General features: G+C 65.1%; 47 protein-coding genes, 2 tRNA genes and 1 pseudogene (2 of these 50 cut by a window edge). 24 read left to right on the forward strand and 26 right to left on the reverse strand.

What is annotated here, in order from left to right; all coding sequences use genetic code 11:
* Positions 1–2,240, reverse strand: the 5' portion of a protein-coding gene (locus tag HZR81_RS00815; protein WP_500127072.1) for a YgiQ family radical SAM protein. The gene continues 40 nt to the left of window position 1, outside the view; the window shows 2,240 of its 2,280 coding nt (coding positions 1–2,240); it begins with the start codon at positions 2,238–2,240; its stop codon lies off the left edge, out of view.
* Positions 2,241–2,408: 168 nt separating this feature from the next.
* Between HZR81_RS00815 and HZR81_RS00820 the strand changes: the two genes are divergently transcribed.
* Positions 2,409–4,271: a diguanylate cyclase domain-containing protein gene (locus HZR81_RS00820; protein ID WP_500127073.1), complete on the forward strand. Its 1,863-nt coding sequence runs from the start codon at positions 2,409–2,411 to the stop codon at positions 4,269–4,271.
* On the opposite strand, the gene alr is transcribed toward HZR81_RS00820, so the two are convergent.
* The 9 genes from alr to rnr all read right to left on the reverse strand — a co-directional run bounded on the left by alr (position 4,259) and on the right by rnr (position 14,765).
* Positions 4,259–5,335, reverse strand: coding sequence for an alanine racemase (alr, locus tag HZR81_RS00825; protein ID WP_500127074.1), 1,077 nt, complete (start codon positions 5,333–5,335; stop codon positions 4,259–4,261). The two genes, HZR81_RS00820 and alr, sit on opposite strands and share 13 nt — an antisense overlap.
* Before the next feature lie 124 nt (positions 5,336–5,459).
* Complete coding sequence (gene dnaB / locus HZR81_RS00830; protein WP_102838692.1) at positions 5,460–6,854, reverse strand: replicative DNA helicase; 1,395 nt, start codon at positions 6,852–6,854, stop codon at positions 5,460–5,462.
* Positions 6,855–6,958: 104 nt separating this feature from the next.
* On the reverse strand, positions 6,959–7,405 hold the full coding sequence (gene rplI / locus HZR81_RS00835) for a 50S ribosomal protein L9 (RefSeq protein ID WP_011914672.1): 447 nt from the start codon (positions 7,403–7,405) through the stop codon (positions 6,959–6,961).
* 21 nt (positions 7,406–7,426) lie between these two features.
* Positions 7,427–8,320: a hypothetical protein gene (locus HZR81_RS00840; RefSeq protein ID WP_102838693.1), complete on the reverse strand. Its 894-nt coding sequence runs from the start codon at positions 8,318–8,320 to the stop codon at positions 7,427–7,429.
* 34 nt (positions 8,321–8,354) lie between these two features.
* Entirely contained in the window at positions 8,355–8,585 is a 231-nt protein-coding gene (gene rpsR / locus HZR81_RS00845; RefSeq protein WP_003283112.1) for a 30S ribosomal protein S18, read from the reverse strand.
* A 28-nt stretch (positions 8,586–8,613) separates the two neighbouring features.
* Positions 8,614–9,033 carry a 30S ribosomal protein S6 gene (gene rpsF, locus HZR81_RS00850; RefSeq protein WP_063541875.1) on the reverse strand — a complete coding sequence of 140 codons (420 nt, stop codon included), beginning with the start codon at positions 9,031–9,033 and terminating at the stop codon, positions 8,614–8,616.
* A 179-nt stretch (positions 9,034–9,212) separates the two neighbouring features.
* Positions 9,213–11,345: a PAS domain-containing protein gene (locus HZR81_RS00855; protein WP_500127075.1), complete on the reverse strand. Its 2,133-nt coding sequence runs from the start codon at positions 11,343–11,345 to the stop codon at positions 9,213–9,215.
* A 166-nt stretch (positions 11,346–11,511) separates the two neighbouring features.
* The gene (rlmB, locus tag HZR81_RS00860; RefSeq protein ID WP_500127076.1) at positions 11,512–12,267 is read right to left on the reverse strand and encodes a 23S rRNA (guanosine(2251)-2'-O)-methyltransferase RlmB; all 756 of its coding nucleotides are present in this window, start codon (positions 12,265–12,267) and stop codon (positions 11,512–11,514) included.
* Complete coding sequence (rnr, locus tag HZR81_RS00865) at positions 12,264–14,765, reverse strand: ribonuclease R (protein WP_500127077.1); 2,502 nt, start codon at positions 14,763–14,765, stop codon at positions 12,264–12,266. Before rnr ends, rlmB begins: the two co-directional genes overlap by 4 nt.
* A 204-nt stretch (positions 14,766–14,969) precedes the next feature.
* Here rnr and HZR81_RS00870 point away from each other — a divergent pair.
* Together HZR81_RS00870 and HZR81_RS00875 are read left to right on the forward strand one after the other, a co-directional pair.
* Positions 14,970–15,056: transfer RNA gene (locus HZR81_RS00870), tRNA-Leu, on the forward strand.
* 118 nt (positions 15,057–15,174) lie between these two features.
* A tRNA-Leu gene (locus HZR81_RS00875) sits at positions 15,175–15,261 on the forward strand.
* 142 nt (positions 15,262–15,403) lie between these two features.
* Here HZR81_RS00875 and HZR81_RS00880 read toward each other — a convergent pair.
* The 11 genes from HZR81_RS00880 to HZR81_RS00930 all read right to left on the reverse strand — a co-directional run bounded on the left by HZR81_RS00880 (position 15,404) and on the right by HZR81_RS00930 (position 28,367).
* Complete coding sequence (locus HZR81_RS00880) at positions 15,404–16,699, reverse strand: adenylosuccinate synthase (RefSeq protein ID WP_500127078.1); 1,296 nt, start codon at positions 16,697–16,699, stop codon at positions 15,404–15,406.
* A gap of 88 nt (positions 16,700–16,787) precedes the next feature.
* Positions 16,788–17,975 carry an ATP phosphoribosyltransferase regulatory subunit gene (locus tag HZR81_RS00885; RefSeq protein ID WP_200597590.1) on the reverse strand — a complete coding sequence of 396 codons (1,188 nt, stop codon included), beginning with the start codon at positions 17,973–17,975 and terminating at the stop codon, positions 16,788–16,790.
* 284 nt (positions 17,976–18,259) lie between these two features.
* Positions 18,260–19,126 carry a protease modulator HflC gene (hflC, locus tag HZR81_RS00890; protein ID WP_102838698.1) on the reverse strand — a complete coding sequence of 289 codons (867 nt, stop codon included), beginning with the start codon at positions 19,124–19,126 and terminating at the stop codon, positions 18,260–18,262.
* Positions 19,126–20,301 carry an FtsH protease activity modulator HflK gene (hflK, locus tag HZR81_RS00895; protein ID WP_200597588.1) on the reverse strand — a complete coding sequence of 392 codons (1,176 nt, stop codon included), beginning with the start codon at positions 20,299–20,301 and terminating at the stop codon, positions 19,126–19,128. Before hflK ends, hflC begins: the two co-directional genes overlap by 1 nt.
* A gap of 97 nt (positions 20,302–20,398) precedes the next feature.
* Positions 20,399–21,700 carry a ribosome rescue GTPase HflX gene (hflX, locus tag HZR81_RS00900; protein ID WP_500127079.1) on the reverse strand — a complete coding sequence of 434 codons (1,302 nt, stop codon included), beginning with the start codon at positions 21,698–21,700 and terminating at the stop codon, positions 20,399–20,401.
* Between the two features lie 11 nt (positions 21,701–21,711).
* The gene (gene hfq, locus HZR81_RS00905) at positions 21,712–21,966 is read right to left on the reverse strand and encodes an RNA chaperone Hfq (protein ID WP_003298547.1); all 255 of its coding nucleotides are present in this window, start codon (positions 21,964–21,966) and stop codon (positions 21,712–21,714) included.
* 93 nt (positions 21,967–22,059) lie between these two features.
* A complete protein-coding gene (gene miaA, locus HZR81_RS00910) occupies positions 22,060–23,031 on the reverse strand; it encodes a tRNA (adenosine(37)-N6)-dimethylallyltransferase MiaA (protein WP_200597586.1) in 972 nt (323 codons plus the stop codon).
* A gap of 80 nt (positions 23,032–23,111) precedes the next feature.
* Positions 23,112–24,989, reverse strand: a complete 1,878-nt coding sequence (mutL, locus tag HZR81_RS00915) for a DNA mismatch repair endonuclease MutL (RefSeq protein WP_200597585.1) — start codon at positions 24,987–24,989, stop codon at positions 23,112–23,114.
* Positions 24,986–26,401, reverse strand: coding sequence for an N-acetylmuramoyl-L-alanine amidase (locus HZR81_RS00920; RefSeq protein WP_125867711.1), 1,416 nt, complete (start codon positions 26,399–26,401; stop codon positions 24,986–24,988). The genes mutL and HZR81_RS00920 overlap by 4 nt, the downstream gene beginning before the upstream one ends.
* A 17-nt stretch (positions 26,402–26,418) precedes the next feature.
* Positions 26,419–26,889, reverse strand: coding sequence for a tRNA (adenosine(37)-N6)-threonylcarbamoyltransferase complex ATPase subunit type 1 TsaE (gene tsaE, locus HZR81_RS00925; protein WP_063541528.1), 471 nt, complete (start codon positions 26,887–26,889; stop codon positions 26,419–26,421).
* Positions 26,877–28,367 carry an NAD(P)H-hydrate dehydratase gene (locus tag HZR81_RS00930; RefSeq protein WP_200597583.1) on the reverse strand — a complete coding sequence of 497 codons (1,491 nt, stop codon included), beginning with the start codon at positions 28,365–28,367 and terminating at the stop codon, positions 26,877–26,879. Before HZR81_RS00930 ends, tsaE begins: the two co-directional genes overlap by 13 nt.
* 73 nt (positions 28,368–28,440) lie before the next feature.
* Between HZR81_RS00930 and queG the strand changes: the two genes are divergently transcribed.
* On the forward strand, positions 28,441–29,511 hold the full coding sequence (queG, locus tag HZR81_RS00935; protein WP_200597581.1) for a tRNA epoxyqueuosine(34) reductase QueG: 1,071 nt from the start codon (positions 28,441–28,443) through the stop codon (positions 29,509–29,511).
* On the opposite strand, the gene ftsH is transcribed toward queG, so the two are convergent.
* From ftsH to mpl, 4 genes are all read right to left on the reverse strand, one after another.
* Positions 29,508–31,346 (reverse strand): ATP-dependent zinc metalloprotease FtsH, encoded by a 1,839-nt coding sequence (gene ftsH, locus HZR81_RS00940; RefSeq protein WP_200597578.1) that lies wholly within the window; start codon positions 31,344–31,346, stop codon positions 29,508–29,510. The two genes, queG and ftsH, sit on opposite strands and share 4 nt — an antisense overlap.
* Positions 31,347–31,438: 92 nt before the next feature.
* The gene (locus HZR81_RS00945) at positions 31,439–31,729 is read right to left on the reverse strand and encodes a YceK/YidQ family lipoprotein (protein WP_156245174.1); all 291 of its coding nucleotides are present in this window, start codon (positions 31,727–31,729) and stop codon (positions 31,439–31,441) included.
* 1 nt (position 31,730) lies between these two features.
* Positions 31,731–32,360 carry a flavin prenyltransferase UbiX gene (gene ubiX / locus HZR81_RS00950; RefSeq protein WP_013984098.1) on the reverse strand — a complete coding sequence of 210 codons (630 nt, stop codon included), beginning with the start codon at positions 32,358–32,360 and terminating at the stop codon, positions 31,731–31,733.
* Between the two features lie 254 nt (positions 32,361–32,614).
* Entirely contained in the window at positions 32,615–33,964 is a 1,350-nt protein-coding gene (gene mpl, locus HZR81_RS00955; protein WP_200597576.1) for a UDP-N-acetylmuramate:L-alanyl-gamma-D-glutamyl-meso-diaminopimelate ligase, read from the reverse strand.
* A gap of 203 nt (positions 33,965–34,167) precedes the next feature.
* Between mpl and yiaY the strand changes: the two genes are divergently transcribed.
* The 5 genes from yiaY to eutC all read left to right on the forward strand — a co-directional run bounded on the left by yiaY (position 34,168) and on the right by eutC (position 40,989).
* On the forward strand, positions 34,168–35,316 hold the full coding sequence (gene yiaY, locus HZR81_RS00960) for an L-threonine dehydrogenase (protein ID WP_023101973.1): 1,149 nt from the start codon (positions 34,168–34,170) through the stop codon (positions 35,314–35,316).
* A gap of 152 nt (positions 35,317–35,468) precedes the next feature.
* Complete coding sequence (gene exaC, locus HZR81_RS00965; protein WP_023101972.1) at positions 35,469–36,989, forward strand: acetaldehyde dehydrogenase ExaC; 1,521 nt, start codon at positions 35,469–35,471, stop codon at positions 36,987–36,989.
* A 199-nt stretch (positions 36,990–37,188) separates the two neighbouring features.
* The gene (gene eat / locus HZR81_RS00970; protein ID WP_013984101.1) at positions 37,189–38,637 is read left to right on the forward strand and encodes an ethanolamine permease; all 1,449 of its coding nucleotides are present in this window, start codon (positions 37,189–37,191) and stop codon (positions 38,635–38,637) included.
* Between the two features lie 11 nt (positions 38,638–38,648).
* Positions 38,649–40,040 (forward strand): ethanolamine ammonia-lyase subunit EutB, encoded by a 1,392-nt coding sequence (locus HZR81_RS00975; RefSeq protein WP_500127080.1) that lies wholly within the window; start codon positions 38,649–38,651, stop codon positions 40,038–40,040.
* A 154-nt stretch (positions 40,041–40,194) separates the two neighbouring features.
* Positions 40,195–40,989, forward strand: a complete 795-nt coding sequence (gene eutC, locus HZR81_RS00980) for an ethanolamine ammonia-lyase subunit EutC (protein ID WP_061336988.1) — start codon at positions 40,195–40,197, stop codon at positions 40,987–40,989.
* A 6-nt stretch (positions 40,990–40,995) separates the two neighbouring features.
* On the opposite strand, the gene HZR81_RS00985 is transcribed toward eutC, so the two are convergent.
* Positions 40,996–42,549, reverse strand: coding sequence for an alkaline phosphatase D family protein (locus tag HZR81_RS00985; protein ID WP_500127081.1), 1,554 nt, complete (start codon positions 42,547–42,549; stop codon positions 40,996–40,998).
* 148 nt (positions 42,550–42,697) lie between these two features.
* Between HZR81_RS00985 and HZR81_RS00990 the strand changes: the two genes are divergently transcribed.
* The 15 genes and pseudogenes from HZR81_RS00990 to HZR81_RS01060 form a co-directional block, all read left to right on the forward strand.
* A complete protein-coding gene (locus HZR81_RS00990; RefSeq protein ID WP_200597570.1) occupies positions 42,698–43,510 on the forward strand; it encodes a M90 family metallopeptidase in 813 nt (270 codons plus the stop codon).
* 107 nt (positions 43,511–43,617) lie between these two features.
* Positions 43,618–44,145: an inorganic diphosphatase gene (ppa, locus tag HZR81_RS00995; protein WP_063541497.1), complete on the forward strand. Its 528-nt coding sequence runs from the start codon at positions 43,618–43,620 to the stop codon at positions 44,143–44,145.
* A 247-nt stretch (positions 44,146–44,392) separates the two neighbouring features.
* Entirely contained in the window at positions 44,393–45,154 is a 762-nt protein-coding gene (locus HZR81_RS01000) for a TerC family protein (protein WP_102838714.1), read from the forward strand.
* A gap of 108 nt (positions 45,155–45,262) precedes the next feature.
* Positions 45,263–45,397 (forward strand): annotated as a pseudogene (locus HZR81_RS01005) (chemotaxis protein CheB); the annotation flags it as partial.
* 142 nt (positions 45,398–45,539) lie between these two features.
* The gene (locus tag HZR81_RS01010) at positions 45,540–46,475 is read left to right on the forward strand and encodes an ABC transporter substrate-binding protein (protein WP_200597568.1); all 936 of its coding nucleotides are present in this window, start codon (positions 45,540–45,542) and stop codon (positions 46,473–46,475) included.
* Entirely contained in the window at positions 46,469–48,859 is a 2,391-nt protein-coding gene (locus tag HZR81_RS01015) for an EAL domain-containing protein (RefSeq protein ID WP_200597565.1), read from the forward strand. Before HZR81_RS01010 ends, HZR81_RS01015 begins: the two co-directional genes overlap by 7 nt.
* Positions 48,860–48,948: 89 nt before the next feature.
* Entirely contained in the window at positions 48,949–49,446 is a 498-nt protein-coding gene (locus tag HZR81_RS01020) for an RNA polymerase sigma factor (protein ID WP_095461275.1), read from the forward strand.
* A 195-nt stretch (positions 49,447–49,641) separates the two neighbouring features.
* Complete coding sequence (locus HZR81_RS01025; RefSeq protein WP_200597563.1) at positions 49,642–51,168, forward strand: pyridoxal phosphate-dependent decarboxylase family protein; 1,527 nt, start codon at positions 49,642–49,644, stop codon at positions 51,166–51,168.
* Entirely contained in the window at positions 51,165–52,484 is a 1,320-nt protein-coding gene (locus tag HZR81_RS01030; protein ID WP_200597561.1) for a lysine N(6)-hydroxylase/L-ornithine N(5)-oxygenase family protein, read from the forward strand. Before HZR81_RS01025 ends, HZR81_RS01030 begins: the two co-directional genes overlap by 4 nt.
* Positions 52,481–53,635 (forward strand): MFS transporter, encoded by a 1,155-nt coding sequence (locus HZR81_RS01035; protein WP_200597559.1) that lies wholly within the window; start codon positions 52,481–52,483, stop codon positions 53,633–53,635. Before HZR81_RS01030 ends, HZR81_RS01035 begins: the two co-directional genes overlap by 4 nt.
* Positions 53,632–54,219: a GNAT family N-acetyltransferase gene (locus tag HZR81_RS01040; protein WP_013984116.1), complete on the forward strand. Its 588-nt coding sequence runs from the start codon at positions 53,632–53,634 to the stop codon at positions 54,217–54,219. Before HZR81_RS01035 ends, HZR81_RS01040 begins: the two co-directional genes overlap by 4 nt.
* On the forward strand, positions 54,216–56,024 hold the full coding sequence (locus tag HZR81_RS01045) for an IucA/IucC family protein (RefSeq protein WP_500127082.1): 1,809 nt from the start codon (positions 54,216–54,218) through the stop codon (positions 56,022–56,024). The genes HZR81_RS01040 and HZR81_RS01045 overlap by 4 nt, the downstream gene beginning before the upstream one ends.
* The gene (locus HZR81_RS01050) at positions 56,008–56,769 is read left to right on the forward strand and encodes a siderophore ferric iron reductase (RefSeq protein ID WP_500127083.1); all 762 of its coding nucleotides are present in this window, start codon (positions 56,008–56,010) and stop codon (positions 56,767–56,769) included. Before HZR81_RS01045 ends, HZR81_RS01050 begins: the two co-directional genes overlap by 17 nt.
* Before the next feature lie 141 nt (positions 56,770–56,910).
* Complete coding sequence (locus tag HZR81_RS01055) at positions 56,911–57,153, forward strand: exodeoxyribonuclease VII small subunit (RefSeq protein ID WP_003283056.1); 243 nt, start codon at positions 56,911–56,913, stop codon at positions 57,151–57,153.
* Positions 57,153–57,671: the 5' portion of a polyprenyl synthetase family protein gene (locus tag HZR81_RS01060; protein ID WP_500127253.1), read on the forward strand. It continues 369 nt past the right edge of the window; the window shows 519 of its 888 coding nt (coding positions 1–519); its start codon is at positions 57,153–57,155; its stop codon lies off the right edge, out of view. Before HZR81_RS01055 ends, HZR81_RS01060 begins: the two co-directional genes overlap by 1 nt.

Consider the following 57,671-nt stretch of genomic DNA (forward strand, 5'->3'; position numbering starts at 1 on the left):
CCGGCCGGTTTGCCGCTCTTCTGCGCCTTGCGCCGGGCCTCGGCCGCGGCCTTGGCCTGCTCGCGCTTGTCCCAGGCGTTGCCGTCATGGCTGCGTGGCGGTAGGCCGTTGTGCTGGGTGAGGATCTTGCCGCCCTGCCCGGCCTTCTTGCTGCCGACCGGCGTGGAGTTCTTGCGTCGCGCGCTCTGGTAACCCTCGGTGGCTGGCTGGTGTGCCGGGATCAGCTGGTGCTTGCCGCTGCCAATCAGGTCGGCGCGGCCCATGCGGATCAGCGCCTCGCGCAAGAGCGGCCAGCCCTTCGGATCGTGATAACGCAGGAAAGCCTTGTGCAGACGACGCTGCTCCTCGCTCTTGACCACGGTGACGCCTTCGCTCTTGTAGGTCACCTTGCGCAGCGGGTTCTTGCCGGTGTGGTACATGGCGGTGGCCGAGGCCATCGGCGACGGGTAGAACGCCTGTACCTGATCGGCGCGGAAGCCGTTGGCCTTCAGCCACAGGGCGAGGTTCATCATGTCCTCGTCGGTGGTGCCGGGGTGCGCGGCAATGAAGTACGGGATCAGGTACTGCTCCTTGCCCGCCTCCTTCGAGTACTTCTCGAACATGCGCTTGAAGCGGTCGTAGGTGCCGATGCCCGGCTTCATCATCTTGTCCAGCGGACCACGCTCGGTGTGCTCCGGCGCGATCTTCAGGTAACCGCCGACATGGTGGGTGACCAGCTCCTTGACGTACTCCGGCGACTCCACCGCAAGGTCGTAGCGCAGGCCGGAGGCAATCAGGATCTTCTTCACGCCCGGCAGCGCACGCGCCTTGCGGTACAGCTCGATCAGCGAACTGTGGTCGGTATCGAGGTTCTCGCAGATCCCGGGGAACACGCAGGACGGCTTGCGGCAGTGCTTCTCGATGTCGTGGCTCTTACAGGCCAGGCGATACATATTGGCAGTCGGCCCGCCGAGGTCGGAGACCACACCGGTGAAGCCCGGCACGTTCTTCATTTCCTCGATCTCGTGGAGGATCGACTCGTGGGAGCGGCTCTGGATGATGCGTCCCTCGTGCTCGGTGATCGAGCAGAAGGTACATCCGCCGAAACAGCCGCGCATGATGTTCACCGAGAAGCGGATCATTTCGTAGGCGGGAATCTTCGCGCCGTTGTATGCCGGGTGCGGCACGCGCGCATAGGGCGCGGCGAACACATAGTCCATTTCCTCGGTGGTCAGCGGAATCGGCGGCGGATTGAGCCACAGCTCACGGTCGTCGTGACGCTGCACCAGCGCGCGGGCGTTGCCTGGGTTGGTTTCCAGGTGCAGCACCCGGTTGGCGTGGGCATACAGCGCCGGATCGTTGCGCACCTTTTCGAAAGACGGCAGGCGGATCACCGTGCGCTCACGCTCGAGTTTCGGGTGTGGCAGCAGCTCCACCGGCCGGGCTTCGTTCGGGTCGTCCTGTGGCCCCTTGTCCTTTTCGATGGCGCAGGCGGACAGGTCCTGCGTGTTGACGTAGGGGTTGATGATCTTGTCGATCTTGCCGGGGCGGTCGATGCGGGTGGAGTCGATCTCGAACCAGCCTTCGGGGGTGTCCTTGCGGATGAAGGCGGTGCCGCGCACATCGGTGATGGCCTCGATCGTATCGCCACGCGCCAGGCGCTGCGCCACCTCGACGATCGCACGCTCGGCGTTGCCGTAGAGCAGCATGTCCGCGGTGGCGTCCATCAGGATCGAGCGGCGCACCTTGTCCGACCAATAATCGTAATGGGCGATACGGCGCAGCGAGGCCTCGATGCCGCCAAGCACCACCGGCACGTGCTTGTAGGCCTCCTTGCAGCGCTGGCTGTAGACCAGGCTGGCGCGATCCGGACGCTTGCCGGCCAGGCCGCCCGCGGTATAGGCGTCGTCGGAACGCACCTTGCGATCGGCGGTGTAGCGATTGATCATCGAGTCCATATTGCCGGCAGCGACGCCAAAGAACAGATTCGGCTCGCCGAGCTTCATGAAGTCGTCTTTGCTCTGCCAGTCCGGCTGGCTGATGATGCCGACGCGAAAGCCCTGGGCCTCGAGCAGGCGGCCGATGATCGCCATGCCGAAGGACGGGTGGTCGACATAGGCATCACCGGTGACGATGATGATGTCGCACGAGTCCCAGCCGAGCTGATCCATCTCCTCCCTGCTCATCGGCAGGAACGGCGCCGGACCGAAACACTCGGCCCAGTACTTGGGATAGTCGAACAGTGGCTTGACGGCGTGCATGGCGGAAAACCGGGGCAACGAAAACGGGCGCGGAATATAGCACAAAAAATAACCAAGCCCGACCACTGTGCAGGGTCTTTATCGGCCTTGCCGACAGGCGCGCGCTGCGCTTTCGTCTCCCGCTATACTCGCGCCACCCGACCCACGTATCGAGCCCGGGAGATCCTGGTGCACGCCGTCCTCCTCGCCCTCCTGCTGTGCCTTGGCACGCTCTTGCCCGCCCATGCCGATACAGCCTTGATCGGCGCGCATGACAGCGGCCGAAGTCTGAATGCCCATGTGGAATTGCTGATGGATCCCGGCGCCGAGCTGGAGACGACGGGCCTGCAACGCCCTGAGGTGCAGGCGCGCTTTCAGCCGGCGCAGGGCAAGGCCAGCGTAGGCCAGAGCCCGCACCCCTGGTGGGTTAAGGTCACGCTACAGCGGACCAGCGACGCGCCGGCACATTGGTGGCTGGAGGTCGGCTCGGTAACGCTGAAGGACCTGCGCCTCTACCTGCCGGACGGCGAGGGTGGCTGGCACGAGCGCCAGTCCGGCGAGCTGGTCGGCTTCCATGAAGGGCGCGACCATCCCTACCGGCGCATGCTGTTCCGCCTTCCCGAGCTGAGCGACCAGCGCCCGCTGACCTTTTATCTGCGCAGCTACGACCCGGCCGGCAACTCCTTTCCGCTCAAGGTTTGGCAGCTCGACACGCTGCAGGAGCAGGCAGTGGGCGAGAACCTGTTTCTCGGCCTGATCTATGGCCTGATCCTGGCCATGCTGCTGTACAACCTGTTCATCTTCCTCAGCCTGCGCGACAACGCCTATTTCTGGTACGTAATGACCACCAGTGGCGCGCTGCTGATGATTCTGGGCATGACCGGACATGGCTTTCAGTACCTCTGGCCGAACGGACCGGTGCCCTTCTGGCTGGATCGCATCAGCATCCCGGCGCTCTGGGGTTTCAGCGCCTGCCGCTTCACCCAGACCCTGCTGCAGACCCGCCGTTTCGTGCCCTGGGCCCACCGCCTGCTGACCTTTGCCTTGTGCCTCTATGTCACAGCCGTACTGCTCAACATCTTCGGGTTGCGCGCGTTCGGCGCCTGGGTCTTCGTCGTGCTGGCCCTGACCGCGATCCCGGCGTCGCTGTGGGCCTCGTTCCGCCGCTGGCGCCAGGGTTACTTTCCCGCCCTACTCTACCTCTGCGGCTTCGGCGTGATCCTGGGCAGCGTCAATCTGCTGTTGCTGCGCGCCACCGGCGTGATCCAACCGGCGGCCTGGAGCGGCTACGTCTTTCCGCTGGCGGTGGCTGCCGAGTCCATCCTGTTCTCCTTCGCCCTGGCCTCGCGCATCCAGATACTCAAGCAGGAGCGCGCGGCGGCACTGGAACACGCCGACCGGGAAAAGTCCGCGCGACTGAAGCAGGTCCAGGCCAGCGCCGAACAACTCAGCCTGGCGGTGGAGGCGCGTACCGCCGAGCTGGCGCAGGCCAACCGCGACCTCAGCGAACGGGAAATCGAGCTCAAACAGGCCGCCTTCCACGACCCGCTGACCGAGCTGCCCAACCGGCGCTACCTCATCGAGCGGGTCGAAGCGGCCATGGCCGAGGCCGCGCGGCGCGGTGAGTCGATCGCGCTGCTGCTGATCGATCTGGATCACTTCAAGCCGATCAACGACGGCCACGGCCATGATGCCGGTGATCTGCTGTTGCGCACGCTGGGCCAGCGACTGCGCAGCCTGGTGCGCAGCAGCGACATGGCGGCCCGGCTGGGCGGGGATGAATTCGCGATACTGCTGACCGGGCCGAACGTCGAGCAGGACGCCGGCCAGGTCGCCGAACGGCTGCTGCACGAGCTGTCGCTACCGGTGCGCTACCGGGGCACCAGCCTGGCGGTGACCGTGAGCGTCGGTGCCGCGTTCTTTCCGCAGCATGCCGAGGAGTTCAGCCGGCTCTACAAGGCCGCTGACGAGGCGCTCTATCGCGCCAAGCAGCAGGGCCGGGCGAGCTGGGTCCAGCAGGACGGGCGCACGCCAGCCGATCAGCCGATATAACGGCGCGGCACGCGCCCGGTCACCTTGGTCAGCAGCTCGTAGCCGATGGTGCCACAGGCCTGGGCGAGCTCGTCGATGGGCATCTGCGTACCCCACAGCTCCACCGCGTCGCCAAGCTGCGCCTGCGGCAAGTCGGTCAGGTCCACGGCGAGCATGTCCATCGACACTCGCCCGGCCAGCGGCACGCGCTGTCCATGGATCACCACCGAGGTGCCGGACGGCGCGGTACGCGGATAACCATCGGCGTAGCCACAGCTGACGGTGCCGATACGCGACGGACGCTGCGCCACCCAGCTCGCGCCATAACCGACGCTGTCGCCGACCGGCACCTCGCGTACCGCGATCAGCGCGCCAGTCAGCGTCATCACCGGTTTCAGCCCAAGCTCCCGAGCGCTCAGCTCGGTAAACGGCGTCGCGCCGTAGAGCATGATCCCGGGGCGGACCCAGGCCATATGCGCCTGCGGCAGGGTCAGCACGGCGGCGGAATTGGCCAGCGAGCAGTTGTCGAACGAGAGCTCCAGCAGCTCTGCGTAGCGCTCCAGCTGGGTGTCGGTCAGCGCGTGGCCACGCTCGTCGGCACAGGCGAAGTGACTGATCAGATTGAGTTCGCCGACCTGGTCCGCGCCCTTGAGCCGCGCGTGACACTCGCGCAGGCCGTCCACGCCGAAGCCCAGCCGGTGCATGCCCGAATCCAGCTTGAGCCAGACGTTCAGCGGGCGCACCAGCTCGGCAGCCAGCAGCCAGTCGGCCTGGCGCTCGTCCTGAACAGCGATGTCCAGCCCCAGCTCAGCCGCTCGTTGGTACTCGGATGGCTCGAAGCAGCCCTCCAGCAGCAGGATGCGCGCGTCGGGTGCGCAGCCACGGATCACCTCTGCCTCTTCCAGGCAGGCCACGGCGAAACCATCGGCAATTTCGCGCAATGCCGCCACCGCCTCCGGTGCGCCATGCCCATAGGCGTTGGCCTTGACCACGGCGAAGGCCTTGCGCTGTGGTGCGCATTGCTTGGCGAGCAGGTAGTTGTGACGAAGCGCGGTCAGGTCGACCGTGGCAACCAGCGGACGCATGGGACTGTTCCTGTACAACGGCGGGTGAGGCTGGAATCTTACTCCGCTGCGCACGACCTTGCAGAGCGGAGCTCGGCGAGGGGCATGGACGACGCCCTCCCCCGCCGCCTGGCGAGACGGCCGACTACTCGTCGTCGAACTGGTAGCTGCCCGGCGCCAGATTCTCGAAACGCGAGTACTTGCCGAGGAACGCCAGGCGTGTGGTGCCGATCGGACCGTTCCGTTGCTTGCCGATGATGATCTCGGCGACGCCCTTGTACTCGGTTTCCGGGTGATACACCTCGTCGCGGTAGACGAACATGATGATGTCCGCGTCCTGCTCGATTGCCCCCGATTCACGAAGGTCTGAGTTCACCGGGCGCTTGTTGGGTCGCTGCTCCAGCGAGCGGTTGAGCTGGGACAGGGCGATCACCGGGCAATTGAACTCCTTCGCCAGGCCTTTCAGCGAGCGCGAGATCTCGGAAATCTCGTTGACCCGGCTGTCACCGCTGGAGCCAGGAATCTGCATCAGCTGCAGGTAGTCGACCATGATCATGGCGATCTCACCGTGCTCGCGAGCCAGGCGCCGTGTGCGCGCACGCATCTCCGACGGGCTGATGCCGGCGGTATCGTCGATGAACAGCTTGCGGTCATTGAGCAGATTCACCGCCGAGGTCAGCCGCGGCCAGTCGTCATCATCGAGCTTACCGGCCCGCACCTTGGTCTGGTCGATGCGCCCGAGCGAAGCGAGCATACGAATGACGATGGAGTCGGCGGGCATCTCCAGCGAGAACACCAGCACCGCCTTGTCGGTACGCAGCACGGCATTCTCCACCAGGTTCATGGCGAAGGTGGTCTTGCCCATAGACGGACGGCCGGCAACGATGATCAGGTCGGCCGGCTGCAGGCCGCTGGTGGCTTCATCCAGATCGGTGAAGCCGGTGGACAGGCCGGTGATCGCCTCGCCGGCGTTGAACAGCGTGTCGATGCGATCGATGGCCTTGACCAGGATGTCGTTGATGCCGACCGGGCCGCCGGTCTTCGGACGCGCTTCGGCGATCTGGAAGATCAGCCGCTCGGCTTCATCGAGGATTTCCTCGCCGGTGCGGCCCTGCGGAGCATAGGCGCTGTCAGCGATTTCGTTGCTGATGCCGATCAGCTGGCGCAGCGTGGCGCGCTCGCGAATGATCTGCGCGTAGGCCTTGATGTTCGCCACCGACGGCGTGTTCTTCGCCAGCTCGCCAAGATAGGCCAGACCGCCGACCTGGGACAGGTGCCCCTCCTTGTCCAGCTGCTCGGACAGGGTGACCACGTCAAACGGCGAGTTGCGTTCGGCCAGGGCGAAGATGGCGCGGAAGATGAGGCGATGATCGTGACGATAGAAATCACCGTCGGAGACCTGGTCGAGCACGCGCTCCCAGGCATTGTTGTCCAGCATCAGACCGCCAAGCACCGCCTGCTCAGCCTCGATGGAGTGTGGCGGCACCTTGAGCGCGGCGGTTTCCAGATCGTATTGCTGGGGGACACTGATGTCGTTCATGGCACTCGAAATTCGAAACTACGGAAAAAACAAAGGGCACGTTCCACTCGCGCGGAAACGTGCCCGATGTTACTCGTCAGGCACCAGCGGTGCCAGACGACGGCTTAGCCGGCTACGACGATCAGCTTGACGGTCGCTTCGACGTCGGTGTGCAGGTGCACAGCCACGTCGTATTCGCCGGTCTGGCGAATGGTGCCGTTCGGCAGACGAACTTCGCTCTTGGCCACTTCGACGCCGGAGGCGGTCAGGGCATCGGCGATGTCGGCAGTGCCGATGGAACCGAACAGCTTGCCCTCATCGCCCGCGGTAGCGGTGATGGTGACTTCCAGTTCGGCCAGCTGAGCAGCGCGAGTTTCGGCAGAAGCCTTCTTCTCGGCAGCCGCTTTTTCCAGCTCGGCGCGGCGGGCTTCGAACTCGGCGATGTTGGCCGGGGTCGCAGCGGTAGCCTTGCCTTGCGGCAGCAGGTAGTTACGGCCGTAACCGGCCTTGACGTTTACCTTGTCGCCCAGGTTGCCCAGGTTGGCGATCTTTTCCAGCAGGATGACTTCCATTTGAGTCTTACCTCTTAACTTTTAACCTTCACCGTTCGCAGGTCCCGCGCCGTTCTTGCCGGCCGCGCGACCACGAAAATCAAACAGACTGTCGACAATGGCCAAAACGGCCAGTAGCGGATAAATCAACTGCATGAACAGCACCAGCGTGACGTACAGCCCCACCAGCCAGAACCGCGGCAAGCGCCCTTGAGCGACCAACCCGTGCATCAGTGCGAGACCGGCAAACACCAGCGGCACGCTGCACAGGGGCGTCAGTACGGCCAACTGCGCACCGAGATTCGGCCCCAGCAGCATGCCCAGCAACAGCAGTGTCGCCAGTAGCGGCGGAAACCGCAGCGCTCGAAACTCGCTGCCGAAACCGCCCGGGTTGTACAGCGCGGCTTGCCAGTAGCGCCCAAGCATCAGGCTCAGCAGGGTGACGATTTGCAGCAGCGCAGCCAGCAGGCCGGTCAGCACCGGTATCAGCAGCGCCTCAAACCGACCACGCTCTTCCACCGACAGCTGCTCGTAGGCACCCGACAACGCATCGGGCAATACCTTCTGCAGCTCACCAGCCAACGCCGCGATCGGCTCGCCGAATACCGCACCGAGCGCCCAGACATACAGCAGTCCCAGGCCCACGCTGCTTAACATCACCCGCACCCATGACGCCTGACCGCGCAGTACCAGGGCCAAGCCCAGCGTACCCAGCAATACCAGCAGGGTCCGCGGATCGCCGAAGTACCACCAGGCCAGGGCCGGTATCACGGCCCAAACCAGCACACTCAACGCATCGTTCAGCCCGCGTCGCAGCAGCACGAGACTGCCTGCGGCAGCGCTCAGCCAGAACAACATGGGCAGTGCCGCAGCACCGGCCACCACGAAGATGGCCTGCATGCGGCCGCGCATGATGAACTCAGCCAGGGCGCGCATGCGATTTATCCTTTACTTCTGTCGACCAGCCGGATCAACGGCCGTGGCTGTCGGTGTAGGGCAGCAGGGCCAGGTAGCGGGCGCGCTTGATAGCGGTGGCCAGCTGACGCTGATAACGTGCCTTGGTTCCGGTGATGCGGCTAGGAACGATCTTGCCGGTCTCGGAGATGTAGGCCTTCAGGGTGTTGAGATCCTTGTAATCGATCTCTTTCACGCCCTCGGCGGTGAAACGGCAGAACTTACGACGACGGAAAAAACGTGCCATGAAATAGGCTCCTCAATAGATCCGTGGATTACTCGTCAGCGTTGTTATCGCTGCTGTCACTGTCGCTCTCGTTGGAGCCGTCAGTGTTTTCAGGGCGATCACGACGCTCGCGGCGCTCGCTACGGTTTTCCTCGGCCTTGAGCATTTCGGACTGCTCGGTCACGGCCTCGTCGCGACGAATGATCAGGTTGCGGATGACAGCGTCGTTGTAGCGGAAGTTGTCTTCCAGCTCGGCCAGAGCCTTGCCGCTGCACTCGACGTTCAGCATCACGTAGTGAGCCTTGTGCACGTTGTTGATGGCATAAGCCAGCTGACGACGGCCCCAGTCTTCCAGGCGATGGATCTTGCCACCGTCTTCTTCGATCAGCTTGGTGTAACGCTCCACCATGCCGCCGACCTGCTCGCTCTGGTCCGGGTGAACCAGAAAGATGATTTCGTAATGACGCATAACTGCTCCTTACGGGTTGCAGCCTGCCGACAATGCGGTCAGGCAAGGAGTGAATGACTTGTTGTCTTGTCTGTAGAAAGGCGCGCAAACGCCTGCCATCCAGGCAAGGGGCGCCATTCTAGAGAAGGGCCGGCAGTGGCGCAAGGCAAGCTGGTGATTATTTGACCAGCCCGAGCAGGTTAGCGGCTTGCCGCAGCCCTTTCGCTACCAATCGCGTCGAGCAGCTCGCGAACCTGATGGATATCGTAGGGCTTGATCATCGTGCGCAGTCGATCGATCCCCACCTCGGCAGGACTGACGGCATACCCCGAGGCAATCACCAGCGCAAGCTCAGGATGACGGGCGCCAGCCTGGCGCGCGAGGTCGATTCCACTCATTCCTGCCAAACCGACATCGGTAAGCAGCACATCGAACGGCTGCCGATTCAGGAATCCCAGCGCCTCCTCAGCCGTCTCGCTGACCTCGACCCGATGGCCAAGCTCCGTCAAGACCTCCCCGGTCAGCATGCGCAACGTGGGATCGTCCTCGACGAACAGAATCCTCAGTCCTGCATCGTCGACGGTCAACGAGCCGTCCGACTCCGGCTGCGCGGGCTCGCGCTCGCTGACGGCGTCGGACTCTGCGTTCTCGCCCGCACTGCGCGGCAGATGAACATGCACCGCCGCACCACCGTTGTCACCGCTGCCCAGCGTCACGAAACCGCCACTCTGCTTGACGAATCCGTAGACCATGCTCAAGCCGAGACCCGACGCGTTGCTCTCCTGCTTGGTGGTAAAAAAGGGCTCGAACGCCCGGGCTCGAACCTCGTCACTCATACCACTGCCCTGGTCGATGACGCTGAGCAGTACATAATCCCCAGGCTGCTCCAACGCTTCGTCATTCAGCGAGCGATTCTCAAGACGCAGCACCAACCGGCCGCGCCCGGCCATCGCGTCACGCGCGTTGGCCGCCAGGTTCAGCACCACACTCTGCAGGTTTCCGACATCGACAAAGACCGGCCAGGGCCGACCTACGACATCCAAATCAACCTGCACCGCAGACCCGAGAGCGCCATCGAGCAACTCATGCATCTGCTCCAGCAGATCGGGCAGATACACCTGCCGGGGCAGCAGCGGCTGCCGGCTGGCGAATGCCAGCAGCTGCGAGGCAAGGCGCGCGCCCTTCTCGACCCCACTGACCGCCGAGTTCAGACGTCTTGCAGCCGTTTCATCGTTGCCGAGGCTGCGACGCAAAAGCTGCAGGTTGCCTCCGATGATTTGCAGCATGTTGTTGAAGTCATGGGCGATACCGCCTGTCAGCTTGCCCACCGCCTCGAGGCGCTGAGCCTGTTGCAGGGCCTGCTCGGCGACCTGCCGCTCCGCCTCGCTCTGCTCGAGCGCTTGGGTCCGCTCGCGTACCAGCTCCTCGAGATGTTCACGATAGCGCTGCAATTCCGTTTCGTTGCGCTGCTGCTCGGTAACGTCCTGGCCCTGAACGAAGATGCCGACCACCTGCCCATCGTTCTCGACGATCGGCTGCAGGACGAAATCGAGGATGACCTCTTCGGGCTCCCGCTCCGGCTGCCGCCTCAGAAACAGTGACACGCGCTTGCCGATATACGGTCGGCCGCTGCGGTAGACCTCGTCGAGCAGACCGATCAGCGGCTGCCCTTCTAGCTCGGGCAGCCCTTCGCGGACTGTCTTGCCCAGCAGCTGGCGCTGCCCGATGACCTTCCGGTATGCATCGTTAACCAGTTCGTAGACGTGATTCGGCCCGCGCAGGAAACAGACGAATCCAGGCGCCTGAGCGAAGAGGCGCCGCAACTGCTCGCCCTCGGATTGCAGCAGCCTGGCGCGGGACATGACGCCTTGCTCGAGCTGCTGCACAGGCTGATGCCCGGCAGCCTGCTTCAGCGAATCCTTCATGGCCTGCAGCTCGGTGATGTCGGAGGTGTGCTGCAGGATGGCCACGACTTCACCCTGCTCATCCAGGATCGGCGTGTGCGTGGCGCTCCAGTAGCGATCCTCGTAGACAGGCCCGAGCGGCGTGTGGCGGGCGATGGAATAACGGATAACCGGCAGCGTATCGACCGCCTTGCGGCTGAGCACACGAGCAAAGGAGTCGAGCAGCTCCTGCACACGAGTCGTCTCGGGGCTGAGCGGGTCTGCTGCGAACGCTTCGTGAAGGCGCTGCCCCTGGATCTCCTCCAGCCTGCGGCCGGTCAGGGCCAGGTAAGCCGCGTTGGCATCGAGGATGACCAGATCGCGATCGAGCAGAACATAGGCGTTCGGCGACAGCCGGAACAGACTCTCGAAAGACGGGCGCTGCTGCATACAACCTCCATGGTACGAGCCTGACGCCGCGTAACGAACTCAGCGAGACCCCGGCAGCATTCCGGGGCCCTCAAGCGAAAAAATCGAACAGCCGCTATCCGGCGGGCCTGGGACAGCGATTGACCACAAAAAGACCGATCGGTTTCAGTACATGCGTCGCCTGGCGCTAACGAGCCGGTTGGCCAAGGCCGCGCTGACGCAGCGCCTCGAACAGGCAGACGCCGGTGGCAACCGAGACATTCAGACTGCTGACGCTACCCGCCATCGGCAGACGCACCAGATAGTCACAGTGCTCGCGGGTCAACCGGCGCATGCCGCGACCTTCCGCGCCCATGACCAGGACGATTGGACCGGTGAGATGCTGCTCGTAGAGTGACTGCTCGGCTTCGCCGGCGGTGCCCACGATCCAAAGGCCCTTTTGCTGCAGCTTCTCCAGAGTCCGCGCCAGATTGGTCACCGCCACCAGCGGAATGACCTCGGCAGCACCGCAGGCGACCTTACGCACCGTGGCATTGAGAGTAGCGGACTTGTCCTTCGGCACGATCACCGCCAGCGCACCGGCCGCATCGGCCGTACGTAGGCAGGCGCCGAGGTTGTGCGGGTCGGTCACCCCATCGAGCACCAGCAACAGAGGCGGACCCTCGGCGCGATCGAGCAGCTCGTCGAGCATCGCCTCACCCCACACCTGGCTGGGGCTGACCTCGGCCACCACCCCCTGGTGCACGCCCTCGACCCAGGCATCCATCTCGCGACGCTCGCACTGGCCGACACTGACGCGCGCCTGCGCGGCCAGCTCGATCAGCACCTGCGCACGCGGATCGCCCCGGCCTTCAGCCAGCCAGACCTGCTTGACGCGCTTGGGATGATGGCGCAGCAATGCCTCCACGGCGTGCAGGCCATAGATCTTTTCCAGCTGACTCATGACTTGGCCTTGCGCTTTCGGGGACCACTGCTGGAGGCTGAAGACTTGCTCGTCGACTTCGCAGCGGATTTTGCCTTGGATGTGCCGGACCGGGACTTGCTACCGCCAGCCTTGTCGGACTTGCCCTTCCTGCCACCAACCTTGGCTTCGGCAATCAATGCCTTCTTCAGCTCGCGACTCTTGCGAATGTCGGCGTTGCCCGGTTCGCGACCACGCTCTGCGCCGTCACGCTGACCGGCGGCCTTGGTGCCGCCAGCGATCAGCTCGAAGTCGATCTTGCGTTCGTCCAGGTCGACGCGCATGACACGCACCTCGACGCTGTCGCCAAGGCGGAAACTGCGCCCGCTGCGCTCGCCGGAGAGGCGATGATGCAGCGGGTCGAAGTGGTAGTAGTCGCCCGGCATCGCCGTGACGTGCACCAACCCTTCCACGTAGATGTCGGTCAGCTCGACGAACAGGCCGAAGCCGGTCACCGCGGTGATCACACCAGGGAATGTCTCGCCGACGCGATCCTTCATGAACTCGCACTTGAGCCAGTTGACCACGTCGCGGGTGGCCTCGTCGGCGCGCCGCTCGGTCATCGAGCACTGTTCGCCCAGCTGCTCCAGCGCCGCCTCGTCATACGGGTAGGTGCGCGCCTTGGGCATGCTGGCAGCGCCTTCACGCCGCACGTGCGGTGTGTCGCGACGGGACCGGATCACGCTGCGGATGGCGCGATGCACCAGCAGGTCCGGATAGCGCCGGATCGGCGAAGTGAAGTGCGCATAGGCTTCGTAGTTCAGACCGAAGTGACCATGGTTCTCGGCACTGTAGACCGCCTGGCTCAGCGAACGCAGCATCACCGTCTGGATCACGTGAAAATCCGGACGCCCCTGGATCTTCTCCAGCAGCGCCTGGTAATCCTTGGGCGTCGGTCCTTCCTTGCCCTTGTGCAGGGAAAGCCCCAGCTCACCGAGGAAGGCACGCAACTTCTCCTGACGCTCCAGCGGCGGTGCGTCGTGCACGCGATACAGCGCCGGAATCTCATGCTTCTGCAGGAACGCCGCGGTGGCGACGTTGGCGCAGAGCATGCACTCCTCGATCAGCTTGTGCGCATCGTTGCGCTCGGTGGGCTTGATCTCGGCGATCTTGCGATCGGCACCGAAGACGATGCGGGTTTCCTGAGTCTCGAAATCGATCGCGCCGCGGGTATGGCGCGCCTTGAGCAACACCTTATAAAGCGAATAGAGCTGCTTGAGGTGCGGTAGCACTTCGGCATATTCGCCGCTGAGCCGCTTGCCTTCGGCAGACTTGGGCTGCTCCAGCATCGCGCTGACCTTGTTGTAGGTCAGCCGTGCATGGGAGTGGATCACCGCTTCGTAGAACTGGTAGTCGGTCATCTTCCCCGACTTGCTCAGGGTGATCTCGCAGACCATGGCCAGACGATCGACATGGGGATTCAGCGAGCAGAGGCCGTTGGACAGCTCCTCGGGCAGCATCGGCACCACGCGCTCGGGGAAGTACACCGAGTTGCCGCGGACCACAGCTTCCTTGTCGAGCGCCGAGTCCACCTTCACATAGTGCGACACATCGGCAATGGCCACATACAGACGGAACCCGCCGGTCAGCAGCTTCCAGCCGCCCGGCTTCTCGCAGTAGACCGCATCGTCGAAGTCGCGAGCATCCTCGCCGTCGATGGTGACGAACGGCAGATGGCGCAGGTCGACGCGCTTGTGCTTGTCCTTTTCCTCCACCTCGGGCTTGAGCCGCGCAGCCTCCTTGAGCACCGCCTCGGGCCATACGTGCGGAATATCGAAGCTGCGCAGCGCGACGTCGATCTCCATGCCCGGCGCCATGTAGTTGCCGATCACCTCGACGATATCGCCCTGCGGCTGGAAGCGCTGCGTCGGCCAGTGAGTGATCTTCACCTCGACGAACTGACCCGGCTTGGCATCCAGTGCCCGCCCGGGCGTGACCAGCACTTCCTGCTGAATCTTGGGGTTGTCCGGAACGACGAAACCGACATCGCTCTCGATGTGATAACGGCCCACGATGCTCTCGTGCGCGCGGCTGATCACCTCGACGATGGCGCCTTCGCGGCGCCCACGGCGATCGAGGCCCGCGACACGCGCCAGGCAGCGGTCACCATCGAACACCAGGCGCATCTGCGCCGGGCTGAGGAACAGGTCGTCGCTGCCATCATCGGGGATGAGGAAGCCAAAACCGTCACGATGGCCGCTGACGCGCCCGCAGACCAGGTCCAGCTTGTCCACCGGGGCATAGGTGCCGCGCCGGGTGTAGATCAGCTGGCCGTCTCGCTCCATCGCACGCAGGCGGCGACGCAACGCTTCGATATCTTCGTCGGACTCCAGCCCGAACTCTTCCACCAGCTCTTCACGGGCAGCTGGCGAGCCACGTTCGCCGAGATGCTGAAGAATCAGCTCACGGCTGGGAATAGGGTTTTCGTACTTTTCCGCTTCACGAGCGGCCTCGGGATCGAGGGATTGCCAATCGGCCATTAAGAGATGTCACCTTTCATTCATTTATAGAGGCAGAACGCCCTTTTTCTATTGAAGCGCGAATCGCTGCCGGACGGCAGCTTTCATGCGAATTATTTTTCGCCATCAGGGGTTTACAAGGCCAAACCTCGGCCGTATAGTTCGCGCCCACAATGTCTGGCAGACGTTGTAACACGGAAACGGCCAAGTATCATCGTTTCTCGTGCCCAGGTGGCGGAATTGGTAGACGCACTAGGTTCAGGTCCTAGCGGTGGCAACACCGTGGAAGTTCGAGTCTTCTCCTGGGCACCACTCTTCAAATGAAACCCGCATCATCGATGCGTGTCTCAGGCAGTAACGAAGATTGCCGACTTCGGCCGATGTGAATCGGCAAAATGGCAAAAAAGTCGGTGAGCAATCATCGCAATGTGCCCAGGTGGCGGAATTGGTAGACGCACTAGGTTCAGGTCCTAGCGGTGGCAACACCGTGGAAGTTCGAGTCTTCTCCTGGGCACCACTCTTCAAGAAAAAACCGAGCCTCTGGCTCGGTTTTTTCGTTTCGGCCCGATAGAAATCATCCCCGCCAGCCGATACTCGCGCTGCCACCAGCCCCAGACAGCAAAAGACCGCCCGAAGGCGGTCTTCTAGCATGCGCCCGATCAGGCGTACGGATGACGCAACACGATGGTTTCGTTGCGGTCCGGACCGGTGGAGATGATATCCACTGGCGCCTCGATCAACTCTTCCAGTCGCTTGATGTAGGCGCGGGCATTGGCCGGCAGCTCGTCAAGACTCTTGGCACCAACGGTCGACTCGCTCCAACCCGGCATTTCCTCGTACACCGGCTGCAGACCGTCGTAGCTGTCGGCATCGGTCGGCGCATCGACCAGCACTTCGCCATTGCGATCCTTGTAGCCGACGCAGATGCGGATGGTCTCCAGCCCGTCGAGCACGTCGAGCTTGGTCAGGCAGATCCCGGAGATGCTGTTGATCTCGATCGCACGGCGCAGGATGACGGCATCGAACCAGCCGCAACGACGCGCACGCCCGGTGGTCGAGCCGAACTCGTGACCACGCTCGGCCAGGCGCGCACCGACATCATCGAACAGCTCGGTGGGGAACGGACCGGAGCCCACACGAGTGGTGTAGGCCTTGGTGATGCCGAGGATGTAATCCAGATACAGCGGACCGAAGCCGGAACCAGTCGCCGTGCCGCCAGCCGTTGTGCTGGAGCTGGTCACGTACGGATAGGTGCCATGGTCGATGTCCAGCAGCGAGCCCTGCGCACCTTCGAACATGATGCAGGCACCCTGCTTGCGCAGCTCGTGCAGACGGGCGGTGACATCGGTGATCAGCGGCTTGAGGATTTCGGCGTAGCCGAGGGCCTCGTCGAGAGTCTTCTGGAAATCAACCGGCTCGACCTTATAGAAGTTCTGCAGCACGAAGTTGTGGTAGCCCAGCAACTCACGTAGCTTGACCGCGAAGCGCTCTGGATTGAACAGGTCAGCGATGCGCAGGCCGCGACGCGCCACCTTGTCCTCGTAGGCCGGACCGATGCCGCGCCCGGTGGTACCGATCTTGCCCTCCGAACGCGAGGCCTCGCGGGCCTGATCCAGCGCCACATGGTAGGGCAGGATCAGGGTGCAGGACGGGCTGATGCGCAGGCGCTCGCGCACCGGCACACCCTTCTCTTCCAGCTTGGTGATTTCCCGCAGCAACGCATCGGGCGCGACCACCACGCCATTGCCGATCAGGCATTGCACGTTGTCGCGCAGGATGCCGGACGGAATCAGGTGCAGCACGGTCTTCTCGCCATCGATGACCAGGGTATGACCGGCATTGTGGCCGCCCTGATAACGCACGACCGCAGCCGCCTGATCGGTCAGCAGATCGACGATCTTGCCCTTGCCCTCATCACCCCATTGGGTGCCCAGGACCACGACATTCTTACCCATAACCCTTTGTCCTCTTCGGCGAAGCATACCGGCCGCAACCGGCGATAATCGAAACCTGGCCGGCACCGCGAGCGCGGCGCCATAGCCGTCAGGACGCCAGCGAAACCACCGTCCAGACACCATTACTCAACCGCAATTGCCGGTCGCAGCCCAGCTGCGCGGCATCGGCCCGCGACTGGCCATCCAGCGCCTGCACCACGCGCTCGCCCTGGCGCCGCAGCTCGCGAATCGCATTCCAGAGGCCCGACTCATCGCCGTGCGGAGCCCAGATCCCGGAAACTGGCGTGCTCAGATCGGCATTTCCGAGACTGACGAGCGTTTTCAAATCAGTGGAGAAGCCGGTCGCCGGACGGGCACGCCCGAAATCGGCACCGATATCGTCGTAACGCCCGCCCTGGGCAATCGACTGTCCCATGCCCGGCACGAATACGGCGAACACCACTCCAGTATGGTAGTGATAGCCGCGCAATTCGCCCAAGTCGAAGTACAGCGGCACCTGCGGGTAGCGCAGCGCGAGCTGGTCGGCCACCGCCGAAAGGGTCTCCAGCGCCGCCTGCACATCCGCGGGCGCGCCAGCCAGAGCCTGCCGAGCATCATCGAGCGTCTCGCGCCCGCCACACAGGCGCGCCAGCGAGCGCAGCATCGCCGCAAGCGCCGGATCAAGTGCCGCGGTCAGCTGCTCGATCTCGTCCATAGCCTTGCGCTGCAGCGCGTCGAACAGGCGCTGCTCGGCCTCACCGCTCAGCGCAGCGGCCTTTGCCAGGCCGCGGTAGATGCCGACATGACCGAGGTCCATGTGCACGTCGGGCACATCGGCCAGCTCGAGCATTTCCAGCATCAGACTGATGACTTCGAGATCACTGGAAGCGGAGGCATCGCCATACAGTTCGGCACCGAGCTGAATGGGGCTGCGCGAAGTGGAAAGCGCCTGCGGCTTGGCATGCAGCACGCTACCGGCATAGCACAGCCGGCTCGGGCCTTCACGACGCAGGGTATGCGCATCGACGCGGGCCACCTGGGGCGTGATATCGGCACGCAAACCCATCTGGCGACCGGAAAGCGGATCGATGACCTTGAAGGTGCGCAGATCCAGATCCTGCCCGGAACCGGTGAGCAATGACTCGAGGAATTCCACATGCGGGGTGATGACCAGCTCGTAGCCCCAGCGCTGGAACAGATCCAGCACGCGCCGACGCGCCGTTTCGATACGCGCCGCCTCGGGCGGCAGCACTTCTTCGATGCCATCTGGCAAGAGCCAGCGGTCTACCGTTGCCATTCGCGAAATCACCTCTCGTTCCGGTAAGCCCAGACGAAAACCGCGGCTGCAGCCTCAGCTGGCCTCCGGTTGCGTGCAGTTGTGTTCGAACCATGGCATCCGAGCCATGCCCCTGAGGGGTCGGCATGACCACCGCATGCCTGGGATAGCCTGCGACCTCAAGGGCACAGACGCAAAAAAGCCGGGATTTCCCCGGCCGGCGGATCATAGCAACCTTTTCCCCATGGGTCACCCGGCGACACGCGCGTGTCGCCGGAGAACCTTAGCCATCTGGCGGTGAGATGCTATTTGTTGCTCTGCAGATAACGGAAGAAGTCGCTCTTCGGATCAAGTACCAGCACGTCTTCCTTGCTGGAGAAGCTCTCACGGTAAGCCTGCAGGCTACGGTGGAAGGCGTAGAACTCCTGATCCTGGCCGTACGCGGCGGCATAGATTGCAGCAGCCTTGGCGTCACCGTCACCACGCAGCTCTTCGGCTTCGCGGAATGCTTCGGCCAGCAGGACACGGCGCTGGCGATCGGCGTCGGCGCGGATACCCTCGGCAAGCTCCTTACCCTTGGCGCGATGCTCGCGCGCCTCACGCTCCCGCTCGGAACTCATACGCTCGAAGACACTGCGATTGACTTCACGCGGCAGGTCGATGCCCTTGACGCGGACGTCGACGACTTCGATCCCCAGCTCTTGCTGAGCCGCACGATTCAAGCTTCGAGTGACCTGAGCCATCAGCTCATCACGCTGGCCGGAGACCGACTCATGCAGCGTGCGCTTACCGAACTGATCGCGCAGCGCCGCCTCGAGGCGACGCGCCAGGCGCTCATCGGCGATCTGCTTCATGCCCGAGGTCGCGGTATAGAAGCGTTCGGCATCGTCCACACGCCACTTGGCATAGGAGTCGACCATCAGCGCCTTCTTCTCCAGCGTCAGGAAACGCGAGGTGGTGGTATCCAGCGTCAGCAGCCGCGCATCGAACTTGCGCACCGAGTTCACGTACGGAATCTTCATGTGCAGACCCGGCTTCACGTCCGGCTCGACGATACGCCCGAACCGCAGCAGTACCGCGCGCTCGGTCTGCGAAACGATGTAAAAACTGTTCCACAGAACGATTGCCGCCACTACGCCCACGATCAGGGCGGTAAGGGATTTATTGCTCATCAGCGGCTCTCCCTCGTACGAACTTCACGCGGATCCAGCTCTGGCGGCAGTCGGGTGCCCTGCGTAGCCGCGCCCGACGCAACTCCAGCCGGAGCTGGCGTGCTTGCGCCACGGCTGTTGATCATCTTGTCCAGCGGCAGATAGAGCAGGTTCTGCCCGCTGTCGCCACTCACCATGACCTTGCTGGTATTGCTCATGACTTCCTGCATGGTTTCCAGATACAGACGCTCGCGCGTGACGTCCGGCGCCTTGCGATACTCGGCGACCAGCTTGCTGAAGCGATCCGCCTCACCCTGGGCACGGGAGATCACCGCGTCGCGGTAACCACTGGCTTCTTCCAGCATGCGCTGGGCCTGACCACGCGCCTCGGGAATCACACCGTTGGCGTAGGACTCGGCCTGGTTCTTCTCGCGCTGCTCGTCCTCGCGCGCCCGAATGACGTCATCGAAGGCTTCCTGGACTTCACGCGGCGCGGCCGCACTCTGCAGGTTGACCTGGGTAACGACGATGCCGGTACCGTAGTTGTCGAGGAACCGCTGCAGACGCTCCTTGACCTCACCGGCCATGACCTCACGCCCCTCGGTGAGCACCTGATCCATGGCCGTCGAGCCCACGACATGCCGCACGGCGCTGTCGGTGGCGTGCTGCAGGCTCACTTCAGGCTGATCGACATTCAGCACGAAAGACTGCAGGTTGCTGATCTTGTACTGAACGGTCAGCGGCACCTCGATGATGTTCTCGTCCTCGGTGAGCATCTGCCCCTGCTTGCTGTACGAGCGCTCGCGAGTGACGTTCTCCTGGAACTTGCGATCGATCGGCGGGAAATAGATGTTCAGGCCCGGCCCGACAGTCTCGTGGTACTTGCCGAAGCGCAGCACCACGGCCTGCTCCTGCTCGTCGACGATGTAGATGGCATTGAAAAGCCACACAGCCAGCAATACGACCAGGGCGACCCACACCAGGCCGAATCCGCCGCGCTTGCCACTGCCGCCAAAATTACCGCCGCCACGCTTCTTGCCACCGAACATGCCGTTCAGGCTGTCCTGCAGCTTGCGGAAAGCCTCATCGAGATCCGGCGGGCCTTTCTGGTCGCCGCCGCCACCACGACGACCACCGCCACCACTGCCCCAGGGATCCTGGTTGTTCGAGTTGCCACCCGGCTCATTCCAAGCCATAGCGCTCTCCATTCAAATAAAGCTAAAGGCGCGCCCACGGCGCGCCCGCCAATGCTACAGAAAGCCCCGAACGACCGGCAAAATTGCCATCGAGGCTTTATTGCAAAGTGTGTTGCTCGATGAACTCGTCCACCCGCAACCCTTCGCGACTGATCACGCGATTCAGTTCGACACGTGGCAAGCGAACCTCGAGCAGGCTGCCACCCTCCTCATCATGCGTCTCACGCTGCACCGCACCCAGCTCGAAGAACTGCGCCCGCAGGCGGCCCAGCCTCTGCGGCAGGCGCAACGTGCCGACGAAGAGATCGTCGCCGAGCAACTCGGCGACGGCCTGACGCAACAGGTCCAGCCCCAGGCCGTCACGAGCGGACACCCAGACGCGCTGCGGCTTGCCGTCGGCATCGCGCTGTATCTGCGGCTCGATGCCCCCGAGAAGATCGAGCTTGTTGTACACCTCGAGCATCGGCAGCTCGTTGGCGCCAATCTCACCGAGCACCGCGAGCACCTGCTCGATCTGCTGATCGCGCTCAGGCTCGTGAGCATCGATCACGTGCAGCAGAAGGTCGGCGTTGCTGGACTCTTCCAATGTGGCCCGAAAGGACTCCACCAGCTTGTGCGGCAGATGACGAATGAAGCCCACCGTGTCGGCCAGGATCACCGGACCGACATCCTCGAGCTCGAGGCGGCGCAGCGTGGGATCGAGCGTGGCGAACAGCTGATTGGCAGCGTAAACCTCAGACTCGGTGAGGGCATTGAACAGAGTGGACTTACCGGCGTTGGTGTAGCCCACCAGCGACACGGAAGGAATATCCGCGCGACGCCGCCCGCGACGGGCCTGCTCACGCTGGCCGCGCACTTTTTCCAGGCGCTGCTTGATCTGCCGAATGCGGACACGCAACAGACGACGGTCGGTTTCCAGCTGGGTTTCACCCGGCCCTCGCAGGCCGATACCGCCTTTCTGCCGCTCGAGGTGAGTCCAGCCGCGAACCAGCCGCGTGCTCATGTGTTCCAGCTGTGCCAGTTCGACCTGCAGCTTGCCCTCATGGGTACGCGCACGCTGGGCGAAGATGTCCAGGATCAGACCGGTGCGATCGAGCACGCGACATTCGAGGGCACGCTCGAGGTTGCGCTCCTGGCTGGGGGTAAGCGTGTGATTGAAGATCACCAACTCGACCTCGCCATCCTTGACGAGGTCATGCAACTCTTCGACCTTGCCACTGCCGATCAGAAACTTGGCGGACGGCTGGTGGCGGGACACATTGACGAAGCCAACCGTTTCTGCACCTGCCGAACGCGCCAGTTCCTGGAACTCCTGAGGATCCTCGCGCGCCGCGGGATCCTGGCCGTCCAGGTGCACCAGGATAGCCCGCTCACCACCACCGGGACGTTCGAAGAACAAAGAAACCTACCTCAGTCGTTGCTCGACTCGGATTGCTCGGCATCGCCAGCGGTCGGCAGACGCACAGGACGCCCGGGAACAACGGTGGAGATCGCATGCTTGTACACCATCTGGCTGACGGTGTTCTTCAGCAGAATGACGAACTGGTCGAAGGATTCGATCTGACCCTGCAGCTTGATGCCATTGACCAGATAGATGGAGACCGGGACGCGTTCCTTACGCAGTGTGTTGAGGTAAGGGTCTTGTAGCGAATGCCCTTTTGACATGTGCCGCACTCCTTAGAGGATCTGTTTCATTAATGTTCTATAAAGTACAACCGACGATCCACTTGTCTGAGAATAGACGGTCAGCTTGCAGTGTCAGCTCAATATGGAGAGCGATTGCAGGTATTTCAATGCGCGCGGCAGATTGTCGCGGGACAAACTGTCCAGCCAGTGTATCTCCCCCCAGCTTCGCAACCAGGTGAACTGCCGTTTGGCCAGTTGCCGGGTTGCGATGATGCCGCGCTCCACCATTTCCTCCCGGGTCGATGATCCGTCCAGATATTCCCAAACCTGACGATAACCGACCGCTCGAATCGACGGCATGCCAAGGTGCAGATCGCCCCGACTCCTCAAGGCTTCGACCTCTTCGACAAAGCCCTGTTCAACCATGTGCAGGAAACGCCTTTCGATGCGCTCATGCAGGATGTGGCGTTGTGCGGGGGCGATGCACAGTTGCGCGACAGTATAAGGCAAGACTCCTGAGCCTGGAGCGTCTCCGACGGCTTTTTGCGACCTTTGTCGGGCGCGGTGCTCGCTCATGGTCAAGCCGCTGACGCGATAGACCTCCAGCGCGCGCACCAGCCGCTGCGGATCGTTAGGATGAATGCGCGCTGCCGACTCCGGATCCACCTGGGCCAACTGATCGTGCAACACCTGCAACCCTTGCGTCGCGACGAGCGCCTCGAGCTCGGCACGTAGCAACGGATCGGCTGCCGGCATATCGGCGAGTCCTTCCTGCAACGCCTTGAAATACAGCATGGTGCCGCCAACCAGCAGAGGAATTCGGCCAGCCGCGCTGATCTCGGCCATGGCCGCCAAGGCATCTGCGCTGAACTCTGCAGCCGAGTAGCTCTCGGCCGGGTCGAGGATGTCCACCAGACGATGGGGAAACTCAGCCAACACTTCAGCCGACGGTTTCGCCGTGCCGATGTCCATGCCACGGTAGACCAGCGCCGAATCGACGCTGATCAGCTCGCAGGGCAGCACACGCGCCAGCTCCAGCGCCAGATCGGTCTTGCCCGAGGCGGTGGGACCCATGAGAAAGATGGCGGGAGGCAGAGAAGACATCGGCGGGCTCGGCAGGCGTGGCCGGATAGTTTCCAGTGGCGGACGGCTGGCCGCAAGCACGGCCTGCCGCCCGGAGCCGGTCAGCGACCGCGCAGGAACAGCTTATCCAGATCGTCCATGCCCAGTTGCGTCCAGGTCGGACGGCCGTGGTTGCACTGTCCGCTACGCTCGGTGTGCTCCATGTCACGCAGCAAGGCGTTCATCTCCGGCAGCGTCAGCCGGCGATTGGCGCGAACCGCGCCATGGCAAGCCATGGTCGCCAGTAACTCGTTGAGGTGGGCCTGGATACGATCACTGGTGCCGTATTCCAGAAGATCGGCGAGCACATCGCGCACCAGTTGGGTCGCTTCGGCCTGCTTGAGCAGCGAGGGAATCTGACGGATCGCCAGGGTTTCCGGGCCGAGGCGCTGCAGCTCGAAGCCGAGCATCTGGAACCACTGCGCATGCTCTTCCGCGCAGTCGGCCTCGCGCTGGCTGAGGGCGATGGCTTCAGGCACCAGCAGCGGCTGGCCGCGCAGCCCTTCGCTGGCCATGGCGGTCTTCAGGCGCTCATAGGTAATTCGTTCGTGGGCGGCGTGCATGTCTACCAGCACCATGCCCTGGGCATTCTCGGCGAGGATGTAGACCCCCTTGAGCTGCGCCAGCGCGTAGCCCAGCGGGGGTACGTCATCCTGACTGGCAGGCAGTGGCGCCGGGGTGCTATCGGGCAGCGGAGTAAAGAACTCGCGGTAGGCGCCCTGGGCTTCGGCGGTATAGCCGGTCGATGCCGGGCGTGGCGCCTGATAGCCCGCGCCGGCACCGCGCCAGGCGGGTGTCTCCCCCTGTGGCCGCTCGAGCACGCTGGCCGACAGGCTCATTTCGTTCTGCCCGGCGAACTCGCCGGCAGCCAGCCCGGACACCTGGGTCATCGGCGCCACGCTCGCCGGCGCGGCCAGCTGGTCCTCGGGACGCACATCGCCCAGCGCGCGATGCAGCGTGCCGTAGAGGAAGTCGTGGACCATACGGCTGTCGCGGAAACGCACCTCGTGCTTGGTGGGGTGCACATTGACGTCCACCACCGCCGGATCGACGTCGAGGAACAGCACGAAGGTCGGATGCCGGCCGTTGAACAGCACATCGCGATAGGCCTGGCGCACCGCATGGGCGACCAGCTTGTCGCGCACCATGCGCCCGTTGACGTAGAAGTACTGCAGGTCCGCCTGACTGCGCGAGAAGGTCGGCAGTCCGACCCAACCCCAGAGCCGCAGCCCGTTGCGTTCGATCTCGATGGGCAGCGCCTGCTCGAGGAAGGCCGGCCCGCATACCGCAGCGACGCGCCGCGCACGGGCGCTGTCGTCGTTGGCCTGATGCAACGCCAGCACGCCCTTGCCGTTGTGGCGCAGATGGAAGGCCACATCGAAGCGCGCCAGCGCCAGGCGCTTGATGACCTCCTGCAGGTGGTCGAACTCGGTCTTCTCGGTGCGCAAGAACTTGCGCCGTGCCGGCGTGTTGAAAAACAGGTCACGCACTTCCACCGAGGTACCCACCGGATGAGCCGCCGGCTGCACCCGCGCCTCCATTTCGCGCCCCTCGGTTTCCACCTGCCAGGCCTCGCTGGCATCGGCGGTACGCGAGGTCAGGGTCAGCCGCGAGACGGAGCTGATCGAGGCCAGCGCTTCGCCACGAAAGCCTAGGCTCATCACCCGCTCGAGATCTTCCAGATCGCGAATCTTGCTGGTGGCATGGCGGGCCAGGGCCAGCGGTAGGTCGTCCGGCGGGATGCCGCAGCCGTCGTCGCGCACACGCAGCAGTTTGACGCCACCCTGTTCGACGTCTACTTCGATGCGGCCGGCGCCGGAGTCCAGGCTGTTTTCCAGCAACTCCTTGATTACCGAGGCCGGGCGTTCAACCACCTCGCCAGCGGCGATCTGGTTCGCCAGCCGCGGGCTGAGCAGCTGGATGCGTGGCGCTTGCGTCATGGCTGCGAAGCCAGGGTGGTGGCGGGAATGTTCAGCGTCTGGCCGATCTTGATCACGTCGTTGCGCAGATTGTTGGCACTGCGCAGCGAGGTCAGGCTGACCTGATAGCGCTGGGCGAGCAGGGCCAGGCTTTCGCCCGAGCGCACGACATGCTCGCGAGGACCGGCGGCTATCTTGCCGGAATCGCGCAACCAGGCGACGTAGGTTCCCGGAGGCGGATTCTCGTGGAAGAACTGCCGCACGCCACTATGAATGGAGCGTGCCAGCGCCTGTTGATGGCCGGACGTCTGCAGCTTCTTGGCTTCCGACGGATTGGAGATGAAGCCGGTCTCGACCAGGATCGACGGGATGTCCGGCGACTTCAGCACCATGAAGCCGGCCTGCTCCACGCGCCGTTTGTGCAGCGGCGTGATGCGGCCCATGTTGCTCAGCACCTTCTGCCCGACGTTCAGACTCGAGGACAGCGAGGCGGTCATCGACAGGTCCAGCAGCACGCCTGCGAGCATCTGGTCCTTGTCGCCGAGACTGACGTTGCCGGCACCGCCGATGAGGTCGGAACGGTTTTCGCTGTCGGCCAGCCAACGCGCGGTTTCCGAGGTGGCGCCGCGATCCGACAGGGCAAATACGGAAGCGCCATAGGCCGCTGAACGCGGCGCGGCATCGGCATGGATCGAGACGAACAGGTCGGCGCCCTTCTTGCGGGCGATCTCGGTGCGTTTGCGCAGCGGAATGAAGTAATCGCCGGTGCGCACCAGCTCGGCGCGGAAGCCTTTATCGGCATTGATCTGGCGCTGCAACTCCTTGGAAATCTGTAGTACGACGTGTTTTTCGTAGACCTTGCCGGGGCCAATGGCGCCTGGGTCTTCGCCACCATGACCGGCATCGATCGCGATCACGATGTCACGCTTGCCACCGATCGGAGCGGGCAGCTTGACCGCAGGCAGCGTCGGCGAGACCGGTGCGACAGGTTTGGACGGCGTTGCCGTGACCGGCGGTTGAGTGGCGGCGCGGGCGGCCGTTGCCTGATCGAACAGATCGACCACCAGCCGGTGGCCGTACTGCTGGTTCGGCGCCAGGCTGAAGCTCTTAGGCGTAACCGGCGCATGCAGATCAACGACTACGCGCAGCGTATCGGCATCGTGTTGACCGGCGCGCAGGGAGGCAACGGGCGTATTGCTCAGCGGCAACTGATCGAGCTGCGCCTTGAGCGTGGCGTTGGTGACGTCGATGACCAGCCGATCGGGTGCGGTGAGGGTGAAGATCTTGTGCTCGACCGGCCCTGACAGGTCGAACACCAGGCGGGTGTTGTCCGGCGCACGCCACAGACGCACGCTCTGTACATCGCTGGCAGCAAACAGGTCCGCCGTCATCAGCGACAGCAGCAGGCCAACAACCAGGGTGCGCATGCGCATCCCCAAACCCATGTTATTCATAGCTCTCCGTCGGTCAGGGCGACACACCAGGCTTCGCCCCTCGCGGTATGGGGCGACAGGCGCAGCGTTCGGCCGGCCTCATGCGGCGTAATGGTAATGTCCATGTCGGCCTTTGGCAAAATGCCGGCCCCGCGTTCCGGCCACTCGATCAGGCACAGTGCATTGCCCTCGAAGTAGTCGCGGATGCCGAGGAACTCCAGCTCCTCCGGATCGACCAGGCGATACAAGTCGAAATGGAACACCTGAACCTCGCCCAGCTCGTAGGGCTCGACCAGAGTGAAGGTCGGGCTCTTGACCTTGCCCTCGTGGCCGAAACCACGGATCAGGCCGCGTGACAGTGTGGTCTTGCCGGCGCCGAGGTCACCATGCAGATAGATGACGCCCCGACCACCGGTTGCACGAGCGATGCGCGCACCCAGCGCGAGCATAGCCGCCTCGTCACCGGCATACAGATTCATTTCAGGCATGGCGACTGCTCCTCGAACAACTGACGGATCACCGGAATCAGATCACTGGCAGCCAGGCCGCGCCCCAGCGGGCCAAGGCGCTCACCCGCGGTGGCGTGCAGCCAGGCGCCCAGGCAGGCCGCCTCGAACGGTGCCAGCTGCTGTGCCAGCAAGGCACCGAGCACACCGGCCAGCACGTCGCCGAGCCCGGCACTGGCCATCGCCGGATGGCCGCGATCACACAGGGCCAGCCGGCCATCCGGCGCCGCGATCAGCGTGCCGGCCCCCTTGAGCAACGCGACGCACCCATAACGCTGCGCCAGCGCCCGCACGGCCGCCGGGCGATCGGCCTGAACCTCGTCGACCGAGCACTGCAGCAGTCGCGCGGCCTCGCCCGGATGCGGGGTGATCAGGCAGCCGGACGGCAATTCGACGGTGCCGCTCGCCAGCAGGTTCAACGCATCGGCATCCCAGACCTGCGGCTGCTCGCGCTGCGCAGCCGCGGAAATGAGGCTGCGCCCCCACGGCGCCTGGCCGAGGCCGGGGCCGACCACCAGCACATCGGCACGCTCCAGCAGCGCCGTCAGGCTGTAGGTGGACTCGACACCGCTGCACATGACCTCCGGGCGGCGCACCAGCGAAGCGCCGACGTGTTCCGGTCGGGTAGCCAGGGTCACCATGCCGGCCCCACAACGCAGCGCCGCCTCGGCGCTGAGCAGCGCGGCGCCGCCGGTACCGAGGTCGCCGCCGATCACCAGTACCTGGCCGAAACTGCCCTTGTGCGCAGTCGGCGAACGAGGTGCGACCCGCGCCAGCGAGCCGTGGTCGAGGCGCACGGCCTCGCTGGCCACCTGCGCGACGATTCCCGGGTCGGCCTGCAGGTCGTCGAACACCAGCGCGCCGATGCGATCCGGACCGTCGGCGGTGAACAGGCCGAGCTTGAGGCCAATGAAGGTCACGCTGAGATCGGCCCGCACTGCCTGCCCCAGCACCTGACCGGTGTTGGCGCACAGCCCGCTGGGCAGGTCGACTGCCAGCACCGGACGGCCGCTGGCGTTGATCGCCGCGATCGCGCTCGCATAGGGCTCGCGCACCGCCCCGCTCAGGCCGGTGCCGAGCAGCGCATCCACCAGCACGCCCTGCAGCGGCGCCTCCGCTCGCCAGGGCTCGATGGCCACCCCGCAATCACGCGCTTCGGCGCAGGCCAGCGCCGCGTCGCCCTGCAGCGTTTGCGGATCGCCCACCGCCAGCACCCGCACCTGCCAGCCAGCGCGCTGCGCCAGCGCCGCCAGCAGGTAGCCATCGCCGGCGTTATTGCCGCGCCCGGCGAGCACGGTGACAGCAGCTGCATCGGGCCAGCGCCGGCGCAGCGCGCGCCAGGCGGCATGGGCGGCACGCTGCATCAGGTCGAAGCCGGACGTGCCGGCGGCAATCAGGCGCGCATCGAATTCGCGCACCTGGGTGGCGTTGTACAGGGCGACGGGCAGGGAATCGGTCATCGGTGCAGGGATCATCGCGGCGGAATGTCTGGCAGAATTATACGCACCCGCTCACTTCCCGCCGCAGTCTCCGATGTCCAGCTCCGCTCTCGATCCCGTCGTACTCGCCGACTCCATCAAGGAGTGGGGCCGCGAGCTCGGCTTCCAGCAGGTGGGGATCACCGGCGTCGACCTTGGCGAGCACGAGGCGCACCTCGAGGCCTGGCTCCAGGCGGGCTATCAGGGCGAGATGGACTACATGGCTGCCCACGGCAGCAAGCGCTCGCGGCCGGACGAACTGGTGCCCGGCACGCTGCGGGTCATCTCGTTGCGCATGGACTACCTGCCCGGCGACACCCGCATGAGCCAGCAGCTGGCCGACCCGGAAAAAGCCTATGTTTCGCGCTATGCCCTGGGCCGCGATTATCACAAGCTGATCCGCAAGCGCCTGCAGCAGCTGGCCGAGCGCATTCAGCAGGTGGTCGGTCCGTTCGGTTTCCGCGCCTTCGTCGACAGCGCGCCGGTGCTGGAGAAGGCCGCCGGCCAGCAGGCCGGGCTCGGCTGGATCGGCAAGAACACCCTGCTGCTCAACCGCAAGGCCGGCAGCTGGTTCTTTCTCGGCGAGCTGTTCGTTGACATCGCGCTGCCGGTCGACGAGCCGGTGACCCGCGATCACTGCGGCAGCTGCCACGCCTGCCTGAACATCTGCCCCACCGAGGCGTTCGTCGGTGAACGGCTGCTGGACGCGCGGCGCTGCATTTCCTACCTCACCATCGAGCTGAAGGGGCCGATCCCGGTCGAGCTGCGCGACAAGATCGGCAACCGCGTATTCGGTTGCGACGATTGCCAGATCGTCTGCCCCTGGAACCGGTTCGCACGCCCCACCGAGCAAGGCGACTTCCAACCGCGCCACAGTCTGGACAACGCTGAGCTAGCGACCTTGTTCCGCTGGACGGAAGAGGAATTTCTTAGTCGCACCGAGGGCTCGCCGCTACGCCGCGCCGGCTACGAACGCTGGCTGCGCAATCTCGCGGTGGGTCTGGGCAATGCGCCGTCGAGCATTCCGGTGCTGGAGGCGCTCGAGGCGCGCCGCGACGATCCGTCGGAGCTGGTGCGCGAGCATGTGGAGTGGGCCCTGGCCCAGCACGCCAAGCGGGCAGGCTAGTCCGACGACGGCAACTGAGCGCCGAGCTCGGCGCTCAACGCACGCAGTTGTCCGGCATCCAGCGTCTCCTGTTGCAACAGCTGCCGGGCGCAGCGCTCGAGCAGTGCACGACGCGCCTGCAGCAGATCGACGCTACGCTGGAAGGCCGACTGCACCAGCTCCTGCACTTCCTCGTCGATCGCCGTTGCCGTGCTCTCGGCATAGTCGTGTTGCGGCTTGAGGCCGAGCATCGCCTCATTGCCGAGGAAGGAATTGGGCTCGCGCTCCAACGCCAGGTGACCGAGGCGCTTGGACATGCCGTAGCGCGTCACCATCGCCCGGGCGATGTCGGTGACCTTAGCCAGGTCGTCCGCCGCGCCGGTGGACAGATGCGCGAAGATCAGCCACTCCGCCGCACGCCCGCCGAGCAATACCGCCATCTTGTTCTCCAACTCCTCACCGGTCATCAGGAAGCGATCCTCGATCGGCCGCTGGATGGTGTAACCCAGCGCCCCCATGCCGCGCGGAATGATCGACACCTTGTGCACCGGATCGACGCCCGGCAGCGCCATTGCCACCAGCGCATGGCCCATCTCGTGATAGGCGACGATCTCGCGCTCGCGCGGGTTGAGCAGGCGGTTGCGTTTCTCCAGCCCGGCGATGATGCGCTCGATGGCCGCGGTAAAGTCCTCCATCGCCACCGCGTCGGCATTGCGCCGGGTCGCCAGTAGCGTCGCCTCGTTGACCAGGTTGGCCAGGTCGGCGCCGGTGAAGCCCGGGGTCAGCGCGGCGATGGCCTGCGGATCGACATCGGTGCCCAGGCGCGACTTCTTCAGGTGCACGTTGAGAATCTGCACCCGCCCGACCTTGTCCGGACGATCGACCAGCACCTGACGGTCGAAGCGGCCGGCACGCAGCAGTGCCGGATCGAGGATTTCCGGGCGATTGGTGGCCGCCAAGAGGACGAGTCCGCTGGAGGTGTCGAAGCCGTCCATCTCCACCAGTAGCTGGTTGAGCGTCTGCTCCTTCTCGTCATGCCCGCCGGACAGCGGCCCGGCACCGCGGGCGCGGCCGAGCGCGTCCAGCTCGTCGATGAAGATGATCGCCGGCGCCTGGGCCCGCGCCTGCTCGAACAGATCACGCACCCGCGCGGCGCCGACGCCGACGAACATCTCGACGAACTCGGAACCGGAAATGGAGAAGAATGGCACCTTCGCCTCGCCGGCCACCGCGCGCGCCAGGAGCGTCTTGCCGGTGCCGGGCGGGCCGACCAGCAGCACGCCCTTGGGCATGCGTCCGCCGAGGCGACCGTAGGTCTGCGGATCGCGGAGAAAGTCGATGATTTCCTTGAGCTCGTCCTTGGCCTCGTCCACACCGGCTACATCGGCGAAGGTCACCTTCATATCGGTCTCGACGTAGACCCGCGCCTTGCTCTTGCCGATCTGCATCATGCCGCCGCCACCCAGACCGCTGCCGATGCGCTTGAGCAGGAACAGCCAGATGCCGAAGAACAGCATGGCCGGCACGATCCACGACAGCAGGTCGCGCACCAGCGTGCTTTCCACCTTGCCGGTGTAGCGTACCGGGTACTGCTGCAGATGCTCGGCCAGCTGCGGCTCGACGCGGTTGGTGATGAAACGGCGCTGGCCGCCGGCCAGGGGCTCCTTGAGCCGGCCTTCGATGCGCCGGTCCGTGATGGCCAGTTCGTCGATACGCCCGTCCTTGAGGTGCTGCTCGAACTCGCTGTAAGGGATGGTCGCCACTTGCTGCTGGGTCGACAGCAGGTACTGGAGGCCGAGAAACACCAGGATGGCGATCATCCAGTAGTTGAAGTGGAACTGAGCGCGGTCTTTCACACCGTTTCTCCTTGTGGCGCGGACCTGCCAACTATGCCTGTTCGGCGAAGACGTCGCCTGGACTCAGATCAGTTATGCCACGGTTGCTGCAATCAGAGCCCGCCACGCACGCCGAGGCCGACGCCCAGCTCCGCCGCGACGGCGAAGGGCAGCAACAGCGTGTCCAGCAGGGCGCTGGCCGGCAGATCGAGCGCGGCATGCTTCGGCGCCACGGCACCGAAGCGCTCCAGCGGACAGCAGCCGCCGTTGAGGCTGTACCAATCCAGTCGCGTGCCGGAATAGATGATCGGCGCACCGGGCTTGGCCGCATCCAGCGTGCGCACCGTGGCGCAGCCGCCGAGCAGGCTCAGCGTCGTCAGTACCAGCAGCGCCCGACCGATCATCTCAGTCGTCGCTGACGATATGGTGCTCGCCCCAGCGCGGCAGCATGTCCTGGGGAATGTTGAGCAGGTTGAGGATGCGCGCGACGACGAAATCCACCAGGTCGTCGATGCTTTGCGGCTGGTGATAGAAGCCCGGCGAGGCCGGCAGGATCACCGCGCCGAGGTTCGACAGCTTGAGCATGTTTTCCAGATGAATGCTCGAATACGGCGCCTCCCGTGGCACCAGAATCAGCTGGCGGCGCTCCTTGAGGGTGACGTCGGCGGCGCGTTCGATCAGGTTGTTGCAGGCGCCGGTGGCGATTGCCGACAGCGTGCCGGTGGAACAGGGCACCACCACCATCGCCGTCGGTGCGCCGGAGCCGGACGCCGGCGGGGCCATCCAGTCCTCCTTGGCGAACACACGGATCTGCCCGGCGGCGGCACCGGTGTACTCGGAGAGGAAGGCCTGCATGGCCTGCGGCTTGGCCGGCAGCACCACGTCGGTCTCGGTGGCCATCACCAGCTGCGCGGCCTTGGAAATCAGGAAGTGCACCTCGCGGTCTTCCTGGATCAGGCAATCGAGCAGGCGCAGACCGTACTGCGCGCCGGATGCGCCGGTCATGGCCAGAGTGATGCGTTCCGGTCCGCTCATGAATGTGCTCCCAAAGCTGCTGCGCTTGCTTATGCCGCGTTGAAACCTTACTCGAAATGCTCACTTGCACCGGCAAGCTCCGCTTTCTCGCAAGGTTTCGCCTTGCCCAAGCTTCGCTCGCGACGCGTTGGAAGCAAATTCGCCCTATCCCAATCTCGTAGGGTGGAAAACCGCGAAGCGTTTTCCACCGTTACATGGCGTTGGCGCTTCGGCCGTAACCTTACGCATGGGAAAAGCCTTCGGCGTTTTCCACGCTACGCCAGTGCGGCGGCCAATTGGCCGTGCAACCCACCGAAACCGCCATTGCTCATCACCACCACCTGCGTGCCCGGCGTGGCATCGGCCTTGACCTTGGCAATGATCGCCTCCAGCGAATCGCAGACCGTGGTCGGCACCGGCGAGCCGGCAACGGTCGCGGCCAGGTCCCAGCCAAGGTTGGCCGGCGCGAACCAGATCGCCTGATTGGCCAGCGCCACCGACTCGGCCAAACCCTCGCGGTGCGCGCCGAGCTTCATCGAGTTCGAGCGCGGTTCGACCACGGCGATGATCGGCGTATCGCCAACCTGTTTGCGCAGCCCGTCGAGGGTGGTGGCGATAGCCGTGGGGTGATGGGCGAAGTCGTCATAGATGGTTACGCCGTTGACCTCGGCGACCTTCTCCATGCGTCGCTTGACGCTTAGGAACTCGCTCAGCGCCTCGGCGCCCTGCTTTGGCAGCACGCCGACATGTCGTGCCGCCGCCAGCGTGGCCAGCGCGTTATTGACGTTGTGCTGGCCGGTCAGCGCCCATTCCACCACGCCTTGTACGGCGCCATCGAAGATCACCTCAAAACGCGAACCGTCGGCGCTGAGCAGCTTGGCCTGCCACTCGCCGCCGTCACCGGTGGTCTGCACTGGCGTCCAGCAACCCATGCCGATCACGCGCTTGAGCGCCGCCTCCGACTCGGGATGGATGACCAGCCCTTCGCTCGGCACGGTACGCACAAGATGGTGAAACTGCCGCTCGATAGCCGCGAGATCCGGGAAAATGTCCGCGTGATCGAATTCGAGATTGTTCAGGATTGCCGTGCGCGGGCGGTAATGGACGAATTTGCTGCGCTTGTCGAAGAAGGCACTGTCGTATTCGTCGGCCTCGACTACGAAGAACGGTGTGCCGCCCAGGCGCGCGGAGATGCCGAAGTTCTGCGGAACCCCACCGATGAGGAACCCCGGGCTCATGCCCGCGTGCTCCAGTACCCAAGCGAGCATGCTGCTTGTGGTGGTCTTGCCATGGGTGCCAGCCGCGGCTAGGACCCAGCGCCCCTGCAGCACGTGATCGGCCAGCCACTGCGGGCCGGAGACATAGGGCAGGCCCTTGTTCAGCGCGTACTCCACGGCAGGGTTGCCACGCGACAGCGCATTGCCGATCACCACCAGATCCGGCGCCGGCTCGAGCTGGCTTGGCTCGTAGCCCTGGGTCAGCTCGATGCCCTGGGCTTCGAGCTGGGTGCTCATCGGTGGGTAGACGTTGGCGTCGGATCCTGTGACGCGATGCCCGAGCTCCTTGGCCAGCACCGCAAGCGACCCCATGAAGGTGCCACAGATGCCGAGAATATGGATATGCATGGATGCCCTCAAAACCGGTGAGACCCACTGAAAACTGCGGCGCAGGTTAGCACAGCAGGCCATCCCAGCCGACCAGGCGCCGTTAGTCGGGCGCAGGGCCGAAACGCGACTGATCGCTCACCTTCTTGATCCAGATCATTTCGCCCTCAGATCGAGATGAGATGCTGCGAAAACCTCATTCCAGACAATCACAGGCATTCACCATGAGCAGCACCTTCTTCATACCCGCAGTAAACATGATGGGCGCCGGAAGCCTTGATGAAGCGATGGTCGCTATCGCCAACTACGGCTTTCGCAAAGCGCTGATCGTCACCGACGTTGGACTGGCACGCGCTGGCGTCGCCGAAAAGGTTGTCGCGCTGCTGGCCACCCAGGACATCCAATCGGTCGTATTCGATGGCGCCCAACCCAACCCAACCGTTGGCAACGTTGAAAAGGGCCTGGCACAGCTACGCGACAGCGCTTGCGATTTCATCATCTCCCTCGGCGGTGGCTCGTCCCATGACTGCGCCAAGGGCATCGCCCTATGCGCGACCAATGGCGGACAGATTGCCGACTACGAGGGCGTGGACCGCTCCGCCAAGCCACAAATGCCACTGGTAGCGATCAATACCACCGCCGGCACCGCCAGCGAGATGACACGCTTTTGCATCATCACCGACGAAACCCGTCACGTGAAAATGGCCATCGTCGACCGCAACGTCACACCGCTGCTGTCGGTGAACGACCCGGCACTGATGGTCGCAATGCCCAAGGGACTGACCGCAGCCACCGGGATGGATGCGCTCACCCACGCGGTTGAGGCCTATGTCTCGACCGCCGCCACACCCATCACCGACGCCTGCGCACTCAAGGCCATCGAGCTGATCTCGACAAATCTGCGTACCGCCGTCGAGAACGGCAGCGACATGCCCGCCCGCGAAAACATGGCCTACGCGCAGTTCCTCGCTGGCATGGCGTTCAACAACGCCTCGCTGGGCTACGTGCACGCCATGGCTCACCAGCTCGGCGGCTTCTACGATCTGCCGCATGGTGTCTGCAACGCCGTACTGCTGCCTCACGTGGAGAGCTACAACGCCAGCGTCTGCCCCGAACGCCTGCGCGACGTTGCAACCGCGATGGGCGTGGAGACCCGCGGACTGGACGCCGCGCAGGGTGCCGAAGCCGCACTCGTGGCAATCCGTACCCTGTCGCAGGCAATCGGCATTCCGGGCGGCCTGGCCGAGCTTGGCGCCAAGGCCGATGACATCCCGACGCTGGCCGCTAACGCCATGAACGATGCCTGCGGCCTGACCAACCCGCGCCGCGCCACGCAAGAGGAAATCGAAGCGATCTTCCATAGCGCCCTCTGAGCCCCTGGGCCGGGGCTTCTGCCCCGGCCCGACCGCGCGGCAGCGCTCGCCCTGCCGCCACGAAAAGCGCCCCTGGCCACCGCGACAGTATTCAAATCGTGATCTACGCTTTATGCAGCGAATCTCCATCCAAGAAAAAACCGGAGCCCCCCATGATCTACGCCCCTCCCGGCACCGACGGTGCCCTCGTTACCCTCAAGGCCCGCTACGGCAACTTCATCAATGGCGAGTTCGTCGAACCCGTCAACGGGCAGTATTTCACCAACCTGTCTCCGGTTAACGGACAACCGATTGCCGAGTTTCCGCGCTCCGACGCCGCCGATATCGAGAAGGCGCTGGACGCCGCCCATGCCGCTGCCGACGCGTGGGGCAAGACCAGCGTGCAGGCACGCTCGCTGATCCTGTTGCAGATCGCCGACCGTATCGAGCAGAACCTGGAGATGCTCGCCGTCACCGAAACCTGGGACAACGGCAAGGCGGTGCGCGAGACGCTGAACGCGGATATCCCGCTGGCCGCCGACCACTTCCGCTACTTCGCCGGTTGCATCCGGGCCCAGGAAGGCACCAGCGCCGAGATCGACGAACATACCGCGGCCTACCATTTCCACGAGCCGCTGGGCGTGGTCGGGCAGATCATCCCGTGGAACTTCCCGATCCTGATGGCCGCCTGGAAGCTCGCCCCGGCGCTGGCCGCGGGCAACTGCATCGTGCTCAAGCCGGCCGAGCAGACCCCACTGGGTATCAGCGTACTGATGGAGGTGATCGGGGACCTGCTGCCGCCGGGCGTGCTCAACATCGTCCAGGGCTTCGGCAAGGAGGCCGGCGAGGCGCTGGCCAGCAGCAAGCGCATCGCCAAGATCGCCTTCACCGGCTCCACTCCGGTGGGCTCGCACATCATGAAGCTGGCCGCCGAGAACATTATCCCGAGCACCGTGGAGCTGGGCGGCAAGAGTCCCAACATCTTCTTCGAGGACATCATGCAGGCCGAACCGACCTTCATCGAGAAGGCCGCCGAAGGCCTGGTGCTGGGCTTCTTCAACCAGGGTGAGGTCTGCACCTGTCCATCCCGCGCGCTGGTACAGGAGTCGATTTACGCGCCCTTCATGGAAGCGGTGATGAAGAAGGTCGCGCAGATCAAGCGCGGCGACCCGCTGGACACCGAGACCATGGTCGGCGCCCAGGCCAGCCAGCAGCAGTTCGACAAGATCATGTCCTACCTGGAGATCGCCAAGGGCGAAGGCGCGGAGGTGCTCACCGGCGGCGCAGCGGAGAAGCTCGAAGGCTCGCTCGCCTCGGGTTATTACATCCAGCCAACCCTGCTCAAGGGCCACAACAGGATGCGTGTGTTCCAGGAGGAAATCTTCGGTCCAGTGATCGGCGTCACCACCTTCAAGGATGAAGCCGAGGCGCTGGCAATCGCCAACGACACTGAGTTCGGCCTCGGCGCTGGGGTCTGGACCCGTGACATCAACCGCGCCTACCGCATGGGCCGGGCGATCAAGGCAGGTCGCGTCTGGACCAACTGCTACCACCTCTATCCGGCGCATGCCGCGTTCGGTGGCTACAAGAAGTCCGGCGTCGGTCGCGAAACCCACAAGATGATCCTCGACCACTACCAGCAGACCAAGAACCTGCTGGTCAGTTACGACATCAATCCGCTGGGCTTCTTCTGATGGGCTGAGCACGGTGGGCTTCGGCTCGCCGCGCGTTCGAACAAGACGCCTGCCGGGCTCCGCCGTGGTGCTGTGGAGCCCGCAAAAGGTGCGTTCCTGCCAAACTTGGCTGACAAATCACTGCAAACAACCCGTTTGTAGCGTGGGGCATGACGCTTGCTAGGGAGAGACTTGCCAACCTATCCAAGAGGATTCCCCCATGGCTCTCGAACACAGCAGTTCAACGCCACCGCACCACGCAATCGATTTCGAAACCGTTGGCAGTAGCTATTTCCAGGAACGCGAACTGAAGAAAGGCGCCGCCGGCTGGGTGCTGCTGGTCGGCCTTGGCGTCGCCTACGTGATTTCCGGTGACTACGCCGGCTGGAACTTCGGCCTCGCCCAGGGCGGTTGGGGCGGGCTGTTCATCGCCACGCTGCTGATGGCGACCATGTACCTGTGCATGTGCTTCTCGCTGGCCGAGCTGTCCTCGATGGTCCCGACCGCGGGCGGCGGCTACGGTTTTGCCCGCACCGCCTTTGGCCCGCTGGGCGGCTTCCTCACCGGCACGGCGATCCTCATCGAATACGCCATCGCCCCGGCGGCGATCGCCGTGTTCATCGGCGCCTATTGCGAATCGCTGTTCGGCATCGGCGGCTGGATGATCTATCTGGCCTTCTACATCGTCTTCATCGGCATCCACATCTTCGGCGTCGGCGAGGCGCTGAAGCTGATGTTCATCATCACCGCCGTCGCCGCCCTGGCCCTGGCGGTGTTCATCGTCGCCATGGTGCCGCACTTCTCGGTGGACAAGCTGCTGGACATCGCCCCTACCACGGCGGCCGGCGCCAGCAACTTCCTGCCCTACGGCTATGTCGGCATCTGGGCGGCGATCCCCTACGCGATCTGGTTCTTCCTTGCTGTGGAAGGCGTGCCGCTGGCCGCCGAGGAAACCAAGAACCCGCAGCGCGACATGCCCCGCGGGCTGATCGGCGCCATGCTGATACTGGTCGCCTTTGCCGGCCTGATCTTGCTGGTCGGCCCGGGCGGCGCCGGTTCCAGCACCCTGGTGGCATCCGGCAACCCGCTGGTGGAAGCGCTGACCACGGCCTACGGCTCGTCCACCTGGATGAGCGGCTTCGTCAACCTGGTCGGCCTGGCCGGGCTGATCGCCAGCTTCTTCTCGATCATCTTCGCCTACTCGCGGCAGATCTTTGCCCTGTCGCGGGCCGGCTACCTGCCGCGCAACCTCTCGCTGACCAACAAGAACAAGGCGCCGGTGCTGGCCCTGGTAATCCCTGGCGTGATCGGCTTCCTGCTCTCGCTGACCGGTCAGGGCGATCTGCTGATCCTCGTCGCGGTGTTCGGCGCGACCATCTCCTACGTGTTGATGATGGCCTCGCACATCGTGCTGCGCCTGCGCCGGCCGGATCTGCATCGCCCGTACAGGACACCCGGCGGCATCGTCACCTCGGGCGTGGCGCTGGTACTGGCCTGCATCGCGGTCATCGCAGGCTTCCTGGTCGACCCGCGGGTGGTGATCGGCGCCGCGATCATCTACGGGATCTTCATCGCCTATTTCGCGATCTACAGTCGGCACCACTTGGTGGCCGGTACGCCGGAAGAAGAGTTCGCGGCGATCGAGCAGGCCGAGGCGACACTCAAGTAGGGAGAGCAGCCATGACGTACTCGCACAGCGTGGGCGGCACCACCTGGCGCTTCGACGATCTGCGCGAGGTGATGGCCAAGGCCAGCCCGGCGCGATCCGGCGACCTGCTCGCCGGGGTCGCGGCAGGCAGTGACGCCGAGCGAGTGGCGGCGCAGATGTGCCTGGCCGATGTGCCGCTCAGGCGTTTTCTCGAAGAAGCACTGATCCCCTACGAACGCGATGAGGTCACTCGGCTGATCATCGACAGCCATGACGCCGCCGCCTTCGCGCCGATCAGCCACCTGACCGTGGGCGATTTCCGCAACTGGCTGCTCGGCGAGGAGGCGGACGAGGCGTCGCTGAAAGCCCTCGCACCGGGGCTGACGCCGGAAATGGTCGCCGCGGTGTCGAAGATCATGCGCGTGCAGGACCTGATCCTGGTCGCGCAGAAGGTCCGCGTCGTCACCCGCTTTCGCAACAGCATCGGCCTGGCCGGACGCATGTCCACCCGACTGCAGCCGAACCATCCCACCGACGACGGCGCCGGCATCGCCGCGAGCATTCTCGACGGCCTGCTCTACGGCAACGGCGACGCGGTGATCGGCATCAACCCGGCCACCGACAGCACCGCCGGCATCTGCGAGCTGCTGAAGATGCTCGACGCCGTGATCAGTCGCTACGAGATCCCGACCCAGGGTTGCATCCTCACCCACGTCACCACCTCCATCGAGGCGATCAACCGCGGCGCGCCGCTGGATCTGGTGTTCCAGTCCATCGCCGGCACCGAGGCGGCCAACGCCAGCTTCGGCATCAACCTGGCAACGCTGCAGGAAGGCTACGAGGCCGGCCTGTCGCAGAAGCGCGGCACCCTCGGCGACAACCTCATGTATTTCGAGACCGGCCAGGGCAGCGCGCTGTCGGCCAACGCCCATCACGGTGTCGATCAGCAGACCTGCGAAGCCCGCGCCTACGCCGTCGCGCGCCGCTACAAGCCGCTGCTGGTGAACACCGTGGTCGGCTTCATCGGCCCGGAATACCTCTACAACGGCAAGCAGATCATCCGCGCCGGGCTGGAGGACCACTTCTGCGGCAAGCTGCTCGGCGTGCCCATGGGTTGCGACATCTGCTACACCAACCACGCCGAAGCCGACCAGGACGACATGGACATGCTGTTGACCCTGCTCGGCACGGCGGGCATCAACTTCATCATGGGCATCCCGGGCTCGGACGACGTGATGCTCAACTACCAGACCACCTCCTTCCACGACGCCCTCTACGTGCGTCAGGTGCTCGGCCTGCGGCCCGCACCGGAATTCGAGGAATGGCTGGCGAAGATGCAGATCCTCCGACAGGACGGCAATCGCCTGCAGCTCGGCCGTGACCTACCCGAAGCCTTCCGCGGGGCGCTGGAGCAGCAGGCATGAAGCGCTGCCTCATTCGCCGCCAGCAGCGTGGAAAACGCTGCGCGGTTTTCCACCCTACGCCGAGACTCTCGCCGCGACCCGTAGGGTGGAAAACGACCGCAGGTCTTTTCCACGCGTCTGTTCACGCGCCTGACCGCCAAGCTCCGAGGTAGCCATGCCCGACCGCTCCCCCACCATCGAAAATCCCTGGCAGCACCTGCGCCAGCTGACCCCGGCGCGCATCGCCCTTGGCCGTGCCGGCACCAGTCTGCCGACGGTGGCGCAACTGGATTTCCAATTCGCCCATGCGCAGGCCCGTGATGCCGTGCACCTGCCGCTAGACTGCGCCGCGCTGACCGCCGAGCTGGACAAGCACGGCCTCGCCTGCCTGCCGCTACACAGCGCCGCCAGCGACCGCCAGACCTATCTGCAACGCCCCGATCTCGGCCGACGCCTCGACGAAACCAGCGCAGCCACGCTCGACGCCGAGGCGGGCGACGGCTGCGACCTGGCGCTGGTGATCGCCGATGGCCTCTCGGCCCTGGCCGTGCAGCGTCATGCGGCACCCATGGCACTGAAGATCGCCGAACAATGCCAGGCCGAAGGCTGGTCCCTCGGTCCCGTCGCGCTGGTGGAACAGGGCCGCGTGGCGGTGGCCGACGAGATCGGTCAGCGCCTCAAGGCGCGCATGGTGGTGATCCTGCTCGGGGAGCGACCGGGCCTCAGCTCGCCGGACAGCCTGGGCCTTTACTTCACTTGGGCACCGCAGGTCGGCCGGCACGATGCGCAGCGCAACTGCATCTCCAACATCCGCCCCGAGGGGCTGAGCTACAACCTGGCCGCGCACCGCCTGCTCTATCTGATGCGCGAAGCCAGCCGCCGACAGCTCTCCGGCGTCCAGCTCAAGGACGAAGCCGACGTGCCGGCGCTGGACGGTCAGCCGCGCGCCGGCAACTTCCTGCTCGGCTAGCCGGTATCAGGCCGGCTGCCAGGGCTCCAGCGTCTGGCTGTAGACCACCGCGCCGTCGATGTCGCGCAGGGTCACGCTCAGCGCACCGCTCTGCGCGTCGATCTCCACCTCACCGAAGAACTGGAAGCCTGCCCGCGGCGAGCTGTTCGCCGTCGGCGGCGCCTTCTGGAACACCACCTCCGGACCGAAGGTGCCGTCCAGCGGATTCGGCCCGAAGCTGCCGGCGTTCAAAGGGCCTGCGACGAACTCCCAGAACGGCTCGAAACGCTGATAGGCGGCGCGATTGGGGTGGTAGTGGTGTGCCGCGCAGTAGTGCACATCCGCCGTCAGCCAGACGGTATTGCGCACCCGCGCACGCTGGATGAAGGTCAGCAGATCCGCGATTTCCAGCTCGCGGCCCAACGCCTCGCCGTCGTTGCCATTGGCGATTGCCTCCCAGCGCGGACCGTCCGGTACGTGCAGGCCAATGGGCATGTCGGCGGCGATCACTTTCCAGGTCGCGCGCGAGGCTCGCAGCTCGCGCTTGAGCCAGCGCAGCTGCTCGCGGCCGAGAAACGCCGTGTCGGCGCCCTGCTCCGCCTGCAGGTTGTGGGTGTTCGGCCCGCGATAGCTGCGCATGTCCAGCACGAACACATCCAGCAGCGGCCCGTAGCTGACCTTGCGGTAGATGCGCCCCTGGGTGTCGCCGCGGGCCATGCGCATCGGCGCGTATTCGAGATAGGCCTGACGTGCGCGCTGCACCAGCGTATCGATGTCGCGCACCTGCTGATAGCGGTCATCCAGCTCCTTGCTCGGCGACCAGTTGTTCGTCACCTCGTGATCGTCCCACTGCCAGATCTGCGGCACCTCGGCATTGAAGGCCCGCAGGTTCTCGTCCAGCAGGTTGTAGCGGTAGTTGCCGCGAAACTCGCGCAGCGTCTCGGCAACCTTGCTCTTCTCTTCGGTGACCAGGTTGCGCCAGATGCTGCCGTCCTCGGCGGTCACTTCGGCGGGAATCGGCCCGTCGGCATAGATCACGTCGCCGCTGTGCAGGAAGAAGTCCGGCCGGCGCATGCGCATGCTTTCGTAGATGCGCATGCCGCCGAAGTCCGGGTTGATGCCATAGCCCTGGCCGCAGGTATCGCCGCCCCAGACGAAACGGATGTTGCGCGGACGCGTCGGTGCGCTGCGCAGGTGGCCGAACCAGGGCTCGCTGAGCACGCCGCTGCGGGCGTCCTCGAAGCGCGCGCGGTAGAAGATCGACTGATCCGCCGGCAGCCCACGCAGATCGACGCGGGCGGTGAAGTCCTGGCCGGCATCGGTGATCGACGAGACCATCCGCCGCGGATTGCCGAAACGGCTGCGCGTATCCCACTCGACGATCAGCCGCCCGGGGCGGTCGCCGCGGCTCCAGATCAATGCGCGGCCATCCGTCACGTCGCCGGACTGCACACCGTCGAGCATCTGCGGCCGCTCGCGCGGCGCGGCGATGATGGCAGGCGCAATGCCCAGGGCCGGCAGCGCGAGGCCGGCGCCGATGCCCTGCAGCAGTTGGCGGCGTTTCTGATCCGGTGCGGTCATCTCGGAAGTCTCCTGGCGAGTGAGGGTTCTCCTGATGTAGCCGCCCCGCTTGACAGTCCCATGACGCACCGACCGACGGTACTTCACTGCTTGTCGCATCCCGCAGCCACGCTTAATGTGGTCGCCCACTTCGCTGGAGCCTCCGTCCATGTGGTCCTTCCGCGCCTGGCAGCGCCAACGCATCCTTGCCCGCAACTCGGTCGCGCCTGAGCTGTGGCAGCAGGTGCTCGACAGCCTGCCGATACTCGATGGCCTGAGCGATGACGAGCTGAATCGCCTGCGTGAGCGCGCCGTGCTGTTCCTGCACGACAAGCGCCTGACACCGCTGGCCGGTATCGAGCTGCAGGCCGAGGACCGCCTGCGCCTGGCGCTGCAGGCGCAACTGCCACTGCTGCACCTGGCCGATCTCGGCTGGTATCGCGGCTTTCACGAGATCGTGATCTACCCCGACGACTTCCTCAGCCCGCAGAAGCACCGCGACACCGCCGGCGTCGAGCATGAATGGGACGCCGAACACAGCGGCGAAGCCTGGTTGCAGGGCCCGGTGATCCTGGCCTGGCCCGGGGTGCAGCAGAGTGGCGGCTGGGAAGCCTACAACCTGGTGATCCACGAGCTGGCGCACAAGCTGGACATGCTCAACGGCGATGCCAACGGCCTGCCGCCGCTGCACCGGCAGATGCGCATCGACGCCTGGGCCAGCGCCATGCAGCGGGCCTACGACGAGCTCGATCGCACGCTCGACGCCGACCCGGATGCCGAGACGCCGATCGACCCCTACGCCGCCGAGAACCCGGCAGAGTTCTTCGCCGTTACCAGCGAGTACTTCTTCAGCGCACCGGACGTGCTGCAGCAAGCCTTTCCCGAGGTCTATGCGCAGCTGGCGGAGTTCTACCGGCAGGACCCGCTAGCGCGCCTGCAGCGCCTGCAGGCCGAACACCCTGCCTACCGGGAACCTGCGTAGGCCGGGCGCGTCGAAGCCGGCGTGCATTGCACGCGACATTGCGCCTATAATCGCGCCCACTTTTTTCCGCCCCCAGGCCGCGCTGGCCGATCAGGAGCCCATCGTTCATGAGCTACAGCAAAGTCCCGGCTGGCAAAGACCTGCCGAACGACATCTACGTCGCCATCGAGATCCCGGCCAACCACGCGCCGATCAAGTACGAAATCGATCACGACACCGACTGTCTGTTCGTCGACCGCTTCATGGCCACCCCGATGTTCTACCCGGCCAACTACGGCTTCATCCCGCACACACTGGCTGACGACGGCGACCCGCTGGACGTGCTGGTCGTGACCCCCTATCCGGTCGCACCGGGCTCGGTCATCCGCTGCCGTCCGGTCGGCGTGCTGAACATGACCGACGAAGCCGGCGGTGACGCCAAGCTGATCGCCGTCCCGCACGACAAGCTGACCCAGCTGTACAAGGACGTGAAGGAATACACCGACCTGCCACCGCTGCTGATCGAGCAGATCAAGCACTTCTTCGAGAACTACAAGGATCTCGAGAAGGGCAAGTGGGTCAAGGTCGAAGGCTGGGAAGGCGCCGACGCCGCCCGTGCCGCAATCACCAAGGCGGTTGCGGCTTACCAAAAATAAGCCAACGCCACCCCCTGAAAGCCGGCCACAAGCCGGCTTTTTAATGCCTGCAATTCGGCACGCTTTCCTCTGGCTACGTCCCGTTCCCACGGCGCTCGCCGCCGCAGTTCTGTCGGCTCCCAAGTCGGGAACGACTTGATACAAATCAGCCTCTCAATCTGCATCGCTACGAACAGCGTTATCGCTAAGATTCGCCGCCCCGTGCAGCTGCGCGCGGAGGCTGACTGCCACCAGCCCGAGATTTCCGATGGAATCGCTCATCCAGCTTTTTTCCGAACCCACCACCTGGGTGGCCCTGGCCACGCTGATCACCATGGAGGTGGTACTCGGCATCGATAACCTGATCTTCATTTCGATCCTGACCAACAAGCTGCCGGAGCAGCATCGCGAGCGGGCCAGACGCATCGGCATCGGCCTGGCCCTGATCATGCGCCTGGGCCTGCTGGGGACCGTGGCCTGGATCGTCCAGTTGACCGAGCCGGTCTTCGAGGCGTTCGGCCATGCCTTCTCCTGGAAGGACATGATCCTGATCGCCGGCGGCCTGTTCCTGCTGTGGAAGGCGACCAAGGAAATCCACCACAGCATGGACCCGACGCCGGGCGGCGACATGTTCGAGGGCAAGTCGGTCGGCAATGCGGTCACCATGGGCTTCGGCTCGGCAATCGCGCAGATCCTGCTGCTGGACCTGGTGTTTTCCATCGACAGCATCATCACCGCCGTCGGCATGACCGACCATGTGGCCATCATGGTGGTCGCGGTAATCGTTGCGGTGACCGTGATGCTGGTGGCGGCCAACCCGCTCGCCAAGTTCATCAACGACAACCCGACAGTGGTCATGCTGGCCCTGGGGTTCCTGCTGATGATCGGCATGACCCTGATCGCCGAAGGCTTCGGCGCCCACGTGCCGAAAGGCTACGTCTATGCCGCCATGGCGTTCTCGGCGGGCATCGAGGTGCTGAACATGCTGGCGCGACGGGCCAAGCGCAAGCAGCTCGAAGGGGCGCGCTGACGGCTGTCTAGGTGCTGGTGAGCCGGGCACCGCTCGGCTCGCCTACCCGGCACAACCGTCTGGACGATTCTGCGGCGCCCGAGCGAGCGAGCACCTGCACGCCGGCCCCAGGACGAAGCCAGCTGCGTGGTTTTCGGCATGCCCAAGGAGGCCCTGCAGATCGGTGCCGCCCAGAGCACCGAGGCCCTGGAAAACCTGCCCAGGTTGATCACCGACTATGCCCGTGCCACTTGCCGGAGTTGAGCACGGTGCCGCTGCAGACGAGCGTCGCTGATGCGATTCAGCGCACCGCCGATACGTCACGCCTATATCCCCTGCTTTCGAAGGGATTCCCGTGACCGTACGGTTTCGCTATGGTGGCTAACAGGTATCACGGAGTGATCGCATGGTTCGGGGCTCAATCCTCTTGCTGTTGTTTGTCGCCTTGCTCGGCTGCCAGCCCGAATCGGATTCGATCCGTATCGGCAGCAACCGCTGGCTTGGCTATGCGCCGATCTATCTGGCGGACGATCTGGGCTGGACTGCCCCCAGTGGCATCCGCCTGGTGGAATACCCGAACACCACAGGTGTGCTGCGCGGCTTTCGCAACGGCATGCTGGACGCCGCCATGCTCACCCTCGACGAAACGCTGCTGCTGCAGGACAGCGCGGCGGAGCTCGACCTGGAGATCATTCTGGTCACCAACGTCTCAGCTGGCGCCGATGCGCTGTTCGCCCGCGCGCCGCTGACCAGCCTCAAGGACCTGTCCGGCCAGCGCATCGGCGTCGAAAACACTGCGCTGGGCGCCTACTTCCTGTCCCGCGTGCTGGATCAGGCCGGGCTGCGGATCGACGATCTGCAGGTGGTCAGCCTGCCGGTGCATGAGCAGGCCGCCGCCTTCGCCGCCGGCGAAGTCGACGCTGTCATCACCTTCGCTTCGGAGGGCCCTGCGCTGGAAAGCGAGGGCGCCCGGCGCATCTTCGACAGCCGCCAGCTGCCGGGCGAGATCGTCGACGTACTGGTGGTCGACCGGCAACGCGTCACCCGCGAGCAGCGTCGGCGCCTCCGGGCCCTCTGGTTCGATGCGCTGCGCACCTGGCAGGACAATCGCGGCGAAACCGATCCGCGCCTGCATGCGCGCCTGGGCCTGACGCCGATGGCATTGCAGGTCACCCTCGACGGCTTGTTGATGGGTGATCGCGCCGTCAACCGTGGGTGGTTCGACGAGGGCCAGTTGCAGCAGAGCATCGGCCAGCTCAGCCAGTATCTGCGCGAACGCCGGCTGCTCAACGGTTCGAACCCGGTCAATCTGATCGCTCGCTGCGAGGGCCCAACATGCTGACAAGTTTGTCGCTGCGTCGATCAATGCCCCTGCTGCTGGGCATCTTCGGTCTGCTGTTCACGGTCATGCTGACCGCCTGGCACCTGCCGACCCGTATCGAGGAAAACCTCGCCGGCTGGCGCAACCACACCTCGCAGCATCTTGCCCTGCTGCAGAGCAGCCTGAGCGATCATCGCCGCCTCGGCCGCAACGCCGAGCTGGAAACCGAGCTGGCCGATCTGGCCAGCCTGGAAGGCGTGCGCTGGGCGATGGTGATCGACCGTGGGCTACAGGTGATCGCCACGACCCAGCTGGGCCTGTCCCCCGAGCGCCTGACGCTGATCGATGCCGGTGAGCTCGCCAAGCAGGTGAACGGCGGCCGCGCGGGCTGGTTCGGCAAAGGCTCCAGGCAGCTGGCGATCTACCCGCTGGACCGCGTCGCCCAGGACGGCACGCCGCTGCGCGAAGCGCTGCTGGTGGCGTACGACTTCGCGCCGATGCTAGCGCAGACCAAGCGCGAGGCCTGGTTCTACCTCGTGCAAACGCTGGCCCTGCTGTTGTTGCTTGGCGTGATCCTCAACCGCCTCTACGGTCGCCTGCTGACACGCCGCCTGGCCCGCATCGACCAGGCCGCACGCCAGTTCGCCATCGATCAGCAACCGCAGAACCTGTCGGTCGGCGGCCGCGACGAGATCGCCCGGCTGGCCAGAACCCTCAATCGGATGATGAACCAGCTGCACGAGCGCCAACTGGCGCTCAGCGAAAGCGAGCAGCTGTTCCGCGACCTGGTGGACACCGCGCCGATCGGCATGCTGGTGGTCGACCGCGAGCTGCGCGTGCTGCAGGCCAACCCTGCGGCGGCAGCGCTGTTCGGCTGTACCCCGGCGGAGCTGCTGGGCAACCTGCCGAGTGATCGCCTGCTGGAAAGCGACGCCACCACCCGGCTGCTGAGCACCCCGGCGAACACGCCGCTGGAGCTGACCGGTCGCCGTCATGATCGGGAGGTGCCGCTGGAGATCAGCTGCACGCCATTCCAGCGCTACGGCGTTCGCCATTTCCTCGTGCTGCTGCGCGACATCAGCGACCGCCTGCGCGCCGAACAGCGCCTGCGTTTTCTCGCCCACTTCGATCCGCTGACGCAGCTGGCCAATCGCAACTACCTGGTGCAGCGCCTCGAACAGTTGCTCGCGGCGCGCCTGCCGCTGACACTGCTCTACCTCGACCTGGACCACTTCAAGCGCATCAACGACAGCCTCGGCCATGAGATCGGCGACAAGCTGCTGGTGCAGATCGGCGACCGCCTGGGCCGGCTGATGCCGGAGCATGCGCTGCTGTCACGCAGCGGCGGCGACGAATTCATGCTGCTGCTCGACGGCAGCGACCACGCCCGCGCCGAGCAGCTGGCCCAGTGCATCATCGAAGGCTTCCAGCCGCCGGTGCGCATCGGCCAGTACGAGTGCTACGTCAGCCCGAGCATCGGCGTTGCCATCAGCGACGGCCGGCACAGTGCCAGCGACCTGCTCAGGCAGGTGGACCTGGCGCTGTATTCGGCCAAGGACGCGGGGCGCAACTACACGGTCTTCTACAACGAATCCCTAAGCGAAGCCGCCGCGCAACGCCATGAACTGGAGCAGGCGCTACGCCGTGCACTGGATCACGACGAGTTCGTGCTCCACTACCAGCCGCAGGTCAACGCCCAGGGTGAACCGGAAGTCATGGAGGCCCTGCTGCGCTGGAACTCGCCGGAGCGAGGCCTGGTGCCGCCCGGGGTGTTCATCCCGGTGCTGGAAGAGAGCGGCATGATCATTGAGGCGACGCGCTGGGTGTTTCGCGAGGCCTGCCGACAGGCTTGTCGCTGGCACGCCATGGGGCATGCACTGCGCATTGCGGTCAACCTCTCGCCGCTGGACTTCCGCCAGGCCGATCTGGCCGGCAGCCTGCTGGCGATCCTCGCCGAAGAGGGTGCGTCGCCCGCCATGCTGGAGCTGGAGATCACCGAAAGCGCGCTGCTGGAGGCCGACGAGCATGTGCAGCAGACCCTCGGCCGTCTCAAGGCCGCCGGTTTGCCACTGCTACTCGATGACTTCGGCACCGGCTATGCCTCGCTGACGTACCTGCAGCGCTTCCGCTTCGATGGCATCAAGATCGACCGTGAATTCGTCAGCGGGCTGCCCGACAGCGAGCAATCGGTAGCCCTGGTGCGCGGCATCCTCACCATGGCCAGCCACCTTGGGCTGCAGGTGGTGGCCGAAGGGGTGGAGAACGAGCGCCAGGCGGCGTTCCTGCGGCTCAACGGCTGCCCCAGCCTGCAGGGCTTCCACTATGCGAGACCGCAGCCGGCAGCGCAGTGCCGTCTGCAGTTGAACGGCCGACCGATCAACCTGCAGCTGCCGCTGGACGGCTGATCGGCGGACGGCGTGCCAGCATTAAGCCTGCAATTGCGAAGCGTTCGCATCTGAGTTAGGTTCGTGCCCCCTCCCGGTGGCACGCACTCATGCGCAACAACAACAAGATTCCCGATGCCTGTCTGCAATGCTATGTCCATCACCGCCAACGGCTGGTAGCCCATCTGACCCGCCTCGGCGGCTGCCGAGCACTGGCCGAGGACCTGGCCCAGGATGCCTGGCTGAAACTGGCGCAGGTCATGCCCGAGCAGAGCCTCGCCAACCCCAAGGCCTATCTCTTTAGCATCGCCACCAATCTCTTGCGCGATGCCCTGCGCCATCGCGCGCTTGTCGGTGCCGGCGACGAGGCACCGCTGGAACTGATCGAGGCCGTGCAGGCCGACCCCTGCGGGCTGGTGGAACACCAGTGTGCGCTGCGATGCGTCCTGCGCCAGCTCGACGACTTGCCGCCACGCTGTCGCCAGGTGTTCGAACTGGCGCGGCTGGAAGGACTCAGCCAGGCGGAGATCGCCGAGCGCCTGGGCATTTCGGTAAACACCGTGATCGCTCAGCTGGCCAAGGCGCGCCAGCGGCTGGAGCGGCCGTAATTTTTCCTTCGACCCCGTAATGGTTTTTCCGCGCTGATTCGTCTTGCCTGTGCCCTTGCGCAATTGAGAGTAATTCTCGATTAACCGGCATCCTCGCAGATGCTTTCGTGCGGTCCAGCCGCCAGACAAGAAACCACCGAAGCCGCGAAAACGGCCTGTTCCGGGTCGCGGCCGCGCTCGGCCCGAGGAATGTGCATGACCCCGTCCAGTACCGTAGTGCCCTTCGCCCCCGGCCCCGCCAGCAGCGGGCTGTTCACCCGCAGCAATCACGATGACTACCGCCGGCTCCTGCAGCAGGGTCTGAACCTGGTGCAGCAGTGCCTGCAGCGTCAGCAGCAGCCGTTCAGCGGCATCCTTCCGCAGGAGCTGGCCGCCGACTTCGAACGCGTCGATCTCGAGCGCCCGCTGGGCGACGCCGGCGCCGCGCTGCGTGAGCTGGATCAGCTCTATCTGCGCGATGCGGTGTATTTCCACCATCCGCGCTACGTCGCCCATCTCAACTGCCCAGTGGTGTTGCCGGCGCTGCTCGCCGAAGTGCTGGTGTCGTCAATCAATTCCTCGCTGGACACCTGGGACCAGAGCGCCGGCGGCACGCTGATCGAACAACGCCTGATCGACTGGACCTGTGCGCGCATCGGCCTCGGCAGTCAGGCCGACGGCGTCTTCACCAGCGGTGGCACCCAGTCCAATCTGATGGGCCTGCTGCTGGCCCGCGAGCACCTCTGCAACCGCTTGCCCGGCCACGGCGGCAACCTCCAGCACGGGCTACCGCCGGACGCGGGCCGACTGCGCATCTTCGCCTCCCGCGCCAGCCACTTCAGCGTGCAGAAATCCGCCGCGCTGCTGGGGCTGGGCTACGACGCCGTGCGCAGCATCGAAACCGACAGCGCCCAATGCATGAGCGTGCCGGCGTTGGCCCAGGCGTTGGCGGACTGTCAGCGCCTGGGCGAGCTGCCCATGGCCGTGGTCGCCACTGCCGGCACCACCGACTTCGGCAGCATCGACCCGCTGCCGGAAATGGCCGCGCTGTGCCAGCACTACGGCGTCTGGTTGCATGTCGATGCGGCCTATGGCGGCGGCCTGCTGGTCGCGCCGCGCTACCGCGGCTGGCTGACCGGCATCGAACACGCCGACTCGGTCACCGTGGACTACCACAAGTCGTTCTTCCAGCCGGTCAGCTGCAGCGGCTTCTTCGTTCGCCAGCGTCAGCACCTGAGCTACATCACCCACCACGCCGACTACCTCAACCCGCGCAGCCAGACCCGCGAGGGCACGCCTAACCTGGTCAACAAGAGCATCCAGACCACCCGCCGCTTCGACGCGCTGAAGCTCTGGCTGACCCTGCGCATCCTCGGTGCCGAGCATCTCGGCGCGATGTTCGAGGAAGTCATCGACCGCGCCGCCGACACCCATCGCCTGCTCGCCGACGACCCGGCCTTCGAGGTCTTCGCCCCGCGCCTGAGCACGCTGGTGTTCCGCTTCGTCGCCGCAGGCGTGGCGGACGAGCGCCTGGACGAGATCAACCGCGAGATCCGCAAGGCCATCTTCCGCTCCGGCGCGGCGGTCATTGCCGCCACCGTGGTCGAGGGCCGGCAGTACCTCAAGTTCACCCTGCTCAACCCGGAAACCACGCTGGACGACCTGCGCGCCATCGTCGAGCTGATTCGTGGCCACGGCGCCCGCCTGCTCGACGACCGCCAACCAGTAGGAGATCGCTCATGAACAAGATCTACGACTTCATCGGCATCGGCATCGGCCCGTTCAACCTCGGCCTGGCCTGCCTGGCAGAGCCCATCGACGGGCTCGACTGCCTGTTCCTCGACCGCGCCGAGGGCTTCAACTGGCATCCCGGCATGATGCTCGACAGCGCCACCCTGCAGACGCCGTTCATGGCCGATCTGGTGACCCTGGCCGACCCCACCAGCCGCTTCAGCTTTCTCAACTATGCCAAGCAGGTCGGGCGGCTGTACGCCTTCTACATCAAGGAAGACTTCTTCCTGATGCGCCGCGAGTACAACCAGTACTGCCAGTGGGTGGTCGAGCAGCTCGACAGCCTGCGCTTCGGGCATTTCGTCCAGCACGTCGACTACCTCGACGAGCGTCGCTGCTACCGCGTGCGCGGGGTGCATGCGCGCAGCGGCGAGGGTTTCGAGTTCCTCACCCGCCGCCTGGTACTCGGCACCGGCACCACGCCCTATCTGCCGAGCTGCTGCGAAGGCCTGGCCGACCACGTCAGCCACAGCGGCAACTACCTGCAGGACAAGCCACGCCTGCAGGGCAAGCGCTCGATCACCGTGGTCGGCAGCGGCCAGAGCGCGGCGGAGATCTACTACGACCTGCTGCAGGAAATCGACCGCCACGACTATCAGCTGAACTGGATCACCCGCGCGCCGCGCTTCTTCCCACTGGAATACACCAAGCTGACGCTGGAAATGACCAGCCCCGAGTACATCGACTACTTCCACAGCCTGCCGCGCAGCACCCGGGAAAAGCTCATCGACAGCCAGAAGGGCCTATACAAGGGCATCAACGGTACGCTGATCAACGCCATCTACGACGAGCTGTACAACCAGAGCCTCAAGGGCGAGGTGCCGACCCAGCTGCTGACCAACGCCGAGCTGCGCCGCTGCCAGCGCCTGGCCGACGGCACGCTGGAGCTGGAGTTCTTCCAGCACGAACTGCAGCAGAGCTACCGGCACCGCTGCGAGGCGCTGGTGATGGCCAGCGGGTATCAGTACCGCCTGCCACGCTTCATCCAGCCGATCGCCGAACGCATCGTCTGGCAGGCGCCGGAGCGCTTCGCCGTGGCGCGCAACTACAGCATCGACCGCAACGGCGGCGAGGTCTTCGTGCAGAACGCCGGACTTGCCGATCACGGCCTGGTGACGCCGGATCTCGGCATGGGCTGCTACCGCAACGCCTGCATCCTGCGCGAGATCTGCGGGCACGAGCACTACGCGGTGGAGACGAAGATCGCCTTCCAGCAGTTCAGCCTGCCGCAGCCGCTCACGCCCCAGGGCGCGGTGGCGGCGCGATGACGCTGCGACGCGCACTGATCGGCATGACGCTGCTGGCCGTGCTCGGCGACAGCCTGCTGATGCCGTTCTACCCGCAATACTTCGCCGAGCGTTTCGGCGAGTTGCGCAGCGAGCAGGTCGGGCTGTACCTGGCCGCGGTGTGCCTGGTGGCGATGCTCGCACTGCCCGTGTGGGTGCGCCTGGCACGCCATGCCCACCCGCTGCGGCTGCTGATCCTCGGTCAGCTGGTAGCCGGCGTGCTGGCACTGGCCTGCGCGGCCATCGACCGGCAGTGGCTGTTCTGGCCGGTGTCGCTGGCGATGATCGCCTTCAAGGCCAGCTATCTGCTGATGTATCCCTACGTCATGGGCCTGGTAGGCACCGACCAGCAGGTACGCACCATCGGCCTGCTTTCGGTGGTGGTGCACCTGGGCGCAATCGCCGGCGCGACGCTGGGCGGCGGCGTGCTGCACTACCTCAGTCCGGCGCGGATGTTCGTGCTGATGGGGCTGATGGACTTCGTGCAGATGGCCGTCAGCCTGCTGCTGTTGCGCCATGCGCCGCAGCCGGCACGGGTCGATGCGAGCACGCCGCCACGGGCTGCGCAGGAACACCTGGCGATCATCCGCCTGTGCCTGCTGATGCTGGCTTTCTACTTCTGCGTCTACTTGGCGCGGCCGTTCTTCACGCTGTACTGGGAACAGCTCGGCGGACCACAGGCCAGCTGGATCACCGGCCTGGTCTATGCCATTCCCGGCATGCTGGCACTGCTCGCCCTCGCCCTGCACTACCACGCCGGGCAGCACCTGACCGCCTGGCTGCTGCTCGGTGCCGCCGGGCTGGCGTTGCAGGGCGTCGAGCAGATGCCGCTGGTGCTGGCCGGGCGCGTGCTGTTCGGCTGGGCGCTGTACCAGCTCACCGTGGCGCTGGATGCGCGACTGTTCGCCCTCAGCCGGCCGGAGCACTACGGCCGCGACTACAGCCTGATCAACATCTTCCAGAACCTCGGCGTACTCACCGCCTCCTGGCTGGCCGGCGTGGTGGTACGTGATGCCGGCCTCGCAGCGCCGTTCCTGCTCTCGGCGCTGGGCCTCGTTCTCACCGCATGCACCCTGCGCTGGCTGCTGGTTTCGGCACCGGCCGGGGCGCCTCTCTGTGGAGCCAAACCATGAACACCGCTCTTTCCCGCGCGGACGGTCCGCGCTTCGTCCGCTACTGCGCCCTTGGCGCGATGCACTTCGAAACCCTGCAACCCGAGCACCTGCCGCTGCTGCAGGACTGGCTGCGCCGCGACTACGCGCGCTTCTGGGGCATGGGCCACATGAGCCTGACGCAGCTGGCCGACTACGTTGACGAGATCCAGCGCAGCAGTCACCGCGACATCGCCCTCGGCCTGTGGAACGGCGAGCCGGCCTTCCTGTTCGAGGGCTACCACCCTGCCCACGACCGGCTCGCCGACCACTATCAGGTGCGCCCCGGCGACCGCGGCATGCACCTGCTGCTCGCCCCCTGCGAGCGCCCGGTGCACGGCTTCAGCCTGGAGGTGATGCGCAGCATCCTCGCCTATCAGTTCGCCGACCCTTTCGCCCGCCGCATCGTCGTCGAGCCCGACGCCCGCAACACCAAGGTACATGCGCTCAACCGCCGGGTCGGCTTCGTCTACCAGTGCCTGCTGCATCTGCCGGAGAAGGACGCCTGCCTGGCGTTCTGCACCCGTGCGCAGTTCCTCGCCACCCTTCAGGAGAACCCGCAATGAATCAGCTCGTACGCCTGCCGACCGCTACCAGCGACCTGGCCACCGACCATCTGCAAGCCGAACTCTGGGCCCGCGCCAATCGCCTGCTGCTGAAAAAGGCCCTGGCCGAGTTCAGCCACGAGAAGCTGCTCAGCCCCGAGCCGCTGGGCGACAGCCACTACCGCGTCGCCGTGCCGGACAGCTCGACCGAGTACCGCTTCAGGGCGCGGCGGCTGGCGCTGGATCACTGGTCGATCGCCACCGACTCCATCGAAAAGCTCAGCGACGGGGAACCACAGCCGCTGGATGCCCTTGCATTCATCATCGAGTTCAGCGACGTCCTCGGCCTTTCCGAAACCAACCTGCCGCTCTACCTGGACGAGATCAGCAGCACCCTTTTCGGCAGCGCCTACAAACTCGCCAACAGCCCGCTGAGCGCGGCCCAGCTGGCACTGTCGGACTTCCAGCAGATCGAGACCGGCATGCGCGAAGGTCATCCGGGATTCGTCGCCAACAACGGGCGGATGGGGTTCGACGCCCAGGATTACCGCGCCTACGCGCCGGAAGCCGCCAGCCCGGTGCGTCTGGTCTGGCTCGCCGTGCACCGCAGCCGCGCCAGCTACAGCGCCATCGACGGGCTCGACCAGGCGACCCTGCTGCGCGAGGAACTGGGTGGCCAGCTCGGCGTGTTCCACAACCAGCTGCAGGCTCTGCAGCTCGACCCGGACGACTATCTGCTGATGCCGGCGCATCCCTGGCAGTGGCACAACATCCTGGCCATCGGTTTCGCCGCGGAGATCGCCAACCGGCAGATCGTCTATCTCGGCCTGAGCAACGACCGTTACCTGGCGCAGCAGTCGATCCGCACCTTCTTCAACCAGAGCGAGCCGCAGCGGCGCTACGTGAAGACCGCCCTGTCGATCCTCAACATGGGCTTCATGCGCGGGCTGTCGCCCTATTACATGCAGGCGACCCCGGCGATCAACGCCTACCTCGCCGGCCGCGTGGCGCGCGACCCGCTGCTGCGCGGCTACGGCTTCCAGCTGCTGCGCGAGGTGGCGGCGATCGGCTATCGCAACCCTTACTACGAGCAGGCGCTGCCGGCCAGCAGCCCCTACCGCAAGATGCTCTCGGCGCTCTGGCGCGAGAGCCCGCTGGGCCACATCGAACCTGGCCAGCGGCTGATGACCATGGCCGCGCTGCTGCACAGCGACGGCGACGAGCGCGCCCTGCTGCCGACGCTGATCAGCGCCTCGGGACTCACCGCCGACCGCTGGCTGCGGCAGTACCTCAATGCCTACCTGAAGCCGCTGCTGCACTGCTTCTATGCCCATGACCTGGTCTTCATGCCCCACGGCGAAAACCTGATCCTGGTGCTGGAAGACCATGTGCCGGTCCGCGTGCTGATGAAGGACATCGGTGAGGAAGCGGTGATCCTCGATGCCGAGGCGAAGATTCCCGAAGCGGTCGGCCGTCTCGCCGTCTCGGTGCCGGACGAGCTCAAGGTGCTGTCGATCTTCACCGACGTGTTCGACGGCTTCTTCCGCTACTTGGCGCAGATTCTCGACGAACAGGGCGGCCTGCCGGAGCAGCGCTTCTGGCAGCAGGTCGCCGACTGCATCGCCGACTACCAGGCCAGCCAGCCGCAGCTGCGCGACAAGTTCGCCCGTTACGACCTGTTCGCCGAGGAATTCGCCCGCTCCTGCCTGAACCGCCTGCAGCTGGGCAACAACCGACAGATGCTCGACCTCGCCGATCCGGCCGGAGCGCTGAAATTCGCGGGCACCCTGAAGAACCCCGTGGCGCGCTATGCACCGGAGCGCTGAAGCGCGCTGGCCGGCCACGGATTCGCTGGGCAGCCTGCTGCTGCGCCTGCGTCGCGTGCTGCCGGGCCTCGATGGCCGGGTCGGCGCACCCCGCGCCGACGAGCTGACGCTGGAGCATCCGCAGTCTGTGGCCAGGCTGCTGGCGCACTGGAGGGAGGCCTGGCCGGTAGCGGGCCGCCACTACTGGGCGGCGCGCTGCTGGACGCTGCTGGTCTGGCAGCCCATCTACCTGCAGGTGCTCGCGGTGCGCCTGGCCGGCCAGGCCCCGTGTCTGGACGGCCTGGCGCAGGGCGTCGAACAGGGCTTCGTCGCCGGGTTCTGCCTGCCCGATCACCAGCCACTGCAGGGCGAGCCCCGGCGCCTGCTGCGCCATGCCGGCGCCCAGATCCGTGGCTTCTGTGAACAGGCCCAGGCCGTCAGCGGGCCGCTGCTCGGGCTGCACCCCAAACTGGCGCAGAGGCTGGCGGCCGACTGCGTCATGGCCGCACTGCTGCATAGCCAGCGCCTCGACGGTTGCGGCAACCTGCAACTTTGCCGGGCGGCTGACGTCTGGCTGGCGGCTTGCGCCATGTCCGGCGCCAGCGGCCTGCTCGCGGTACCGCTGGCCGAAGGCGGTACGCGCCTGGGCCTGCAGCGCAAGGCGTGCTGCCAGCACTTTCGCCGCGCCGATGGCGAACTCTGCGACAGCTGCCCGAAGCTGCCGCTCGCCGAACGGGAAAGGCGACTGCGCGAGCAGGGCCACTGAGCGGCGGCGCGGGTTGCAGGGCACTCCGCCGACCTACGCAGGTCGATACACATCACGCGGGCAAACCTTGTGGCTGCCACTGGCGTTTCTTTGCTAATGTCGCGCCCGTTTCCGACTCGCCGCCGACGACAGGTTCCCGCCATGGCCCGCAAGAAAGCTGCACTCGATTTCGAACAATCCCTTGCCGAGCTGCAACAGCTGGTGGAGCGCCTGGAGAGCGGCGAGCTGTCGCTGGAAGACTCGCTGACCTGCTTCGAACAGGGCATCGGCCTGACCCGCGACTGCCAGGCGGCACTGAGCCAGGCCGAGCAGAAGGTGCAGATCCTGCTGGAACGCGACGGCAGCCTGCAGGAAGCCCCCTTCGAGTCGGACCCCGAAGCATGATGATCGGCGACTACCAGAAAGGCTGTCAGCAGCGCGTCGACGGCTGCCTCGAAGCCCTCTTCGTCTCGCCGCTGCCGCAGCTCGAGCGGCTCTACCAGGCCATGCGCTACAGCGTTATGAACGGCGGCAAGCGCGTCCGCCCGCTGCTGGTCTACGCCGCCTGCGAAGCACTGAACGGTGACAAGGCCAGCGCCGACGGCGCCGCCTGCGCGGTCGAGCTGATCCATGCCTATTCGCTGGTGCACGACGATCTGCCGGCGATGGACGACGACGACCTGCGCCGCGGCCAGCCCACCACCCACAAGGCCTTCGACGAAGCCTGCGCCATCCTTGCCGGAGACGGCCTGCAGAGCCTGGCCTTCGAGGCCATGGCCCAGGCCGAACACAATCCGCAGGACGCGGCGCTGCGCCTGCGCATGTTCGCCGTGCTGGCGCGCGCCGCCGGGCCGGCTGGAATGGTTGGCGGCCAGGCCATCGACCTCGGCTCGGTGGGCCTCAAGCTCGATCGCGATGCCCTC

The sequence above is a fragment of the Pseudomonas sp. LM13 genome, from assembly GCF_041381355.1.
Taxonomy (GTDB): Bacteria; Pseudomonadota; Gammaproteobacteria; order Pseudomonadales; family Pseudomonadaceae; genus Stutzerimonas; species Stutzerimonas frequens.

Bases quoted from the DNA above. Each gene is read 5' to 3' on its own strand.
- HZR81_RS00985 (WP_500127081.1), bottom strand. From the start codon at position 42,549: ATGACCGCACCGGATCAGAAACGCCGCCAACTGCTGCAGGGCATCGGC.
- HZR81_RS01030 (WP_200597561.1), top strand. From the start codon at position 51,165: ATGAACAAGATCTACGACTTCATCGGCATCGGCATCGGCCCGTTCAAC.
- rpsR (WP_003283112.1), bottom strand. From the start codon at position 8,585: ATGGCACGTTTTTTCCGTCGTCGTAAGTTCTGCCGTTTCACCGCCGAG.
- alr (WP_500127074.1), bottom strand. From the start codon at position 5,335: ATGCGTCCGCTGGTTGCCACGGTCGACCTGACCGCGCTTCGTCACAAC.
- rlmB (WP_500127076.1), bottom strand. From the start codon at position 12,267: ATGAGTCAGCTGGAAAAGATCTATGGCCTGCACGCCGTGGAGGCATTG.
- HZR81_RS01025 (WP_200597563.1), top strand. From the start codon at position 49,642: ATGACCCCGTCCAGTACCGTAGTGCCCTTCGCCCCCGGCCCCGCCAGC.
- tsaE (WP_063541528.1), bottom strand. From the start codon at position 26,889: ATGCCTGAAATGAATCTGTATGCCGGTGACGAGGCGGCTATGCTCGCG.
- HZR81_RS01015 (WP_200597565.1), top strand. From the start codon at position 46,469: ATGCTGACAAGTTTGTCGCTGCGTCGATCAATGCCCCTGCTGCTGGGC.
- exaC (WP_023101972.1), top strand. From the start codon at position 35,469: ATGATCTACGCCCCTCCCGGCACCGACGGTGCCCTCGTTACCCTCAAG.
- eat (WP_013984101.1), top strand. From the start codon at position 37,189: ATGGCTCTCGAACACAGCAGTTCAACGCCACCGCACCACGCAATCGAT.
- HZR81_RS01050 (WP_500127083.1), top strand. From the start codon at position 56,008: ATGCACCGGAGCGCTGAAGCGCGCTGGCCGGCCACGGATTCGCTGGGC.
- dnaB (WP_102838692.1), bottom strand. From the start codon at position 6,854: ATGAACGACATCAGTGTCCCCCAGCAATACGATCTGGAAACCGCCGCG.
- rpsF (WP_063541875.1), bottom strand. From the start codon at position 9,033: ATGCGTCATTACGAAATCATCTTTCTGGTTCACCCGGACCAGAGCGAG.
- ppa (WP_063541497.1), top strand. From the start codon at position 43,618: ATGAGCTACAGCAAAGTCCCGGCTGGCAAAGACCTGCCGAACGACATC.
- mpl (WP_200597576.1), bottom strand. From the start codon at position 33,964: ATGCATATCCATATTCTCGGCATCTGTGGCACCTTCATGGGGTCGCTT.
- hflK (WP_200597588.1), bottom strand. From the start codon at position 20,301: ATGGCTTGGAATGAGCCGGGTGGCAACTCGAACAACCAGGATCCCTGG.
- HZR81_RS00885 (WP_200597590.1), bottom strand. From the start codon at position 17,975: ATGGCAACGGTAGACCGCTGGCTCTTGCCAGATGGCATCGAAGAAGTG.
- HZR81_RS00975 (WP_500127080.1), top strand. From the start codon at position 38,649: ATGACGTACTCGCACAGCGTGGGCGGCACCACCTGGCGCTTCGACGAT.
- eutC (WP_061336988.1), top strand. From the start codon at position 40,195: ATGCCCGACCGCTCCCCCACCATCGAAAATCCCTGGCAGCACCTGCGC.
- rnr (WP_500127077.1), bottom strand. From the start codon at position 14,765: ATGGCCGATTGGCAATCCCTCGATCCCGAGGCCGCTCGTGAAGCGGAA.
- HZR81_RS00855 (WP_500127075.1), bottom strand. From the start codon at position 11,345: ATGCAGCAGCGCCCGTCTTTCGAGAGTCTGTTCCGGCTGTCGCCGAAC.
- HZR81_RS01040 (WP_013984116.1), top strand. From the start codon at position 53,632: ATGAACACCGCTCTTTCCCGCGCGGACGGTCCGCGCTTCGTCCGCTAC.
- queG (WP_200597581.1), top strand. From the start codon at position 28,441: ATGTCCAGCTCCGCTCTCGATCCCGTCGTACTCGCCGACTCCATCAAG.
- HZR81_RS00920 (WP_125867711.1), bottom strand. From the start codon at position 26,401: ATGCGCATGCGCACCCTGGTTGTTGGCCTGCTGCTGTCGCTGATGACG.
- ubiX (WP_013984098.1), bottom strand. From the start codon at position 32,360: ATGAGCGGACCGGAACGCATCACTCTGGCCATGACCGGCGCATCCGGC.
- HZR81_RS01055 (WP_003283056.1), top strand. From the start codon at position 56,911: ATGGCCCGCAAGAAAGCTGCACTCGATTTCGAACAATCCCTTGCCGAG.
- HZR81_RS00990 (WP_200597570.1), top strand. From the start codon at position 42,698: ATGTGGTCCTTCCGCGCCTGGCAGCGCCAACGCATCCTTGCCCGCAAC.
- hflC (WP_102838698.1), bottom strand. From the start codon at position 19,126: ATGAGCAATAAATCCCTTACCGCCCTGATCGTGGGCGTAGTGGCGGCA.
- yiaY (WP_023101973.1), top strand. From the start codon at position 34,168: ATGAGCAGCACCTTCTTCATACCCGCAGTAAACATGATGGGCGCCGGA.
- HZR81_RS00945 (WP_156245174.1), bottom strand. From the start codon at position 31,729: ATGATCGGTCGGGCGCTGCTGGTACTGACGACGCTGAGCCTGCTCGGC.
- rplI (WP_011914672.1), bottom strand. From the start codon at position 7,405: ATGGAAGTCATCCTGCTGGAAAAGATCGCCAACCTGGGCAACCTGGGC.
- mutL (WP_200597585.1), bottom strand. From the start codon at position 24,989: ATGACGCAAGCGCCACGCATCCAGCTGCTCAGCCCGCGGCTGGCGAAC.
- HZR81_RS00840 (WP_102838693.1), bottom strand. From the start codon at position 8,320: ATGCGCGCCCTGGCTGAGTTCATCATGCGCGGCCGCATGCAGGCCATC.
- HZR81_RS00880 (WP_500127078.1), bottom strand. From the start codon at position 16,699: ATGGGTAAGAATGTCGTGGTCCTGGGCACCCAATGGGGTGATGAGGGC.
- hfq (WP_003298547.1), bottom strand. From the start codon at position 21,966: ATGTCAAAAGGGCATTCGCTACAAGACCCTTACCTCAACACACTGCGT.
- HZR81_RS00930 (WP_200597583.1), bottom strand. From the start codon at position 28,367: ATGACCGATTCCCTGCCCGTCGCCCTGTACAACGCCACCCAGGTGCGC.
- HZR81_RS01020 (WP_095461275.1), top strand. From the start codon at position 48,949: ATGCGCAACAACAACAAGATTCCCGATGCCTGTCTGCAATGCTATGTC.
- miaA (WP_200597586.1), bottom strand. From the start codon at position 23,031: ATGTCTTCTCTGCCTCCCGCCATCTTTCTCATGGGTCCCACCGCCTCG.
- HZR81_RS01000 (WP_102838714.1), top strand. From the start codon at position 44,393: ATGGAATCGCTCATCCAGCTTTTTTCCGAACCCACCACCTGGGTGGCC.
- HZR81_RS01010 (WP_200597568.1), top strand. From the start codon at position 45,540: ATGGTTCGGGGCTCAATCCTCTTGCTGTTGTTTGTCGCCTTGCTCGGC.
- HZR81_RS01045 (WP_500127082.1), top strand. From the start codon at position 54,216: ATGAATCAGCTCGTACGCCTGCCGACCGCTACCAGCGACCTGGCCACC.
- HZR81_RS01035 (WP_200597559.1), top strand. From the start codon at position 52,481: ATGACGCTGCGACGCGCACTGATCGGCATGACGCTGCTGGCCGTGCTC.